The organism is Streptomyces sp. NPDC002144 (assembly GCF_053593695.1).
In genome coordinates this window covers 512958-570628 of record NZ_JBSFDB010000001.1, presented here as the reverse complement: position 1 = coordinate 570628, position 57671 = coordinate 512958, and the positions used below count along the sequence as shown (strand labels likewise).

Genomic DNA, 57671 nt, shown 5'->3' with positions numbered 1-57671 from the left:
GGCTTTGTCGCCTTTTACGGGCGTATGGAGTTACGTGTTGTTTTAACAGATTCATTCGATGACTTTACATTAATCGGCAAGCATTATAAAGATACATTAGTGAAATTAATAAATACTAGATTTTATTTTCCAGAGATTCCTGTTTTAACAACACAAGTTTTTTCTGAGAAAACCCCTGAATTAGAAGCATTTCACCTAGATTGGTTTATAAGTGAGTTTAAAAGTAAACGCTTTGATACGGCTTTATCATATGTAGAGGAGTATGCTGCAAATATTTCTAGTAATTTCATGCTTGATGTCTATGAATACAAGTCTTTTTTCAGCAATATTATCTTTAATATTACGATTTTACTCGGAAATATGGAATATAATGTAAAAAAACTGGAGCAGGAAAAATATACGTATTTGCGCGGAATCGAGGAAGCAGCAACTGCTGATCAAGTAGGGCTACAACTGCAGCGATTTTTGATAGAAGCGAAAAGAACGATTGATGTGTTGCTTGAACAGCCAGACAGTATAAATATAAAAAGAATTATTTCCTATCTAAATGAACATTTTCAAGAACAGCTGACACTAACAAATGTAGCAAATCACTTTCACTTTAATCCATCCTACTTGTCCAGTTATTTTTCCACACATATGAAGGAAGGCTTTAGTGAATATCTTAACAGAGTGAGGATTGAAGAGGCGTCTAAGCTTCTTACGGCTGGAACGGAGCCAATTTCAGAGATTAGTGGCATTGTCGGTTATTCCGATCACAGTTATTTCTGTAAAGTATTCAAAAAAATGAAAGGGCTATCACCAAGTCAATTTAGACGTAAACAATGGGTGGAGAAATGATGACTAAACGATGAATCTTATTCCGGAACGATTTAAACACAGCAATCTATTCATCACAATGTCACTAATTACGGTCATTATAATTATCATCGTTTCCATAACCATAACATGGACAACAATACGCATGAGTGAACAATTCTTTTTTGAAAAGTTCAGCATTACAAATGCCAAGGTTATGGACCAAGTGAAGGATAGCTATGAGAAATATCATTACTCTGTCGTAATTGCTTCTAATAATTTGCAGCAAAGCATTGCTATAAGAGACATGCTGACAGAAAAAAAAGAGTCTAATATCGAGCGGTTTCAGTCCATATACGGACTGAGTGAGCTTATTCGGCGTATTGAACCTAATTTAGCTGCATATGAGGTTGGGATAATTGTAGCAGGGGAAAACGGTTTAAGCTACGCAACAAATGACAGGTCCTTTTGGCCAATTACAGATGAAGAGCTGGATAAAAGCAGTTTAGCAAAACAAACAGCCCAAACTCCATTTAAGCTGCAATATCATTATGATTGGCGTCCTAGCAATGATTCAGGCAGTTATCTTGTTGCTTCTAAGGCATTAGTGAATCGTGCTGGTCAGCAGTACGGGGCAGCATATATATCTATACGAGAAAGTGATTTTCGCACCCGGCCGTTGCGCGCGTCGCGCGGGATCAGGGTCGGGTTGACGTTGGAGTGGACGACGTCCGCCGTGATGACGACGCGGGCCACGTCCTTGCGGGACGGGACCTCGTACATCACGGACATCAGGACTTCCTCCATGATGGCGCGCAGACCGCGGGCGCCGGTCTGGCGGAGGATGGCCTGGTCGGCGATGGCCTCCAGCGCCTCGCGCTCGAAGTCCAGCTCCACGCCGTCGAGTTCGAACAGGCGCTGGTACTGCTTGACCAGCGCGTTGCGCGGCTCGACCAGGATCTGGAGCAGGGCCTCGCGGTCCAGGTTGTGGACCGAGGTGATGACGGGCAGGCGGCCGATGAACTCGGGGATCATGCCGAACTTGACCAGGTCCTCGGGCATGACGTCCTCGAACTGGTCCTTGGCCTCCAGCTCGCGCTTGGAGCGGATCGTCGCGCCGAAGCCGATGCCCTTGGCGCCCGCCCGGGACTCGATGATCTTCTCCAGGCCGGCGAAGGCACCGCCCACGATGAACAGGACGTTCGTCGTGTCGATCTGGATGAACTCCTGGTGGGGGTGCTTGCGGCCGCCCTGGGGCGGGACCGAGGCGGTGGTGCCCTCGAGGATCTTCAGGAGGGCCTGCTGGACGCCCTCGCCGGACACGTCGCGCGTGATGGAGGGGTTTTCACTCTTCCTCGCGACCTTGTCGATCTCGTCGATGTAGATGATCCCGGTCTCGGCCTTCTTGACGTCGTAGTCGGCCGCCTGGATCAGCTTCAGCAGGATGTTCTCGACGTCCTCGCCGACGTAACCGGCCTCCGTCAGCGCCGTCGCGTCCGCGATCGCGAACGGGACGTTCAGCATGCGGGCCAGGGTCTGCGCGAGGAGCGTCTTGCCGGAGCCCGTGGGGCCCAGCAGGAGGATGTTGGACTTCGCCAACTCGATCGCGTCGTCACGGCCGCTGCCGCCGCCGTTCTCGCCGGCCTGGACGCGCTTGTAGTGGTTGTAGACCGCGACGGACAGGGCCTTCTTGGCCGCCTCCTGGCCCACCACGTAGCCCTCGAGGAACTCGTAGATCTCGCGGGGCTTGGGAAGCTCCTCCCAGCGCACCTCGCTGGTCTCCGCGAGTTCTTCCTCGATGATCTCGTTGCAGAGATCGATGCACTCGTCGCAGATGTACACACCAGGCCCTGCGATGAGCTTCTTGACCTGCTTCTGGCTCTTGCCGCAGAACGAGCACTTCAGCAGATCGCCGCCGTCACCGATGCGTGCCACGGTGTGCTTCCCCTTCGCCTGGGAGACGCCTAGATCCAGCGGCTCCTGGTGCTGCCTAATCCGACGGTACCTTGCCGGGCCCCCCGTTCGGGCCCCCCTTGGCGCGGTTCACTGTGACGTGCAGCGTGTCAAAGCACACCAACCGTGCCAAGGGGCGGCAGACGATACAGCTTCCGCCCGCTTCTTTGTCAGCGGACGGCCGCGTTGTTCATCTTCCGGGTGGAGATGATCTGGTCGATCAGGCCGTACGACAGCGCGTCCTCGGCCGTGAGGATCTTGTCGCGCTCGATGTCCTCGCGGATCTTCTCGATCGGCGTGGTCGAGTGCTTGGCCAGCATCTCCTCCAGCTGCGAACGCATCCGGAGGATTTCGTTGGCGGCGATCTCCAGGTCGGAGACCTGACCGCGGCCCGTCTCGCTGTAAGGCTGGTGGATCAGCACGCGGGCGTTGGGCAGCGCCATGCGCTTGCCCGGCGAACCGGCGGCCAGCAGGACGGCGGCGGCGGAGGCCGCCTGGCCCATGCAGACCGTCTGGATGTCGGGCTTCACGAACTGCATCGTGTCGTAGATCGCGGTGAGCGCCGTGAAGGAGCCGCCGGGGCTGTTGATGTAGACCGAGATGTCCCGGTCGGGGTCCATCGACTCCAGGCACAGCAGCTGCGCCATGACGTCGTTGGCGGAGGCGTCGTCGATCTGCACGCCGAGGAAGATCACGCGCTCCTCGAAGAGCTTCGCGTACGGGTCGTACTCGCGGATGCCCTGCGAGGTGCGCTCGACGAAGCGGGGGATCACGTAGCGGGACTCGGCGGCGGGACCCGTGTACTCGGCGCGTGTGCGGTCGTACAGGCCGCTGCCGGGGAAGTCGTTCACTGTCTGTCTCCTAGGGGCTGTGGCGGTCGGCTGGGGGCTGTCCTGGGGCCTCAGGCCCCGGTGGTGCCGCCGCCGCCCGGGATACCGGCAGCCGTGGTGATGACGTCGTCGATGAGGCCGTACGCCTTGGCCTCCTCGGGGTCGAACCAGCGGTCGCGGTCCGAGTCGCGGGTGACCTGCTCGACGGTCTGGCCGGTGTGCTGGGCCGTGAGCTCGGCCATGCGCTTCTTGGTGTGCAGCAGCCGCTCGGCGTGGATCTTGATGTCCGAGGCAGAACCGGCCAGACCGGCGGAGGGCTGGTGGATCAGGATCTCGGCGTTCGGGAGGGCGAACCGCTTGCCCGGGGTGCCCGCGCTGAGCAGGAACTGGCCCATGGAGGCGGCGAGGCCCATGGCGATCGTCATCACGTCGTTCTTGATGAACTGCATGGTGTCGTAGATCGCCATGCCGGCCGTGATCGAGCCGCCGGGGCTGTTGATGTAGAGGTTGATGTCCTTGTCGGGGTCGGCCGCGGCAAGGAGCAGCAACTGTGCGGTGATCTTGTTCGCGATGTCGTCGTCGACCGGCTGGCCGAGGAAGATGATCCGCTCGTTGAGCAGCCGGTTGTAGACCTGGTCGCCGAGGCCACCACCGATGGAAGGCTCGCCGGCGGCGGAGGGCATCAGATTCGTCACGTATCCACCTGCTCGTCTTACGACGGCGCCGGGCCGTCTTCACGTGTACTGCCGGGGGCAACGGGGACTCCCCTGCCCTCGTACTCATGGACCCTAACGCGCTGGTCCCTCCGGGGAATCCCGGTAACGGGGGTGTTCGCCGGGGGCGTAGCGGCGGGCGCCCCCGCGCCGTATGCGGGGAAGGGCCCGGGGAACACGTCCCCGGGCCCTTCCCCACGACATCTCCAGGCGCCTCGGGCGTCAGCCCTCGGTCTTCTCCCCGGCGGCGGCGTCCTCGGCCGGAGCGTCCTCGGTGGCCGCCTCCGCGGTGGCCTCCCCGGTCGCCTCGGCGGCCTCGTCCTCCTCGTCGTCCAGGTCGACGATCTCGCCGTTGGTGTCCTTGACCGTGGCAGCCTCGACGACGACCGCGAGGGCCTTGCCGCGGGCGACCTCGCCGACCAGCAGCGGCACCTGGCCGCCCTCGACGACGGCCTGGGCGAACTGGTCGGGGGACATGCCGGAGGAGGCCGCGCGGCGCATGAGGTGCTCGGTGAGCTCCTCCTGGTTGACGTTCAGCTTCTCCTGCTTGACCAGCTCGTCGAGGACGAACTGGGTCTTGATGCCCTTGACCGCCGCCTCACGGGTCTCGGTCTCGAACTCCTCGGCGGTCTTGCCCTGGATCTCCAGGTACTGGTCGAGGGTGAGGCCCATCTGGCCGAGCTGGTGGTGCTCCAGGTTGTGCTTGCGGGTGTTGATCTCGTCCTCGAGCAGCTTCTCGGGGACGGGCACCTCGACGAGCTCCAGCAGCTTCTCCAGCACGCGCTCCTGGGCCTGCGTGGCCTGGTCGTACTGCTTCATGTTCTCCAGGCGCTTGCGGCTGTCGGCCTTGAGCTCCTCGAGGGTGTCGAACTCCGAGGCGAGCTGCGCGAAGTCGTCGTCCAGCTCGGGCAGTTCGCGTGCGGCGACCTGGGTGACCTTGACGGTGACCTCGGCCTCCTTGCCGGCCGCGGAGCCGCCCTTGAGCTCGGAGGTGAAGGTGGCCTCGCCACCCGCCTCCAGGCCCTTCACGGCGTCGTCGATGCCGTCCAGCAGCTCGCCGGAGCCGATGGTGTAGGAGACGCCGCTGGCGATGCCGTCCTCGAGGACCTCGCCGTCGACCTTGGCCTCCAGGTCGATGGTGACCACGTCGCCGTCCTCGGCGGCGCGCTCGACCGGGGAGGTGGAGGCGAAGCGCTCGCGGAGCTGCTCGACCGACTTCTCGATGTCCTCGTCGGTGACCTCGACGGCGTCGACCTCGACCTCGATGCCGGAGTAGTCCGGGATCTCCAGGGCCGGGCGGACGTCGACCTCGGCGGTGAAGTTCAGCGTCTCGCCGTCCTTCAGCTCCGTGATGTCGACCTCGGGCTGGCCGAGGACGTCGATCTCGGCCTCGTTGACCGCCTCGGTGTAGAACTTCGGAAGCGCGTCGTTGACCGCCTCCTCCAGGACCGCACCGCGGCCGAACCGCTGGTCGATGACGCGGGCAGGGATCTTGCCCTTGCGGAAGCCCTTCACCGTGACCTGCTGGTTGATCTTCTTGTACGCCGCGTCGAGGCTGTCCTTGAGCTCCTCGAAGGGCACCTCGACAGTGAGCCGAACCCGAGTCGGGTTCAGGGTCTCCACGGCGCTCTTCACGGTTCGGTCTCCTTGATGGCTGACTTCTCGGATTCTGCCGGGGCCAGAACGGCTCCGGCGGATTCGCCGCCCGGAGGACTGCTTCGTAGAGGAGAGACACACGGGCGTGCAGCTTGCATAGTAACGGCAGCGGCGACACGCCCCAAAGGCGATCAAGGGACGCGATCACCCGAGGTGATCGCGCGGGTGGCCGGTGTTGACCGGCCGCTGGTCGGGGTGGCGGGATTTGAACCCACGGCCTTCCGCTCCCAAAGCGGACGCGCTACCAAGCTGCGCCACACCCCGTCTGGTGCGACACGTAGGGTACATGGCCGCAGGCAGTGAGGTTGTTGCATTTCCCCAGCCGGGGCCGCCGCATTTCCCGAGCCGCGGCGCGCGGGCGGGGCGGCCGGGCGATGCGGTGTGCGGCCGGGCGCGCCGACCCGCTACGATGCCTTCAGTGCCGCGGTCTTTCCGAACTGCGGCGCGCTGTGTGCGGGCGTAGCTCAATGGTAGAGCCCCAGTCTTCCAAACTGGCTACGCGGGTTCGATTCCCGTCGCCCGCTCTGACAGGGCTCAGGCCCAGGTCGATGGGTAAATTTACCCGCCGCCTGGGCCTGAGTCGTTTTTTCGGGGGACCGTCAGCCGATCCAGTCCCATTCCTGTTCGGTGCTGCCGAGGCAGTTGTAGATGATCACCTTGGTGTTGTTGGCGGTGCCTCCGCCGCCGGCCGTGGACATGCACTTGCCGGCCTTGATGTTGTAGAGCTGGCCGGTGCTGGAGTAGTCCCACTCCTGCTCGGAGCGGCCGTTGCAGCTCCAGAGGATCACCTCGGTGCCGTTGGCCGTGGCGCCTCCGCCCGCCAGGGACAGGCACTTGCCGCTCTTGAGGTTGCGCAGCTCGCCGGAGGGCGTGGCCTCGAACCAGTACTGCTCGTGGCCGGTGCCGCAGGTGTAGATGACGGCGTTGGTGCCGTCGGCCGTGGAGCCGCCGCCGGCCAGCGACAGACAGCGGCCGCTCTTGTAGTTCTGCACCCGTGAGTAGACGTCGACCGCGCCGGCCGAGGGCGCGGCCGCCGCCAGGGCCGTGACCGTCAGCGCGCCCGCCGCCAGCGCCGCCCAGGATCGCTTCAACACGTGAGGGAATCCTTCCGTCGTGCGGGACGCCCTTCGCCCCGCCTTCTTGGCAGGGTGATCTTGGCTCGACGGACTCAGGCCCGAACACAGGGCTTTCAGCCCCTTCGCAGGTGAATGCGAGGGGTGGTACGGGTTAAGGGGGGATTTTCCGTACGGTCCCGCGCGATGACCGGGTGCCCGCTTCCTCCCGGGTCACGGAGAAGATCGACGGCGAACCGACGGCCGGGGCGCGCGTCGCCGCGGGACGGCGACATGGCGGGAAAGCGTCGCGCCGGCGCCCCGACGACCCGCAGCTGATCGCGGTGGACCGTCAGAAGCTGATCGAGTTGATCGTCTCCGCTATCGAGTTGAGGAAGCGGTTGATCGAGGGGGCCATGCCGGTCGACGCGAGGAAGAAGCCGAACAGGATCGCGACGATGGCGGGTCCGGCCTTGATGGAGCCGCCCCGGATCAACACCACCAGGATGATCGCCAACAGCAGCACCACAGACAGTGAAATGGCCACAACTGATCACACCCTCGGTCGGTCCGCTCTCCCGGCCCGGGGGTGCCCGGCCCGCACACCCCCGCCAGAACCATCGTGCCACCAACCAGGCCCGCGTATGCGGCAGGTGAGGCATCGTCGGCCACACTGTGCCCGACCTTTGCCCGGGCTGTGCCGAGGCGACCACTCCCCGCACCCCCGACGCACCCCCAACTCCGTTCCCCCGCACAGGAATTCGACGGCACACCCGCACAGGAAATCGCGCGGGATCGTTTCCATGTCCACACAACTCGTTCGCAGGCAATTCGAATTGTCGCCACAGACACATCAAGGGGAAGCGTTTTCTGAGGTTTTGTCCTGAATAATCAGGACTAACCGGCGCATAAGGCCAGCGGGCGGAGATGTCTACTTCCGCAATTCCCGGGTATCCGAGGGGTTCCTGCACAGCCTTATGCAGGAATGACATGGACGGTTTTACGAATTCCCACAGACGCCGCTAGGGTTCCCCAGATGTTCGACGCCGCTTCGTCCCCCGGTCATCTCAGAACGCCGCTCCCCCCGGCCCGCCCGCCGGCGTCCCCACAGCGCGACGCGTTCTTCGACAACGCCAAGTACCTGGCGATCGTGCTGGTGGCCATGGGCCACTCCTGGGAACCGCTCAAGGGCGACAGCCGCGTCCTGGAGGCCGCCTACACCGTCGTGTACGCCTTCCACATGCCGGCGTTCATCATCATCTCCGGCTACTTCTCCCGCAGCTTCGACATGCGCCCCGACCGGCTGCGCCGCCTGATCACCGGTGTAGCGGTGCCGTACATCGTCTTCGAGACGGCGTACTCGCTCTTCAAACGCTACGGCGACCACGACCCGGGCATGTCGGTCAGTCTGCTGGACCCCTGGTACCTGACCTGGTTCCTGGTCGCCCTGTTCGTGTGGCGGCTGACCACCCCGCTGTGGAAGACCGTCCGGTGGCCGCTCCCCCTGGCCATCGCCGTCGCCATGCTCGCGACGCTGTCTCCGGACATCGGTGACGACCTGGACCTGCAGCGCGTCCTGCAGTTCCTGCCGTACTTCGTGCTGGGTCTGTGCATGAAGCCGGAGCACTTCCAGATGGTGCGCACGCGTACCGTGCGGATCCTCTCGGTGCCGGTCTTCGCCGGCGCGCTGATGGTCGGCTGGTGGGCGGTGCCGCGGATGAACGCCGCCTGGTTCTACCACCGCGACTCCGCCGAGGAACTGGGCGCGCCCTGGTGGTCCGGGCCGGTCATGGTACTGGCCCTGATGGGCTGTTCGCTGCTGCTGACCGCCTGCTTCTTCGCCTGGGTGCCGCGCCGCAGGATGTGGTTCACGGCGCTCGGCGCGGGCACGCTGTACGGCTATCTGCTGCACGGCTTCGTGGTGAAGGCCGCCGACTTCTACGGCTGGTACGACCACAGGTGGCTGCACGGGCCGCTCGGTGAGATCTTCGTGACCCTCGTCGCGGGCGCCGTCGTCACCCTGCTGTGCACCGCGCCGGTGCGGCGGGTGTTCCGGTTCGCGATGGAACCCGACATGAAGTGGGCGTTCAGGCCGGACTCGGCCGAACTGGCCCGCGACCGCGAGAAGGCCGGGCAGCGGCAGCCGGCCAACGCCTAGGACAGGGGCTGCTCCAGGCCGAGGAGTGCGCGCATCCGGGCGTACTTCTCGGTCAGCCGGGTGCGGGTGGCCGGGTCGGCGAGGCGGGCGAGGCGGGCCGGGTCGGCGTTGTGCGCCAGGTCCGCCTCCTTCACCAGCAGCGCGCCCGGCGTGGCGAGGATCCGCGCGGCGTACTCCTCGGGCGTCTCCCCCGCCCGCTTGGTGACCGCGAGCACGATGTCCTTCGTACGGCGGCTCAACGCGGCCCGCTCCAGCCACCGTTCGCTCAGCGCGTCGTCCTCCACGGCGTCGTGCAGCCAGGCGGCGGCGATCTGCTCGGCGTCGCCGCCCCGCGCTCGTACCCCCTCGGCGACGGCCCGCAGATGCTCGGCGTAGGGCCGGCCGGCCTTGTCGGTCTGTCCCTCGTGGGCGGACCGGGCGACGGCCTCCACCTCGGCCAGGGTGAGCCCTTCGGATGTCTCGGTCACTCCTCCAGTGTCTCCCGCCGGAGTGCCGCCCGGGCCGGGAGGGTCGCGGCGAGGACGCCGAGGACGACGATCGTCCCGGCGAACGCCCCGTACACCAGCGGCGGGATGTACGGCCCCTGCCCGGTCAGCCCCTTCGTCATCGGCACCAGGGTGGCCAGCGCGATGCCCGTCCCCAGGACGATGCCGGCGAGGGCGACGAGCAGGGCCTCCCAGCGGATCATGCGCAGCACCTGGCGGCGGGTGGAGCCGATCAGCCGGAGTGTGCCGAGTTCGCGGCGCCGGTCGAGGACGGTCATCACCAGCGTGTTGACGGCGGCGACGGCCGCGAAACCGCCGAGGACGCCCGCCATCACGGTGTTCGCCCAGGCGTTCAGCTCCCGGTCGACGGACTGGGCGGCGGTGTAGTCGCCGCGGCCGAGGACGGTGCCGAACGCCTTCAGTCCGGCGCGTGTACCGCCCCTGGTCCACAGCTCCGTGTCGAAGGCGGAGCTCACGTGGGTCGCCAGGTCCGCGCGGGACAGGGTGACCTGGGCGAGTCCCATGCCGCGTCCGTACGTCGCCGTGACGACCGGGCTCGCCTTCGTGCCGTCGGGCAGCCGGAGGTGGAGGCGGTCGCCGACGTGGACATGGGCGCTCTGGGCGAGGGAGGAGTCGACGGCGATCTCCCCGCGGCCCAGGGCGAGTCGGCCGTGCCTGACGTCCAGGTCCTGTACGGCGGTCAGGTCGCGGACCGTGCCCGTGACGCCCTGTGCGGTGGCCGACTCCAGGCCGCCGGAGGCCGGGACGAGGACCGACGACTTCAACAGGCCGACGGCGGCGGTGACTTCGGGGGTGCGCGCGGCCTGTCGTACGGCGTCCGGGGGCAGGCCCGGGTCGGCGGTGACGACGTGGTCGGCGAGGATGCCGGCGTGCTGCTGGTCGGCGGTGACGCGTTCCTCGCTGGTGTGCAGGAAGACCAGGACCGAGGAGAACGCCATCGCCAGCACGATCGGGGTGATCGCGGAGGCCAGACGGCGGGCGTTGCTGCGGGAGTTGGCGGCGGCGAGCACCGCGGGGGCACCCGCGCCGCGCAGCGGCAGGCCGAAGAGACCGGCGCAGGCGCGGGCGACGAGCGGGCCGAGCAGCGCGACGGCCAGCATGAAGAGGAAGACGATGCCGAGGGCCGTGTTGGCCGCGTCCTCGCCGGTGAGGGAGGCGGCCAGGCCCGCGCAGACGAAGCCGCCGGCCGCCGCGGCGATGCCGAGCGGGGTACGGATCCAGCCGACGCGCAGCCGCTCGACGGACGCCTCGCCGAGGGCCTGGCCCGGCTTGATGCGGGAGGTGCGGTGGGCGGCCGTATAGCCGGAGACGAGGGCGGTGAGCAGGACCGCGCCGGCCGCGGAGAGCAGCGGGATCCAGGAGACGGACAGGTGGACCGCCTCCGGGACCGCGCCCTTGTGTTTCAGCTGTCCGAACCACCAGTGGGCCAGGGCGGTTCCGGGCAGGCAGCCGAGCGCTCCGGCGAGCGGGGCGACCAGGAGGGTCTCGGTGGCGATCGTGCGGCGGATCTGGCGCGGGGTGGTGCCGATGGCGCGCAACAGGGCGAACTCGCGGGCGCGTTGGCCCACCGCGAGGGCCACGGTGCCGGCCACGGTGAAGACGGCGACCATGGTGGCCACTCCGCCGAAGGAGCCGCCGATGCCGGTGAGCGTCTCCCTCGCCTCGGCCAGGGCGGGGTCCTCCACCGCGCCCCGGTCCTCGCCGGTGTGCACCTTGGCGTGGCCGCCGAGGGCGTGCGCCACCTGGGACTTGAGGACCGCGGTCGAAACACCGGGCCTGGGCAGCACGGCGATGGCGTCGATGCGGCCGGGGTGGCCGGAGACGCGCACGGCCACCGTATCGGCGAACCAGGCGGTGCCTGCGGGGGTGTCGGTCGTACCGGAGACGCGGTAGGTGCCGGTTCCGGCCGGGGTGCTGAGGGTGACGCGGTCGCCGACCCGGGCCCGGGGCAGGACGACCTCGCCGGGGCCGGGCGCCCGGCCGGCGGTGAGCCGCTCGCCGGTGAAGACGGTGGAACCGAAGGTGTGGGCGGTGAGGGCGGTGCCGTGCGGGCCGCGTACGGGGAAGGTGACGTCGGCCACTGCGGTACGGGCGCCCGGGACCGAGGCCGCCTTGCGGACCAGGCCGGCGTCGAGGCGGGCGCGGTCGGGGACCGGTTCGCTGTCGGCGTCGTCGCCGTGGCCGTAGGGGGCGCGCTGGTCGGCGGCGGCCACCACGGGGGCGGCGGCGTACCGGGCGGGCGGGACGGAGGCCCGGATGCCGGTCTCCAGGAGGATGCCGCAGGCCGACACCACCATCGCGGCCATCACCAGGGCCACGAAGGTGCCGGCGAACGCGGCGGGGCGGAAGCGGAGGGCCGCGCGGGCGAGGCCGTTGGGGGCGAACATCAGGCGGCCGCCTCGGCGTAGGGCCGGGAGGCGGTGAGGGCCGTCATCCGGGCGGCGATCTCGGCGGGGGCCGCGCGGTCGAGGTGGGCGGCCATCTCGCCGTCGGCCAGGAACAGGACGCGGTCCGCCCAGGAGGCCGCCGTCGGGTCGTGGGTGACCATGACGACCGTGGCGCCGTGCACGTCGACGGCCCGGCGCAGGAGGGCGAGGATCTCGGCCGCCGTCGTCGTGTCCAGGGCGCCGGTCGGCTCGTCCGCGAAGACGACGTCGGGGCGGGTGACCAGGGCGCGGGCGATCGCGACCCGCTGCTGCTGGCCTCCGGAGAGCTGGCCGGGGCGGCGGCGGGCCTTGTCGGCGAGGCCGACCTGGGCGAGGACCTCGGCGGTGCGGCGGCGGTCGGGGCGGTGACCGGCCAGACGGGTGGGCAGGGCGACGTTCTGTTCGACCGTGAGGGAGGGCAGGAGGTTGAAGGCCTGGAAGACGAAGCCGAGGCGGGTACGGCGCAGGGCCGTCAGCTTGTTCTCCTTCATGCCGGTGATCTCCGTGCCGCCGAGGCGGACGGTGCCCGAGGTGGGGCGGTCCAGGCCCGCCGCGCACTGCAGGAACGTGGACTTGCCGGAGCCGGAGGGGCCCATCACGGCGGTGAAGGTGCCGGGCGCGAGGGTGAGGTCGATGCCGCGCAGGGCGTGGACGGCGGTGCGGCCGCGGCCGTAGCGGCGGGTGACTCCGTGCAGTTCCACGGCCCAATCGGCAGCCATGTCTGTCCTTCCGGTCCGTTGTCGTTCGGGGATGCCTCGAACGTACGGATGCGGAGGGCGGGCGGGCGATGAGGGCGGCTGGCGGATGCGGGCGGGGGAAAACCCCACCGTGGCCGCGGCGCCGAGCGTCAGGTCAGCGGGCCGCGGCCGCCGTGGGGCCTTCCCGGCAGATCAGCAGCAGCGCCCGGTCGTCGTTCACGTCCTTCGCCACCGCCTCGATCAGGTGCCAGGCGGCGCCGTGGAAGCCGCCCGCGACATAGCGGTCGGCTTCTCCGGTCAGGCGGTCGATGCCCTCGACGATGTCCCGGTCGGAGGTCTCCACCAGGCCGTCCGTGAACAGCATCAACACGTCTCCGGCGCGCAGCGAGCCCTTCACGGGGTCGAACTGGGCGCCGTCGTACACACCGAGCAGCGGGCCCTCGGCGGCCTTCTCCTCCCAGCGGCCGCTGCCCGCGCTCAGCTGGAGGCCCGGGGGATGACCTGCCGAGTAGAGCTCGTAGTCGCCGGAGTCGAGGTCGAGGACCAGGTGGATGGAGGTGGCGAAGCCCTCGTCCCAGTCCTGGCGGAGCAGGTAGCCGTTCGCGGCCGGGAGGAAGGCGTGCGGCGGGAGCGAGCCCAGCAGGCCGCCGAAGGCGCCCGAGAGCAGCAGCGCGCGGGAGCCGGCGTCCATGCCCTTGCCGGAGACGTCCGTGAGGACGACCTCCAGGGTGCGGCCGCCGTTGGTCCGGGCCGCCACCACGAAGTCGCCGGAGAAGGACTGGCCGCCGGCCGGCCTGAGGGCCATCTCGCGGTGCCAGCCGTCCGGCAGCTTCGGCAGCTTGCTCTGCACCCGGATCCGCTCGCGCAGGTCGAACAGCATCGTGCCGCCGCGCCGCCAGGGCACGCCGACCCGGCTGCGGAACTGCGCGACCAGCAGCCCGAAGAAGCCACAGGCGGCGACGACGAGCACCACGCCCGGGGTGACCCGCGAGGGTCCCTCGGTGTACGGGCCCAGCTTCACCGACTCCACGATCAGTGCCGTGGCCGCCGCCGCGTACAGGGCGAGCAGGCTGGCGGGGCGCAGCAGCAGACCGCCGGCGACGATCGGCACGACCAGGGCGGCCGGGGAGCACCAGACGGAGTTGGCGAGGGTGACACCCGCGATCACCGGGACGGTGAGGAACAGTCCGCCCAGGGCGAACCAGTCCGAGCCGTCCCCGCGGAAGTAGTCCACGGCGCTTTTGCGCAGGCCGGTGCGGACCCGGTGCCAGTGCATCCTCAACCGGGCCGTGAACGTCTCGGCCTCCGCGCGCCGCTCTCGTCCTGCTGCCATTAGTTCGGGACCCTATCCATCGGACCTGCTGCTTGGCACGGGAGGTCCCACTTGTCCCCCGTCCGAGGCTCAACTTCACAGTGAACTTCACCGAAAGCCGTCGCGCGGGCGTCAAGCCGAAATTCCCTCGCTCGTCCCGCAATGCCCTGGTAGGCATGGTTCATGCGGACTGACGTGCGAGTGCTGGCAGCTGAGAACTGGGATGAGTGGTACGACAACTTGATCCGCGCCTTCGGCGGGGTTCCGGAGTCCGCCGAGGAGCGGGCGCTGTGGCGGGAGCTCACCGAGCCGGACCGGGCGATCGGGACCTGGGACGGTGACACGTGTGTGGGGACGGCGGGGGCGTTCCGCTTCCGGCTGACCGTGCCGGGCGGCAGCGCCGTGCCCGCGGCCGGTGTGACCATGGTGAGCGTGGCCGCCACGCACCGGCGGCGCGGGGTGCTGACGTCCATGATGCGGCGGCAGTTGGCGGACGTACGGTCCTGGGGCGAGCCGCTGGCCGTGCTGACGGCCTCCGAACCGGCGATCTACGGGCGGTTCGGGTACGGCGCCGCGACGTTCCACGCCAACGCCGAGATCGACACCACCCGGGTACGGCTGTCCGTGCCGGACGGCACCGATGACGTACGGCTGCGGTACGCCCAGCCGGCCGACGCGCTCGACGCCTGCGAGGCCGTGTACGCCCGGCTGGTTGCCCGGCGGCCGGGGATGGTGGCGCGGGTCCCGGGCTGGGAGCGGCTGTGGGTGCTCGATCCGGAGAGCGAGCGGGACGGCGCCTCGCCGCTGCAGTGCGTGCTCGCGGAGCGGGACGGGGAGGTCGTCGGGTACGCGCGGTTCCGGGTCAAGCCGGACTGGGAGCCCGCGGGCCCCAACGGGACGGTCGTCGTGCAGGACCTGGACGCGCTGGACCCGGCGGCGAACGCGGCGCTGTGGCGGTTCCTGTTCGGCATCGACCTGACCTCGAGGATCGACGCGCGGCGCCGGCCGGTGGACGAGCCGTGGCAGTACCTGGTCTCCGACATCCGCCGCTGCTCCCTGCTCGTGCGGGACTCGCTGCACGTACGGCTGGTGGACGTCGGGGCCGCGCTGGAGGCTCGGACCTACCAGACGCCGGTGGACGTGGTGTTGGCGGTCGAGGACGCCTTCTGCCCTTGGAACAGCGGCCGTTGGCGACTGACCGGCGATCCGAAGGGCGCGTCCTGCGCCCGCACCGAGGATGCTGCCGATCTCGCCCTGTCGGTACGGGAGTTGGGCTCGGCCTACCTCGGCGGCGTGAGCCTGGACGCCCTCGCCGCAGCCGGCCGGGTACGCGAACTCCGCCAGGGCTCCCTCGCGGAGGCGTCCCTCGCCTTCACGTCCACGGTCGCCCCGTGGCTGCCGCACGGGTTCTAGGTCACGGCGTCTGGCAGGTCGGGCACCAGAAGAGGTTGCGGGCGGCGAGGTCGGCGGTGTGGATCTCGCCGCCGCAGATGTGGCAGGGCAGGGTGGCCCGCCGGTAGACGTACACCTCGCCGCCGTGGTCGTCGACGCGGGGTGGACGGCCCATCGCCTCGGGCGTGTGCTCGGGGCGGACGGTGTCGATCCGGTTGTTGCGCACGCCCTCGTGCATCAGCTCGACCAGGTCGGTCCAGATCAGCCGCCACTCGGCGGGCGTGATGTCCCGGCCCGCGCGGTAGGGGTCGATCCGGTGCCGGAAGAGGACCTCGGCGCGGTAGACGTTGCCGACGCCGGCGATCACCTTCTGGTCCATGAGCAGCGCGGCGATCGTCGTACGGCTGCGGGAGATCCGCCGGTACGCCGCCTCGGGGTCGGCGTCGTCCCGGAGCGGGTCGGGGCCGAGGCGCGCGTGTATCGCCTGCTTCTCGGCGTCGGTGATGAGCGCGCAGGTGGTCGGGCCGCGCAGGTCCACGTACGAGGTGGCGTTGGCGAGGCGCAGCCGGACCGTGTCGGTGGGCGGCGGCGCGGGGGCGTCACCGAAGGTGACCTTGCCGAACAGGCCCAGATGGATGTGGACCCATTCGGCGTCACGGAAGCCCAGGAAGAGGTGCTTTCCGTGGGCCTCGGTACGGGTGAGCCCGGCCCCGTCGAGCAGTGCGGCGGCGTCGGAGAACTTGCCCTGGGGGCTGGTCACACGGGGTGCCGTGCCGGAGAAGCGGTCGGCGTAGTCCAACGCCAGCCGGTGGATCGTGTGCCCCTCTGGCACGGTGCGTGTTCCTTTCCGGCCCTCGGTTCAGTCCTGCTGCGGGTGGTGCGCGGGGATCGGGGGCAGATCGCCCGTCGTCTCGTACGCCGAGAGCATGTCGATCCGGCGCTGGTGGCGCTCGTCGCCGGAGAACGGCGTGTTCAGGAAGATCTCGACGAACTTCGTCGCCTCCTCCTGGGTGTGCATGCGCCCGCCCACCGCGACCACGTTGGCGTTGTTGTGCTGGCGGCCCAGGGAGGCGGTCTCCTCGCTCCAGGCGAGCGCCGCGCGCACGCCCTTCACCTTGTTCGCCGCGATCTGCTCGCCGTTGCCGGAGCCGCCGATCACGATGCCGAGGGAGTCGGGGTCCGCGGCCGTCCGCTCCGCGGCGCGGAGGCAGAAGGGCGGGTAGTCGTCCTGGGCGTCGTAGATGTGCGGGCCGCAGTCGACGGGGTCGTGGCCGGCCGACTTGAGCCACTCGACGAGGTGGTTCTTGAGTTCGAAGCCGGCATGGTCGGAGCCGATATACACGCGCATGGCTCCGAGTGTGACACGGCCGTTTCCGGGCAGCAGCTCCGGGTGGCGACCAGGATAAATCCAGACCTCACCATGGAACCTCAAAGAAAGCTCAAGTAACAATCTGGATTCAGAGGTTCACCAAGTCCTTTGCCTCCGATTCACTGGACCGACTTGTACGTCACCCCGGTGGCGCAGTACGGAAGTCCCCACACCCGGCGCAAAGGAATTCCCCCCATGACTGGTCTCCAGGCCGGACTCAAGAACCGACATCTGTCGATGATCGCCATCGGCGGTGTCATCGGAGCGGGCCTCTTCGTCGGCTCCAGCTCCGGTATCGCTACGGCCGGACCCGGCATCCTGCTGTCGTACGCCCTCGTCGGCACGCTCGTCGTGCTCGTGATGCGGATGCTCGGCGAGATGTCCGCCGCCAACCCGACCTCCGGCTCCTTCTCGGCCCACGCCGACCGGGCGCTCGGCCGCTGGGCCGGGTTCTCCATCGGCTGGCTCTACTGGTTCTTCTGGGTGGTGGTGCTCGCGGTGGAGGCCACCGCGGGCGCCAAGATCCTCGAGGGCTGGATCCCGGCCGTGCCGCAATGGGGCTGGGCGCTCATCGTGATGGTGGTGCTGACCGCCACCAACCTCGTCTCGGTCGGTTCCTACGGCGAGTTCGAGTTCTGGTTCGCCGGCATCAAGGTCGTCGCGATCGGCGCTTTCATCGTGGTCGGCGCGCTCGCGGTGGCCGGTGTGCTGCCGGGCGTCGACAGCGACAAGGCGGGCCTGGGCAACCTCACCGAGCACGGCGGTTTCCTGCCCCACGGCCCCGGTGCGATCCTCACCGGCGTGCTGCTGGTCGTCTTCTCCTTCATGGGCAGCGAGATCGCCACGCTGGCCGCGGGCGAGTCGGAGGACCCGCAGCGGGCGGTCACCAAGTCGACGAACAGCATCATCTGGCGTATCGCGGTCTTCTACCTGGGCTCGATCTTCGTCGTCGTCTCGCTGCTCCCCTGGAACGACCCCTCGATCAAGGAGCAGGGCTCGTACGTCGCCGCCCTCGACTCCCTCGGCATCGCGCACGCCGGTCAGATCATGAACTTCATCGTGCTGACCTCGGTGCTGTCCTGTCTCAACTCCGGCCTCTACACGGCCTCCCGGATGGCGTTCTCGCTGGGCGAGCGGGGCGACGCGCCGAAGGCGTTCGCGCGGACGACCTCGCGGGGTGTGCCGATGGCGGCGATCGTCGCGTCGGTCGTCTTCGGCTTCGTGGCCGTGTTCTTCAACTACCGGTTCCCGGACTCGGTGTTCCTCTTCCTGGTCAACTCCAGTGGTGCGGTGGCCCTGTTCGTGTGGCTGGTGATCTGCTTCTCGCAGCTGCGGATGCGGCGGATCATCCAGGCCGAGGCGCCGGAGAAGCTGGTCGTGAGGATGTGGCTGTATCCGTATCTGACCTGGGCGACGGCCGCGTTGATCGTCTTCGTGCTCGGGTACATGCTGACCGACACCGAGCACGACGGCCGGGAGACCGTGCTGCTGTCCCTGCTGGTGGCGGCGGTCGTGCTGGTGGTCGCGCTGGTGCGGGAGAAGGTGCGCGGGGGCCGTACGGCCGCGGGTGCGGCGTCCGTCGAGGCGCGGGACGAGGTCAGGACGGGCTGATCGCCCGGTGGCCGAGGGCTCGTCCGCTCAGAGGATCTTGAAGCTGTCCTTCACCTTGTCGTAGGTCCTCAGGGCCTGGGGCTCGATGGCCGTGTGGTACCAGGTGTTGATCTGGTACGACCGTCCTTCCTGGTTGAAGCCCAGGAGACGGGCGTGCCAGTTCACGCCGTTGAGGGTGAAGGTGTATTCCCAGACCACCGCGGGGTCGCCGCGGAAGGTGGTCTCTTCCAGGCGGATCTTGCGGTAGTTCTGGCCCTGGTGGGCGTTCTGCTCCGACTGCTGCCAGGTCCGCATCAGGTTGTCGCGGGCGAGGGAGGACTTGGCGACGAGTTCCTGGGCGCCGTCGGGTGAGGTGTAGTGGACCTCCGCGCCCGTCATCACGTTGCGGCGCCAGCCCTTGGGGGTCGCCCACGCGTAGCCCCCGGCCTCCTCGTGCGTGCCGGGCGGCAGGCTGGGGGGCCTGGCGGTGCCCTCGACGGTGGGCGAAGGGCTGTCGCTGACGGTCGGCGTCGTCGAGGAACCGGAGCGCCGGTCGTCCTGCGCCCCCGAGTTCGACAGCAGGACGGCCGCCACGACGACCCCGGCGGCGACCACACCGACACCGGCGAGGACGGCGCTGCGACGGCGGTGGCGGCGCGGGGTGACGGGGGACGCGGGAAGGGGCGCCTCGGGCGGGCGGAGGGGGTGCGGGCCGAGGGCGGGACGTGAGGTCTGAGCGTTGGGGGCGGTCGGCTGCGCGGAGAGGCTCGACGGAACCTCGGACCGGGCCTCGGAGCGCAGTTCCGAGGGGACTTCGGTGGAGGCGTTGGTGGCGGCGGGGGTGGACGCGCGGAGTTGACCGGGCTCGGGAGGGGTGGGGTACGGCGCCTCGGACGGTTCGGAGGGGGTCTCCTGGTCCGGGGGTGAGACGCGGGTGCGGCGTGGGTCGGGCGTCGTGTTGCGTCGGAAGTCATGGGTGACCGTGTGTTCCTTCGGGGCCGCGTCCTCAACGGGTTCGCTCTGCCGGGGTTCGCGGGCGGCGTGGACGAGACGGGTGCCCAGGTAGGAAGGCGTGGGCGCCTCGGACGAGTACCAGGGGGAGGACACCGCCGGGTCCGCTCCGTCGACCGGTTCGGATGCGGCGACGTCCGTCGCTCCTGCCCCGGCATCCCGGGATGACCCACCTGCCGTATCAGTGGCGTCCTCCGAACCGCCGGCACCCCCCGCCTCGAGCCCTCCCACGCCAGTGACCGCCCCCTCGGCCCCCGCGTCCACCTCCGCACCCGGAGCCACGGGCATTCCCGAGGCACCCGAAGCCCCCAACAATTCCCCGTCCTCCAGCAGTTGCTCCGCGCCTCCCCCCTCAGCCCCAGCCCCAGCCCCAGCCTCCCCCTCTCCCCCACCCACCGGCAGCGTCGGTGTAGGGGCAGGGAAGGCCACCGGGTGTAGGGCGGACGTCAGTTCGTCCAGGCCGGGGCGGACCTCTGGTTCCTTTTCCAGGATTGCGGCGAGGATGGAGCGCAGGTGGCCCGCCGCGGCGGGGAGTTCGGGCTCCTCGTAGAGGACCGCGTGGAGCGTCGCCAGCGTGGTGTCGCGGGAGAACGGGGAGCGGCCGCCCAGCGCCGCGCAGAGCGTCGCGCCGAGGGACCAGATGTCCGAGGGCGGGCCCTGGGGCCGGCCGGAGATCCGCTCGGGGGCCATGTAGTCGGGGGAGCCGACCAGCATGCCGACCATCGTCAGCGCCTTGGCGTCCTGGAGCGCCGCGATACCGAAGTCCGTGAGGACCACCCGCTCCCCCGCGGCCTCCACCAGGACGTTCCCCGGTTTGATGTCCCGGTGCAGCACCCCCCGTGCGTGCACCTGCCGCAGGGCGGCGACCAGGCCGAGGCCTATCCGGGCCGTCTCACGGGGACTCAGGGATCCCGACTCCACCATGAGCCGCTCCAGGGAGCGGCCCTCCACCAACTCCATGACGATCCACAGGCGTTCGCCCTCGTCCACGACGTCGTACACCCGCACGACGTTGGGGTGGTCGATCCGCGCCGTCGCCCTGGCCTCGCGCAGAGTGCGTTCGCGGCGGGTCCGGGTGTCCTCGGCGTCCAGGCCGTCTATCCGCATTTCCTTGATCGCGACCGGGCGGTCCAGCATTTCATCGGCGGCCCGCCACACCCGCCCCATTCCCCCCTGGCCGATAATCCCGCCCAATCGATAACGGCCGTTCACCAGCAGCCCTGGAACACCGCCACCGCTCACATTCCCCGGCAAACCGCTGCACCCCCTCAACGACCGCCCCGACGGAAACACAATAGTCACACTTAGTGCCGTACCAGCATAGTGCGGAGAAATCTTGTGGTACCTCTTCAAGTACTGCGAATTCAGGCGCAGCTCAGGGGGACGCAAGGGGGACGAACATGAGTTCTCGTCGTACGACGGCCATAGCGGGATCACTGGTCACGGCGGCTTTTTCGGCCGTGCTGATCCTTTCCTGCACGGCCAGCGCCGACGATCAGGGGCCCGGGAGCAGCCAGGGGGGAAAGGCCATGGACGCGGCCCCGGCAGGCGTCAAGCTGACGACTCTCCTGCCCTCGAGGATCTCGGTGGACAACAGCACGCAGAAGACGGCGATCACCGCCACGGTAAAGAATCAGGGGACCAAGGACAGCGGAAAGATCCAGCTTCTGGTCGTCGGTTTCGACGGCCTCACCGTCAAGAACGTCCAGGGCTGCTCCGCGATCGGGAAGAATGACCTTCCCGCGGGGTCGAACAGCGGATTCGCCTGCCCGATCGACAATCTGGCGGCCGGAAAATCGAAGTCGTACGCCGTGGACGCCACGTACGACCTGAAAAAGCAGGGCAAGATCTGCCTGCCCGTCCAGGCCGGTGACGGGAAGAAGACGTACTGGCAGCAGGGCCCGGTGCCGTTCGGTACGACGAACCCGTCCCCGAACGCCCCGGCCACCCCGCTGCTCCTCGGCACCGACAACAAGCCGGTGGCACCGAGCGGCGGCGAACTGCCCAAGACCGGTGTCGGACAGGACCTGCTGCCGCTCGGCGCGGCGGGCGCGGCGCTGTTGACGGCCGGCGCGGCCGGACTGTGGTGGTCGACCCGGCGGCCCACCCAGCAGCTGCGCGGCTGAGTACGGCCACCGCGGGCCGGGGCGTGCGAGCGTCCCGGCCCGTCGCTTCACCTCACCTCACTTCGTCCCGCTTCATCCGAAAGCTTCACCCGAAAAGTTGACGGGGGATGTCAGGTTATGCGGGCAGCATGCCGGTCATGACCTCCGTCGACAACACCGCGACCCCCCGTGTCCTCCGTCCCGGCGACTCCGGCTACGACGACGAACTCGCCGGTTTCCAGACCGGGTTCGCCCAGCGCCCCGCCATGGTCTGCCCCGCCGGGACCGCCGAGGACGTGATCGCCGCAGTGCGGTACGCGGCGGACCGGGACCTGCCGATCGGCGTCCAGGCCACCGGGCACGGCCTGCCCGGCGGCTTCGAGGGCGGCGTCCTCGTCACGACGAAGCGCATGGACCGGGTCACCGTCGACGCGGAGGCCCGCACCGTGCGCGTCCGGGCCGGCGTCCGCTGGGGCCAGGTCGTCGCGGCCGCCGAACCGTACGGGCTCGCGCCGCTCAACGGCTCCGCGCCGGGCGTCGGCGCCGTCTCCTACACGCTGGGCGGCGGACTGGGCATCCTGGCACGGGAGTTCGGCTACGCGGCCGACCATGTGCGGTCCCTGGACGTCGTCACGGCGGACGGGCGGCTACGGCACGTGACCCGCGAGTCGGACCCCGACCTGTACTGGGCCCTCCTCGGCGGCGGCCACACCTTCGGCGTCGTCACCGAGCTGGAGATCGGTCTCGTACCGGTGCGGACGCTGTACGGCGGCTCGGTGGCCTTCGACGGGCGGGAGACCGATCCGGCGGTCCTGCTGCGGGCGTACGAGGAGTGGACGCGGACCGTGCCCGACGAACTGACCTCGTCCTTCGCCGCCGTACCGTACCCGGACCTGCCGGCGCTTCCGCCGCATCTGCGGGGGCGGTACGTCGTCTCCGTGCGGGTCGCCCACACCGGAGCCGACGGCGAGCGGATCACCGCGCCGCTGCGGGAGTTCGGGCCGGTGATCGCCGACTCGCTGCGGGAGATGCCGTACGCCGAGAGCCACACCATCCACGGCGACCCGGACTTCCCGCACGCCTACTACGGGGACAGCGCGGTGCTGAGCGAGCTGGATGCCGACCGGGCCGCCGGAGTGCTCGCGCGCACCGGGCCGGACGCGGACGGGCCGATGTGTGTCGTGCAGGTCAATCATCTGGGCGGGGCGCTCGCGCGGCCCGCGCCGAACTCGGTGCCGTACCGCGAAGGGCGCTTCCTGGTGCGGCTGTTGGCGGTCGGGGACCGTCAGCAGGCGCGGGCGGTGCTGGACCCGGCGTTCGCGCTGCTCGCGCCGGTCACCCTCGGCCGGGCGCTCAACTTCGCCTTCGGGGCCGGGGACCGGACCGAGGGGCTGTACGACGACGGGACGCGCAAGAGGCTCGCCGGGCTGAAGGCCCGGTACGACCCGGCGAATCTCTTCCGCAGGACCTACGACGTCAGCGCCTGACCAGCTTCCAGGCGGCCGGCATGACGCCCATCGCCAGGGCCGCCTTCAGGGCGTCGCCGATCAGGAACGGGGTGAGGCCGGCCGCGATCGCGGCGGAGAGGGACATGTCGGCCGCGTAGGCCAGGTACGGGACGCCTACGGCGTAGATGAGCGCCTCGCCCAGCAGCATCGTGCCCGCCATGCGCACCACGGAGCGGTCGGCTCCGCGGCGGGCCAGGGCGCCCACGACGGTGGAGGCGAGCAGCATGCCGAGGATGTAGCCGAAGGAGACGGACGCGCCGGAGCTGCCGCCGGCGAACCACGGCACACCGGCGAGCCCGGCCAGCGCGTACAGGACGAGCGAGGCCAGACCGCGGCTCGCGCCGAGCGTCGTGCCGACCAGCAGCGCGGCGAAGGTCTGGCCGGTCACCGGGACCGGGGAGTGCGGGACGGGCACCGAGATCTGGGCCGCGAGACCGGTGAGCGCCGCGCCGCCGAGCACGAGCGCCACGTCCCGGACGCGTGACGCGGGGAGCAGGTCGGCGAGGACCTCGCGGGGACGGACGGTGGCGGCGGCGGTGCTCATGGGGACTCCGCGGGTGACGGGGGCATGCAGGGACAGGGTGACGTTAACCCGCGTGCCTGCAGGTGCTCACCGTCAGCGCTCGACAAAGGGTGGAGCGACAGCTTGGTGGGCTCCGGACAAAGGATGCTGGTTACACCCGGTTCGGCGTGACACTGGTCACTGAGGCCGAGACGTCTGCCTCACGTGACGGGCCGGAGTCCGGGCTGTCGCATCCCACCAAATGAATCCTAGTGGTCTGGCCGGATTCACCCTTTCTCGCCTACCCTTCGGGACATGGTCGCCCAGTCCCGGTACTTCACGTCGCGTCGCTATGTCGACCTGCGACGCCAGGGGACCGCCACCTGTAGCCGCGCACGACTCAGCACCAGCGTCTGAGGCGGGTTCCGGCGCGCCTCACGCTCCGAGACGTGTCGGCCCCCGTTCCCGAGGACGTTTTCCCCATGCCCCGTACCGCCGCTCCCCCCGTCGCCTCTCCCTCCTCCACCTCCTCTCCCTCCTCCACCTCCCGGCGCCGGACGAGCGCCAGTGTCGTCCTGCGGTCCGTGCTGGAGCACGGGCCGGTGGCGCGCTCCACCATCGCCCGGCTGACCGGGCTGTCACCGGCGTCGGTCACGGACTACTGCGCCCGTTTCGCCGAACTCGGCCTGATCCGTGAGGCCTCCGCGCCCCGGCGCTCGAACGGCGTCGGGCGCCCACACGTCCCCGTCGACCTGGACGACTCACGGTTCGTGGTCGGCGGGGTGCATGTGGCCGTGCGGTACACCACGGTCGCGCTGCTCGATCTGCGCGGGCGGGTGGTGGCCCGGCGGGAGCTGCGGCACGAGCGGACCGATCCGGGCTGGGTGCTGGCGCGGGCCGCCGAGGGGCTCGGCGCCCTGCTGGCCGAGGCGCCGCGCTGCCGGCCGCTCGGGGTCGGTGTGGCCGTCGGCGGCTGGGTGGACCGGGAGTCCGGGACCGTCGTGGAGCATCCGGTGCTCGGCTGGCGTGAGGTGGCCGTGCGGGAGGTGCTGGGCGAGCGCACCGGGCTGCCGGTCCATGTGGACGGGCACGCGCGGGCGTTGGTCAACGGGGAGCGGCTGTTCGGGGCGGCCCGGGACGGCGGGAGCGTGCTGCATCTGTTCGTGGGCAACGTGGTCGACGCGGCGTTCGCCACCCATGACGAGGTGCATCACGGGCCGCGGTCGCAGGCGGGCGCCATCGCCCATCTGCCGGTGCCGGGCGGTACGGAGCCCTGCGCGTGCGGGCGGATCGGCTGCCTGCAGGCCGAGTTGAGTGAGCGGACGCTGGTGCGGCGGGCGCGGGCGGCGGGTGTCGTCGTGGGCGTCAACCCGATGCACGTGGTCACGGCGGCCGCCGCGGGCGACCGGGCGGCCGTACGGCTGCTGGTGGAGCGGGCCGGGGCCGTCGGACGGGCGGCGCGGCTGCTGCTGGACGTGCTCAACCCGGAGACGGTCGTGGTGACCGAGGTGGGGATCATCCACCGGCAGGACTGCCTCGACGCGCTGCGCGAAGGGGTCGGCGCGGAACGCGCGGCGTCCGTCGTTCCGACCAGTTTCCCGGATTCCGTGCTCGCGGTGGCCGGTGGCTCGGTGGCGCTCGACGTGCTCTACCGGGATCCGCTGGCGGCCTCACCTCGGGCTATTTAATTCAGAAACTCCGAATGTTGACAGGGGGCGTTCATGGCCGGGAACATCCTGGTCATGAGCCTGTTCGTGAGCTGTCGCACCCTTTGTTGCTGACACGTTGCCGCGCGTGAAGCGCTCATTTCCCCCTGCGTGAATTCTGTGTGACCCCCTTTGCCGGTCCCCCTTTGCCGGGCCTGGTTCCGCCTGGAATTCCGCGCGTTTTCTTCCCTGCTTGTGTTTCCGAACTCACGGAGTCCCGCCATGCCTTCCTCGTCCGCTTCGGGTGTCGACCGACGGCTCTTCCTCACCTCCCTGCTCGGTGCCGCCGCCGGTGTCGCCGGTCTCAGCGGCTGCGCGAACGGCAGCGCGTCCGCCGACACCGGCAAGAACGCCTTGTCCGCCCCGCTCGCCGACAAGGTCCCGGCCGGTACCAGCCTGAAGATCGCCTCGTACCAGAACACCGAGCAACTGCAGTTCAAACTGGCCAAGTTGGGCGAGCTGCCGTTCAAGGTGTCGAGCTGGGTGAACATCGGTGCCGGACCGGATGTCATCAACGCCTTCCGGGCCAAGTCCCTCGACCTCGCCAACAACGCGGGCATCCCGCCGATCCAGGCGCACTACCAGGGATTCGACGCGAAGATCGTCGCGATCGACATCACCCGCAAGCCCAACTACCTCTTCGCCACCAAGCCCGGCAGCGACATCCACACCGTCGCGGACTTCAAGGGCAAGAAGCTCGCCTTCTCCCAGGGGCAGGCCCAAGGAGTGGTCCTGCTGCGGGCGTTGAAGCAGGCGGGGCTGAAGTACGACGACGTCAAGCTCGTCCCGCTGACCAGCAACCAGTTCCTCACCGCCCTGCAGTCCGGCCAGGTGGACATCGCCCCGCTCGCCAACAGCCAGGCGCCCGCCTATCTGGCGCAGTACAAGTCCAAGGGCGCCCGCGTCATCACCACCGGCGTCGTCGACCTGCTCAACCTCCTCTGGGCGCCGACCTCCGTGCTGAGCGACCCCGACAAGGCCGCAGCCGTCGCCGCGTACATCCCGTACTGGGCCAAGGGCCAGGTGTGGATATACGAGAACCCCGGCACCTGGAACGAGGAGTTCTACGTCAAGACGCAGAACCTGACCCTCGCGCAGGCCAAGTCCATCTCCGACCTCGCCAACAAGCCCTTGTTCCCGCCGAGTTGGGACGAGGCCATCAAGTGGGAGCAGGAGACCGCGGATCTGCTGGCGGAGGGCGGCTTCGTGAAGAAGTTCGACGTGTCCTCGCTCTTCGACCACCGCTTCGAGTCCATCGCCGCCAAGGCCGTACCGGCGGAATACCGGAGGTGACCGCAGTGACCACCACGACCACCGCCGTCCCGGTGACGACCCGCGAGGAGGCCCCTGCGGTACGGCGTCGCCGGCGCGGCCTCGCCCCCGGCAGGCGCCTGCCGGCCACCCGCCTGATCGGGCCGGCCCTGCTCCTGGCCCTGTGGGCCGCCGCCTCGGCCGCCGGGCAGCTGGACCCCGGCGCCATCCCGGCGCCCTGGACGGTGCTGAGGACCGCCGGGCATCTGTGGACCGCCGGGACCCTGCCCACCGACATCGCGACCTCCGTCGAGCGGGCCGCGTACGGCTTCGCCATCGGTCTCGTCGCCGGTGTCGTCCTCGCCCTGGCCTCGGGGCTGAGCCGGGTCGGGGAGGCGCTGATCGACGGGACGGTGAACCTCAACCGGGCGATCCCCACCCTCGGTCTGATCCCCCTGTTCATCCTCTGGCTGGGCATCGGCGAGGCGTTCAAGATCGCGATCATCGCCATCGTCGTCTACATCCCGATCTACCTGAACACGCACGCCGCGCTCTCCGGCATCGACAGCCGGTTCGTGGAACTGGCCGAGGTGCAGGGGCTGTCGAGGCTGCGGTTCGTCCGGCAGATCGTCATCCCCGGTGCCCTGCCCGGATTCTTCGTGGGACTCCGGCTCGGGGTGACCGGCTCCTGGCTGGGCCTGGTGGTGCTGGAGCAGATCAACGCCACCAGCGGACTCGGCTACATGATGTTCCAGGCCCAGAACTACGGCCAGTCCGACGTGATCCTCGTCGGCCTGCTCGTGTACGGCGTCTTCGGCCTGGTCTCCGACAGCGCGGTCCGTCTCATCGAACGGAGGGTGCTGTCATGGCGCCGCACACTGAGCAGCTGACCCGGCCCGCCGTCCGACTCCGCGGCCTCACCCGGTCGTTCGACGACCGTACCGTCCTCGACGGCATCGACCTCGACCTGCCGGCCGGACAGTTCACCGCCCTGCTGGGCCACAGCGGCTCCGGCAAGAGCACCCTGCTGCGGGCGGTCGCGGGACTGGACCACGAGGTCGCCGGGAGCGGCCGGCTCGACGCCCCGGAACGGGTGTCGGTGGTCTTCCAGGACGCACGGCTGCTGCCCTGGCGCCGGGTGCTGGACAACGTACTCCTCGGGCTCGACGGCAAGGACGCCGAGCGCAGGGGGCGGGAGGCGCTCGCCGAGGTGGGGCTCGAGGGGCGCGAGCGGGCCTGGCCCAACGAGCTGTCCGGCGGCGAGGCCCAGCGGGCCGCGCTCGCCCGGTCCCTCGTCCGCGAGCCCGAACTGCTGCTGGCCGACGAGCCGTTCGGCGCGCTGGACGCGCTGACCCGCATCCGGATGCACGGTCTGCTGCGGGAGCTGTGGAAACGCCATCGGCCGTCCGTCCTGCTCGTCACCCACGACGTCGACGAGGCGATCGTCCTCGCCGACCGGGTCCTGGTCCTGGAGAAGGGCCGTATCGGACTCGACCTCACCATCGACCGCCCCCACCCGCGCTCGTACCGCGACCCCCTGCTCGGCGAGTACCGGGAACGGCTGCTCGCGGCGCTCGGCGTCACGGAGGACCACGCATGACCACCACCCAGGGTTTCCCGGAGGACCACGCATGACCCGCCGGCTCCACCTCAACGCGTTCCTCATGAACACCGGTCACCACGAGGCCTCGTGGCGGCTGCCCGAGAGCGATCCGCTCGCGCATGTCGAACTCGGCCACTACGTACGGCTCGCCCGAACCGCCGAGCGCGGCACCTTCGACTCGCTCTTCCTCGCCGACGGTCCACAGCTGTGGAGCAACCTCGCCCAGCGTCCCGCCGGAGCCCTGGAACCGCTCACGCTGCTCACCGCGCTGGCGACGGCGACCGAGCACATCGGGCTCATCGCCACCGCGTCGACCTCGTACAACTCGCCCTACAACCTGGCCCGCAAGTTCGCCTCGCTGGACATCATCAGCGGTGGCCGGGCTGGCTGGAACATCGTCACCACCGCGGGCGCGGAGGCCGCCCGGAACTTCGGTCTCGAGCACGAGCCCGCGCACGCCGAGCGGTACGCCCGTGCCGCCGAGTTCCTCGACGTGGCCCTGAAGCTCTGGGACAGCTGGGAGGACGACGCGATCGTCGCCGACAAGGCGGCCGGCGTCTGGGGCGACGACAGCAAGATCCATCCGCCCCGGCACAAGGGGACGTACTTCAGTGTCGAGGGAGCGCTCAACGTCCCCCGCTCGCCCCAGGGTTATCCGCTGCTCGTGCAGGCCGGGTCCAGCGAGGACGGCAAGTCGTTCGCGGCCCGGTACGCGGAGGCGGTGTTCACCGCCCAGCAGACCCTCGAGGACGCGCAGGCCTTCTACGCCGACCTCAAGTCCCGTACGAGGGCGGCCGGACGGGACCCCGAGCACATCAAGGTGCTGCCCGGGATCGTGCCGGTCATCGGGTCCACGGAGGCCGAGGCGCGGGCGAACGAGCAGCTGCTGGAGGACCACATCGTGCACCGGCACGGCGTGGCCAACCTGGAGCGCCTGCTGCAACTGCCCTCCGGCACCCTGGAGTTGGACGCCCAACTGCCCGCCGACCTGCCGTCCGAGGACGCCGTCGAGGGCGCCAAGAGCCGCTACACACTCGTCGTCGAGCTCGCCCGGCGCGAGCGGCTCACCGTGCGGCAGCTGATCGGGCGGCTGGGCGGGGGACGCGGCCACCTCACCTTCGCCGGCACGCCCGAGCAGGTCGCCGACCAGATCGAGAGCTGGTTCACGCGGGGCGCCGCCGACGGCTTCAACATCATGCCGGCCGTCCTGCCCTCCGGCCTCGACGCCTTCGTCGACCACGTCGTCCCGATCCTGCGCACCCGCGGCCTGCTGCGCACGGAGTACGGGCCCCGCCAGACCCTGCGGGAGCGCTACGGCCTTCCCCGCCCCGCCAACCAGTACCTCCAGCCCGCCGAACCCGCCCTCGTCTGAAAGGACTCCCGCACATGTCCGAGATCGAGATCCAGAAGGTCACCGCCCACATCGGCGCCCGCGTCCTGGGAGTCGACATCTCCAAGCCGCTCGACACGGAGACGGCGACCGCGATCCGCGAGGCCCTGAACGTCCACAAGGCGCTCGTCTTCGACGACGTGAACCTCGACGACGAGGGCCAGCAGGCCTTCGTCCGCCACTTCGGCGACGTGACCACCGCCCACCCGACGGTCTCCTCCGTCGACGGCGTCCCGAACGTCCTGCCGGTCGACAGCGAGCGCGGCCGGGCCGCCAACCACTGGCACACGGACGTCACGTTCGTCCTCAATCCGCCGCAGGCCAGCACCCTGCGCTCGCTCACGATCCCGCCCTACGGCGGCGAGACCCTGATCGCCAGCTCGGCCGCCGCCTACCGCCAACTGCCCGAGTCCCTGCGGAACCTGGCGGACACGCTGTGGGCCGAGCACACCAACGACTACGACTACGCCGTACCGGAGGAGGAGCTGGACGAGCAGCAGGCCGCGCAGCGCGCCCAGTTCACGTCCATCAAGTACCGCACGGTCCACCCGGTGGTCCGCGTCCACCCGCTGACCGGTGAACGCGGCCTGTTCATCGGCGGGTTCGCCCAGCGGATCGTCGGTCTGTCCCCGGGCGAGTCCCGCAAGATCCTGGACCTGCTCCAGGCGTACGTGACCCGGCCCGAGAACATCCTGCGCCACCGCTGGTCCGAGAACCAGCTCGTGCTGTTCGACAACCGCATCACCCAGCACTACGCCGTCGACAACTACGACGGCCTGCCGCGCCGGCTGCACCGGGTGACCGTCGCCGGTGACATCCCGGTCGGCATCGAGGGCAAGGAGAGCTACTCGATCGAGGGCGACGCCTCGCACTACACGTCCGTGGCCGCGTAGTCACCGCCGACACCGCCCCCGTCGTGCGCTACGGCTTGCGGCCCACGCCGCCGTGCTGGCCGATGGGGGCGGTCTCGGCGTCCGGGTCCGGGCGCCACAGCGGGACGGACACGACGCCCGGCTCCACCAGCTCCAGGCCCTCGAAGTAGCCCTCGATCTGCTCGACCGGCCGCAGGAAGTACGGCACCGCGCCGGTCTCGTTGTAGGCGTCCTGCGCCTGCTCGTAGACCGGGTCGGTGCCGCGCGAGCCCTCGTTCAGGGACAGGTAGCTGCCGGAGGGCAGGCCCGCCATCAGGCTCCGTACCAGGTCGCGGGCCTGGTCGTAGCTGCTGACGTGCCCGAGGATGCCGCTGAGGATCAGGGCCGTCGGGCGGGTGAGGTCCAGCGTCCTCGCCGCCGCCTCCAGGATGCGCTCAGGCTCGTACAGGCTCAGGTCCTCGTACGCCGTGACCCCCTCCGGCGTCGAGGTCAGCAGGGCGCGGGCGTGGGCGAGGACCAGGGGGTCGTTGTCGACGTAGACGATCCTCGCGTCGGGGGCGTGGCGCTGGGCGACCTCGTGGGTGTTGTCGACGGTCGGCAGTCCCGTGCCGACGTCCAGGAACTGCCGTACACCCGCCTCCGTCACGAGGTAACGGATGGTGCGCCCGAGGAAGGCGCGGCTGCTGCGGGCGATGGTGACGATGCCGGGGAAGACGGCGGTGTAGGCGTCGCCGGCCTCCTCGTCCACCGGGTAGTTGTCCTTGCCGCCCAGCCAGTAGTTCCAGATTCGGGCCGAATGCGGCACCGAGGTGTCGATCTCCGTCATACCGACATCCTCCTACGTCCGATCCTGATCGCAGGGCACGTTCAGCGAGATCAGACCAACTTGGTTGAGATTCATACGGAGTTCGGTGACGGCCGCGTTCCGCAGCTGCGGGAGGACACGGCGGTATTCGCCGAGCGGGATGGACAGCAGACGGCACAGCACCAGCCGCAGCAGGGTGTTGTGGGCGACGACCAGCACGCGCTCGCCCTCGTGCGCGGCGGCGATACGGCGCAGGGCGGCGGCGCCGCGCTCGGCGGCGGCCCTCGGGTCCTCGGCACCCGGGAAGGGGTGGACGACGGGATCGGCGCGGAACGCCTCCGCCGCGTCCGGGTTCTCGGCCGCGAACTCGGCGAGGGTACGGCCCTCCACCACGCCGAAGTCGCATTCCCGTAGGTCGGGTTCGCGGGCCGGGGTGAGCCCCAGGGCCCGGCAGGCGGGCTCGGCGGTGACGACGGCGCGGGAGACGGGGGAGGTCCAGACGGCGGTGACGGGGTGCGCGGCGACCCACCGCCCGAGCGCCTCGGCCTGCGCGTACCCGGTGTCGGTGAGCGGCACGTCGCTGATCCCGGCGTAGCGGTTCTCACCGTGCCAGACGGTCTGCCCGTGCCGGGCGAGGAGAAGGGTGGTGGTCATGTGCGGGTCCATCCGGCTGGGGGTGGGGTCATGAGTCCGCCGTGTTCCGGTTGAGGCGGGTGCGGGCGTGGGCCGCGACCGGGGGCGGCAGCCAGCCGCGGGCCGTCAGCTCGTCGATCAGCCGGGCGTACGGCTCCGCGAACAGGGCCGTGCGCTCGGGCCGGGGTTCGAGAACCGTCCGGACGCGGACCATGCGCTCGGCGACGTCCGCCAAGGAACCGCCCGCGCCCGTGCCGTGGGCGGCCAGCGCGGCCATGCCCAGGGCCGGCTCGGTCTGCACCGGTACGCGGGCCGGGCGGCCCAGGATGTCGGCGCGCAGCTGGTTCCAGTACCGGCTGCGCGCGCCGCCCCCGGTGAAGGTGAGCGGGCCGTCCAGCGGGGCGCCGAGATGGTGCAGGTAGTCCAGGCAGAGCCGTTCCGTGAAGGCGACGCCCTGAAGGAGGGCGGCCCACAGGTCGGCGTCGTCGCGCGGTTGGCCGAGGACCAGCGCGGAGGCGTCCGGCGCCCGGAACGGGAACCGCTCGCCGGACGACACCAGCGGGTACGTCACCGCGCCCGACGGCTCGTAGGCGGCCGCCCGCTCGTCCATGGCCGCCGGGTCGGCTCCCGCGAAGGACGCCGTGAGGACGCCGGCTCCGACGCCCGAGGCACCGCCGGGCAGCCAGCTTCCGTCCGGGGCACGGTGGTTGTAGACCACGCCGGCGGGGTCGTGCACGGGGGTGGTGGAGACGCCCTTGAGGACGAGCGTGGTGCCGAGCACCGAGTTCCAGGAGCCGGGCCTGAGCGCCCCGGAGGCGATCTGCGCCGCACAGCCGTCGGTCATCCCCGCGACGACCCGGGTGCCGGCGGGGATGCCGGTGGCCTCGGAGGCCTCGGCGCCGACCTCGCCGAGCGGGGTGCCGGGGCGCACGACGTCGGGGAACAGCCCGTCGGGCAGGCCCAGTTCGGCGAAGGCCGCGTACGGCCAGGCGTCGCGCTCCAGGTCGTAGCCGGTCTTGAGGGCGTGACTGGAGTCGGCGGGCGGGGGCAGCCCGACGAGACGGCCGACGATCACGTCCGGCTGGTGGGCCAGCCGGAAGCGGGACGGACGGGCCAGACGGAGGTGCGGGTGGGGCCGGTGTGCGCCGGGTGAGGCGGGCCGGCCGGCGGCGGCACCGGCCACATCCCCGCCGTACTCCCCCACCAGCCACACCGCCTTCGGCAGCGCCCAGGTGTCCTGCACCGCCACCCCGGCCGCCCGCACCCGCGCCGCCTCACGTGCCGCGCGCCCGTCGTCGTACATGAGCCCGGGGCTCACCGGCCGCCCCGCGCGGTCCGTCAGCAGGACCGTGCCGGACGTGCCGCACACCGCGAGCCCGCCGATCCGCACGCCCGTCACCCCGCCGAGCGCCTGCCGGGACGCGGCGCACACCCCCGCCCACCACTCCTCCGGGTCCTGCTCGTGCCGCTCCCCCTCCCGGTGCCCGCCGAGCGGCGCCGAGCCACGCCCGAGGACCGTGCCGTCCGCCGCGACCAGCAGCACCCGGACGCTCTGCGTGCCCAGGTCGATCCCCAGCCAGGCCTCCTGCCCGTCCGCCATCCGAACCTCCCGGGTATCGCGGTCCTGCCTGTGAACTTCACACCCACCTCCGATATTGACCCGGGTTTTTCGCCTGCGCGAGGGATTGACGCGCAACTTCCACCGTTACACCCTCGATTGACGAGCCCACTCGACGGTGACCGGGACACGATGAGCAGCAGCGACAGCAGCGGGGGCGGCGCCCACCCCCAGGGACCCACCGCCCGCCGGGCCGCCATGGCCGAGCGGGTCCTGGCCGCGGGCTCGGCCACGGCGGCGGAGCTCGCCGAGCGGTTCGGGGTGAGCCTGATGACCGTCCACCGCGACCTGGACGAGCTCGAACGGCAGGGAGTCGTCCGGAAGTTCAGGGGCGGGGTGACGGCCCAGCCGTCCGGTGTCTTCGAGTCGAACGTGCAGTACCGGCTGAAGACCATGCGCGCCGAGAAGGAGGCCCTGGCCGAGCGGGCGCTGGGGCTGATAGAGCCCGGCATGGCGATCATGCTGGACGACTCCACCTCCGCGCTGGAGATAGCGCGCAGACTCCGTCTCGGTGAGATCACCCCGCTGACGGTGGTAACCAACTTCCTGGAGGCCGTCAACGTCCTCGCCGACCAGCGGGGCATCCACCTGATGGCCCTCGGCGGCGACTACGACCCGCTGCACGCGTCCTTCCTCGGCGTGTCCTGCGTCGAGGCGGTCCAGTCGCTCCGCGTGGACGTCTGCTTCGCCTCGACGTCGGCCGTGCACGCCGGGTACGCCTACCACCAGGAGCAGCACATCGTGTCGGTGAAGCGGGCGATGCTCGACTCCGCCGCCCGGGGCGTCCTGCTCGTCGACCACACCAAGCTGGGCCGGACCGCCCTGCACCGGGTCGCCCCGCTGTCCCGCTTCGACCTGCTCCTCGTGGACGACGGGGCGTCGGCCGAGGCGCTGCGGGACCTGGACGAGCACAAGGTCACCTACCAGGTATGCGCGACGAAGGACTCACCGTGAGGAAGGGCTTGCTGTGACGAAGGGCTTGCTGTGACGAGCGGGTCGGTGCGGGTGCTGGCGGCCGGCGACCACTTCGTCCTGCCGTCGCTGATCAGGGACGCGGTCATCGCCCAAACGGACTGTTCGGTACGGGAGTTACTGCTCGGCTGGCCCCTGGAACCCTTCGGCCCGGTGGCCGAGGTGCAGGAGGCCAGTGACGCCGAGGACGAGATGATCGAGGCGCTGGCCGACGGCCGCGAGGTCCTGGTCACCCAGATGGGTCCGGTCACCGGACGGGTCCTGGAGGCCTCCCCCGCGCTCCGCCTGGTCGTCGTCTGCCGGGGTGGCCCGGTCAACGTCAACCTCGACGCGGCCGAGCGCCATGACGTGCGCGTCTGCTACGCGCCCGGCCGCAACGCCGCCGCCACCGCCGAGTTCACCGTCGGTCTGCTGCTGGCCGCCCTGCGCCGCATCCCCCAGGCCCACGGCCTGCTCGCCGGGCAGGGGAGCTGGGAGGGGGCGGCGTACTACACGTACGAGCACAGCGGTCTGGAGCTGGAGGACCTGCCGGTCGGGCTCGTCGGCTACGGCGCCGTGGGCAGCCGGGTCGCCCGGGCGCTGTGCGCCTTCGGCGCGCGGGTGATCGTGTACGACCCCTACGTCCGCGGCGAGATCCACGGCCTGCGCGTCGACTCGCTCGACGCACTCCTGCGCCGCTCCCGGGTGATCACCCTGCACGCCCGGCTGACCCCGGAGACCAGGGGCCTGATCGGGGCGCGCGAACTGGCCCTGCTGCCCGAGGGGTCGGTGCTCGTGAACGTGGCACGCGGCCCCCTGCTGGACGAGGAGGCGCTGTGCGACGCCCTGGAGAGCGGCCGGCTCTCGGCGGCGGCGCTCGACACCTACGCGAGGGAACCCCTCCCGCCGGACTCCCGGCTGCACGCGCTGGCCGACCGGGTCGTCCTGACCCCGCACCTCGGCGGGGCGTCCCGCGCGGTGGCGGAGAAGGCGGCGAGGATCGCCGCGCAGGAAGTGGGCCGCTGGGCACGCGGGGAGCCCCTCACGCACGCCCTGACATGAACCCCGGGACGGAGGCACAACCCCGAGCAAGAGCCCACCAACCGCCACTGTCCCCACGGCACCGGCCGCGGAGAGAGCCGTAGGGGGCGCGCCGGTGTCGAGGGGCCGAACGCGCGGAGGCGCGCAGCGCTGAGCACGATCGGCCCCTCGACACCGGCACAAAGCGCCCCCGAAGGCGAACGAAGCCAAATGGAGGAGGAGCCGCCGTGTATGTCGGGATCGATGTCGGGACGTCCGTGGTGAAGGCCGCCGCGTTCGACGAGGAGGGGCGGGAACTGGGGGTCGAGGCGCGGGCGGTGGGGCTCGCGCTGCGCGGGGGTGTGGTCGAGCAGGACATGGAGGAGGTGTACGGGGCGGTCGTCGCCGTGCTGGAGGCGCTGACCTCTCGGCTCGCGGAGCCCGTCGCGCTCGCGGGGCTCACCGGGCAGGGCGACGGGGTGTGGCTGGTCGACAAGGAGGGGCGTCCGGTGCGGGCCGCGGCCTCCTGGATGGACGGACGGGCGCATGAACTCGTCGACCAGTGGCTGGCGGACGGCACGTTCGAGACCGTCTTCCGCCGGACCGGGAGCGCCATGTTCCCGGGCTGTCCCGGCCCGTTGCTGGCGTGGTTCGACCGGTACGAGCCGAGGTCCCTGGACGCCGCCGCCACCGCCGTGTACTGCAAGGACATGGTGTTCCGGCGGCTGACGGGCGCCCCGGTGACCACGGACGTCTCCGACGCGTCGATGCCGTTCCTCGACCCGAGGACACGGACGTACGACAACCGGGTCGTCGAGCTGCTCGGGCTCACCCACCGCCGTGGTCTGCTCCCCCCGGTCGGCGACCCGATCGCCACGGCCGAGGCGCTCGGCGAGGGGCTGCCGGCCGGCACCCGGCTGGCGAACGGGCCGTACGACCTGCCCTCCTGCGCGCTCGGCGCGGGCGTTACCGCGCCCGGTGACGGTCTGCTGATCGTCGGCACCTGTCTGGCGAGCCTCGTCGCGACCACCGAGCTCGACCTGACGGGCGAGCCGGCCGGGCTGTACATCTCCACCGACCGCCCCGGCCACTGGCTGCGGGCCATGCCGGCGATGGTCGGCACGGCGGCGCTGGACTGGGTGCTGTCGACGACCGGGGTCCAGCGGGAGGAGGTCGACGCCCTGCTCGCCGACACGCCGCCGGGCGCGAACGGCGTACGGGTCCTGCCCTACTTCGCCCCCTCGGGCGAGCGCGCCCCCTTCGTCGAGCCCCGGCTGCGCGCGGAACTCACCGGCGTCTGTCTGGAGTCGACCAAGGCCGATCTGGTCCGCGCCACCTGTGAGGGCATCGGGTTCGCGGCCCGCCACTGTCTTCAGGCCGCGGGCCTGACCGGCACCCTCGCGGTGTGCGGCGGCGGCACCCGCAGCCCCGCGTGGATGCGGCTGCTGGCGGACGTGCTGGGCCGTCCGCTGCGGGTGGTCGAGGGCGAAGTGGGCGCCCGGGGCGCGGTGTTGGCGGCGGCGGAGCGGTACGGGGTTCCCCTGGACGCAGGGGTATGGACGAAACCGACATCCGTGGTGGAACCTGACGCGACACGGGCGGCGTACTACGCGACGGCGTACGAGGACCATCTGGACCGTCTCGCGCGGGCACGCGCGGCGGTGGACGCCCGTCGCTGACCACGAGGAGGGGTTCATGACGACGAGCCGGATGTGCCCCACCTGCAAGAGCAGACAGGACTTCCGCAAGCTCAACGACGCGGAGAAGGCCGCCGTCCGTGAGGAGAAGGGCCCCCGGCACTTCGTCCACGACCTGTGGCGCTGCACCGCCAAGGGCTGCCTGTGGTACCAGCCCTACTTCCGCCAGGGCGACGGCGGCATCCTTCCCGACCGCTTCCGCGAGGAGCAGCCCGCCGGGCAGTGAGGTCCGGAACCCGCCCCGGCGGGACGGATTCCGGGCTCACCACGCGAGTGCGCGGCCCCTATGCTCCCGATTCCCGGCATGTGACCGGGTTCGCGCTTTGGACCGGATCGGGAGGCGCTGGTGTCCGACGAGCTGCACTGTCCCAACTGCCCCAAGGGGAAGCTGCATCCGTTCCGCAGGGTCACCGCGGCGGAGGAGAAGCACATCGCGTCGGTGTACAAGAAGAAGGGCGCGCATGGGTTCTGGCGGTGCCAGGGCAAAACGGCGCGGGGGCAGTGCCTGTGGGTGCAGCCCTACTTCAACCAGGCGGACGGCTTCAGTCTCCCCGAGTCCTTCAGCTGACCGACGGCGTCACAGGTTGCTGAAGTCCGGGCCCTTCGTACGGGTGCGCTTGATCTCGTAGAAGCCCGGGACCGAGGCGACGGCGAGGGTGCCGTCCCAGAGCCTGGCGGCCTCCTCGCCCTTGGGGGCCGGGGTGACGACGGGGCCGAAGAAGGCGATCTGCTCGCCGTCCGCGCCGGGCACGGCGATGACGGGGGTGCCGACCTCCTGGCCGACCTTCTCGATGCCCTCCTTGTGGGAGGCGCGCAGCTCGGCCTCGAACTCGAAGTCCTCCTGGTCGGCGTAGTCGATCAGGTCGGCGGGCAGCCCGACCTCCTCCAGCGCGGCGGCTATGGCCTCGACGGTCGGGCCCTCGCCGTTGTTGTGGAAGCGGGTGCCGAGCGCGGTGTAGAGCGGGCCGACGACGTCCGCGCCGTGCTTCTGCCAGGCCGCGGTGACCACCTTCACCGGCTTCCACGCCTTGGTCGCCAGCATCTCCCGGTACTGCTCGGGCAGCTCGTCGATCCGGTCCTCGTTGAGCACCGCGAGGCTCATGATGTGCCAGCGGATGTCGATGTCACGGACCTTCTGCACCTCCAGCACCCAGCGGGAGGTCATCCACGCCCAGGGGCACAGCGGGTCGAACCAGAAATCGACGGGGGTCTTGCCGGAGCTGCTCGCGGTCTCGGACATGGCTCTCCTAGAAAAAGCAATCGTTTCAACCGGCAACACCGGGCGTCGCCGTCCCCATTCCCGTCCGCCGCCCCCATTCCGAGCTGCCCCCCGTCAGGAGCCCATGGCAGGATCAGCCCTGTCCACATACCGAACAGCTGCCAAGGGAGTGCCACCCGTGCCCGGTGAGAATCTGACCCGTGACGAGGCCCGGGAGCGGGCCGCCCTGCTGTCCGTCGACGGGTACGAGGTGTCGCTCGACCTGCGTTCGGCGGTGGGCGAGGAGACCGGGGACGGTCCGCGCACCTTCCGCTCGGTCACCACGATCCGCTTCCGCTGCAACGAGCCCGGCGCGTCCAGCTTCGCCGACCTGATCGCGCCGAGTGTGACCTCCGTCTCACTCAACGGCAGGGATCTCGACCCGGGTCAGGTCTTCGACGGCTCCCGGCTCCTGCTGGAGGACCTCGCCGCCGAGAACGAGCTGGTGGTGGACGCCCGGTGCGCCTACTCCCGCACCGGTGAGGGCATGCACCGCTTCGTCGACCCCGAGGACGGCGAGGTCTACCTCTACACCCAGTACGAGCCGGCCGACTCGCGCCGCGTCTTCGCGAACTTCGAGCAGCCCGACCTCAAGGCCCCGTTCCGCTTCGAGGTGCGGGCCCCGGAGGGCTGGACGGTGTGGAGCAACGGCGTCGGCGAACGGACCGACGGGGTGTGGCGGTTCGCGGAGACGAAGGCGATCTCGACGTACATCACGTGCGTGGTGGCGGGCCCGTACCACTACGTCACGGACTCCTACTCCCGCACCTTCCCGGACGGTACGACGCTGGAGATCCCCCTCGGCGCCCTGTGCCGCAAGGGTCTCGCGCCCTACTTCGACTCCGACGACGTCTTCCTGGTCACCAAGCAGGGCCTGGACTTCTTCCACGACCACGTCGACTACCCGTACCCCTTCGGGAAGTACGACCAGGCGTTCGTGCCGGAGTACAACCTGGGCGCGATGGAGAACCCGGGCCTGGTGACCTTCCGCGAGGAGTACATCTTCCGGGGCAGGGTCACCAAGGCCTCGTACGAGGGCCGGGCCAACGTGATCCTGCACGAGATGGCGCACATGTGGTTCGGCGACCTGGTCACCATGGAGTGGTGGGACGACCTGTGGCTGAAGGAGTCCTTCGCGGACTTCATGGGCGCCTTCGCGCTGGTCGGCGCGACCCGCTTCCAGGACGGCTGGATCACCTTCGCCAACCGCCGCAAGGCCTGGGCCTACCGCGCGGACCAGCTGCCCTCCACCCACCCCATCACGGCCGACATCCGCGACCTGCAGGACGCCAAGCTCAACTTCGACGGCATCACCTACGCCAAGGGCGCCTCCGTCCTCAAGCAGCTGGTCGCCTACGTCGGCCAGGACGCGTTCCTGGAGGGTGCCCGCCGCTACTTCAAGCGGCACGCGTACGGCAACACCCGCCTCGGTGACCTGCTGTCGGTGCTGGAGGAGACCAGCGGCCGGGACATGGGCGGCTGGGCGCGGTCCTGGCTGCAGACGGCGGGCGTCAACTCCCTCACCCCGCAGGTGCTGCTGGACGCGGACGGCCGCGTCGACGAGCTGGCGGTGGTGCAGGAGGCGGCCGGCTCTGCCCATCAGTCGGCTCCGCCGACGGGCACCCCGGAGCTGCGGCCGCACCGGGTGGCGGTGGGCCTGTACCGGCGCACCCCCGAGGGTTCTCTCGAGCGGTATGCGCGGGCCGAGGTGGACGTCGACGGCGCGCGGACGGTCGTGGGCGAGCTGGCCGGTGCCGAGGCGCCCGAGCTGGTGCTGGTCAACGACGACGACCTGACGTACTGCAAGATCCGCTTCGACGAGACCTCGCTGGCCGCCCTGCGCGAGCACCTGGGCACCATGACCGATCCGCTGGCCCGGGCCCTGTGCTGGTCGGCGCTGTGGAACATGACCCGGGACGCGCTGCTGCCGGCCCGGGAGTTCGTGGAGATCGTGCTGCGCTTCTCGGGCCGCGAGTCCGACATCGGCGTCCTGCAGATGCTGCACGCGTGGGCGAACTCCGCGCTGGTGCACTATGTGGCGCCGGGGTGGCGGGAGACCGGCGGACGGCTGGTGGCGGAGGGCGCCCTGCGGGAGCTGCGGGCGGCCGAGCCGGGCAGCGAGCACCAGCTGGCCTGGGCGCGGTTCTTCGCGACGGTCGCCTCCTCCCCGGAGGACCTGCGGTTGCTGCGGGGGCTGCTGGAGGGCACCGAGAAGGTCGACGGGCTGGAGGTCGACCAGGAGCTGCGCTGGGCGTTCCTGGAACCGCTCGCCGCGCACGGGGTCGCCGACGAGGCCGTGCTGGCCGCCGAACTGGCCCGCGACGACACCGCCTCCGGCAAGCGCCACCAGGTCAGGTGCCTGGCCGCGCGGCCGTCCGAGGCGGTGAAGGCGCAGGCGTGGGCGCAGGTGGTGGAGTCGGACGCGCTGTCCAACGCGCTGGTGGAGGCGACGATCGCGGGCTTCACCCAGGCCTCGCAGCGGGAGCTGCTCGCACCGTACGCGGAGCGGTACTTCGCGGCGATCGAGCGGGTCTGGGAGGAGCGGTCCATCCAGATCGGCATGGACGTGGTGCGGGGTCTGTTCCCCTCGCTGCAGGACTCGCCGGGGACGCTGGAGGCGACCGACGCGTGGCTGGCGGCGCACGAGGGGGCGGCGCCCGCGCTGCGCCGGCTGGTGCTGGAGGCCCGGGACGATCTGGCACGGGCGCTGCGGGCCCAGGCCTTGGCCAACGATTAAGCCACCGGTGACTGTTACGGAATCCGGCCAATAACACCCGTAACCCCTGGCCCAACCCATTTGGACCAGGGGCTTTCGGTGCCCTATCGGCATCCGAACACCCGTCCTTTAGTGCCGCCTTGTCTGCATTTGTCGACGAGCGTGTAACAGCGGTTAGGGGGCGGTCCGGACGCGGGAAACCCCGAGGCATGAACCACAACACCCCGCTGTCCCCCCGCCCGCTCCGTCACCTCTCCGAGGTGCACCGCCGTGTCGTGACGGCCGCGCAGCTGAAGGCGCACGGTGTCCTGTCCGCGGAGCTGACCGAGCACTGCCGCCCCGGCGGCCCCTGGCAGCAGATCCTCCCGGGTGTCTTCCTGCTCCACCCGGGGCCGCCCACCAGCGAGGAGCGGCTGCACGCGGTGCTGATGTACGCGGCACGCGAAGCCGCCCCCGGGGTGCCGGCCCAGCCGGGCGCTGAGTCCGCGCACCGCCCGGTGTGCGCGGAGGCGATGATCACCGGCCTCGCCGCCCTCACGCTGCACGGCTTCACCTCCGCGCCCCCGCTGCTGTCGATCGAGAGGATCGACGTCCTGGTCCCCCGGCTGCGCCGGGTGCGCTCGACCGGCTGCGCCCGCGTCGTCCGCACACCGTCCCTGCCGACCGCCCAGCAGGTGACGGGAGTTCCGATCGCCCCGGTCCCGCGCGCCCTGGCCGACGCGGTGGCGGAGCTTTCGGACGCCGGTGCCGTACGGCGGCTGCTGACCGAGGCGGTGCGCGGCGGCCACTGCGAACCCGCTTCGGTGGTACGGGAGTTGAAGAACGCGAAGCTGCTGAGCCGGCCGCACGTCGTGGACGCGGTGGACTTGCTGCTGGCCCAGGGCCGGGCGATCGCGGAGGACCGGCTGTACCGCATGGTCGAGGAGCACGGTCTGCCCGACCCGGTCTGGAACGTGGACCTGCGGCTGCCCGGCGGCCCGCACCTCGGCGGCCTGGACGCCTACTGGCCGGAGCAGGCGGTCGCCGTCGAACTCGACACCCGCGCGCCCCGCCAGGACGACGACGCGATGTGGTCCGAGTACGCCCGCAAGCGGGAGACCCTGGAGCGCCTGGGCATCACGGTCGTCCACATCAACCCGAAGAAGCTCCGGGACTCGGCCGAGCAGCAGGCGGCCGTGGTCCGCACGGCCCTGATGGCCTCCGGCGACCGCGACCCGGCGGCCTATGTCGTGGTACTGCCCCGGTAGTGACGGACCGGGACGGTGTCAGGAGGGGAGAGGAGGGGCTGCCGGGTGGGTCCGGCGGCCCCTCCTCATGTGCGGGGATCAGAGCGGGTCGGGCAGGGCGGGGGGCAGCGTCGCCCGGGTGTGGACGCCGTCGATCAGGGCCGCGTAGGCCGCGATCATCCGCGTACGGCTGAAGCGTTCGCGGCTGGCGGCCAGGGCCGGGGCGAGGTCGGAGCGGGCGGTCACCGCCTCCGTCCAGGCCCGGGCGATGGCGTCCGGGTCGGGCGGGGTGACGAAGCCGTGGCCCGAGACGATCGCCGCGCTGTCGCCGACGTCGGTGGCCACCGGTACGGCCCCGCACATCATGCCCTCGACCAGGCACAGCGGGGCCGCCTCGCCCCAGGAGGAGGTGAGGGCGACCACGTCGGCGGCCGCGTAGAGGTGCTCCATGTCGTGCCGGACGCCGAGGGGGTGCAGCCGGTCCGTGAGGAGGGGGTCGGTGCCGAAGGCGGCCGCGATGTCCGCGACCAGGCCCGGGTTGGCGCGCGTCATGCCCGCGCCGCACAGCAGGACGCGGCCGCGCGGCTCCCGGGCGAGCCAGGCGCGGGCTGAGGCCAGGAACAGGGGGACGTTCTTCATCGCGTCGTAGCGGGCGGCGAAGATCACCACCGGGGCGTCGGCCGGGACGTCCAGGGCGGCGCGCACCGCGAGCCGGGCGGCCGGGTCGGGGCGGAAGCGGAGCAGGTCCACGCCGTTGGGGATGACGTGCAGCAGCTCGCCCGGGACCCCGGCGGCCTGGTAGGCGGCCCGGGTGGACTCCGCGCAGCACACACAGGCCACCACCGTGCCGTCGGCGATGGCCGCCTTCAGCTCGTCCAGGGCGGCGCCCTGGTTCTCCGGGTCGGAGCGGTGCAGACAGACGACGACCGGGCGGCGCGGCAGGCCCGCCTGGTTGAGCAGCCGCAGGGGCTGTTCCTTCAGGGACAGGATGACGTCCGCCTCGGCGGTCGCCCGTGCGGTGTCGGCCAGCTCCGGCCCGGTGAAACCGACCTGATCCCGGCTTGCGGGGAAGCTGCGGCCCAGGGACGTGACGCCCACCCCCGCCGCGGTCAGCGACCGGTAGCAGGCGTCGTCCTCCATCCGCTGCCGGGTGGCCTCGCGGTGCACCTCACCGTGGATGCTCAGCACCCGGTGATCCTGCTGACCACCCTCGACCAGGCCGAGCACGACGTCACTATGGACGATCCGGGCCCCGCCGGAGAAAAAACCTTCGTAAACAGACAGCACACGCAGTCCGTGCCTTGCGCGCACACGACCACCCGCCTCGTACAGATCGAGCCATCCCCGTGAACAGCGGGTTAGCCGATATGAGGCGCCACGGACGTTTCGTACGGATGAACTGGGCGTCTCCGATCCGAGTCGCCTGGATTACCGGACGGCCAGGCCACATGCGCGCATGCATTCACCCCTTCTTCAGGACCAGCTCGGTGTTGCGGTCGCTCGATGTGCCGCCCATTTTCTTGCTGGCGCCGGGGGCGTTGTAGGAGATCTCTCGGTAGAGGGCGGCCAGGCCCGTCTGGGTGAGGTCGGTGAAGTCGGTGCGGTGCGGGGCCGCCGACTCGATGAGGGTGGTGAACAGGGAGATCGTGCCGTCCTTGTTGTCGGCGATCTCGATGACGCGGGCCAGCTGCGGGTAGTCCACGTGGGACGCGGTGGAGATCTCCCAGAAGGAGCGGCCGCCCGACGCCTTGTGCGGGGTGATCTCGTTGCGGTGGATGTGTCCGTTCACCCAGGCCAGGACGTTCGCGTGGCGGCTCAGCAGGGAGACGACCTCGGCGCCGTCGTGCCGCTTCTCGCCGGGGTGCGCGGGGTCGGGGTGTTCGGTGTTGGTCATCGACTTGCTGGTGTGGTGGCTGAAGACGATGGCCCAGGAGTCCTTGTTGTCCTTCAACTGCCGCTCCAGCCAGCGCAGTTGGGTGGTGCCGATGGAGCCGTCGTAGTGACCGCTCGGGTCGGTGGTGTCGATGCTGATGCCGATGACGTCGTCGGAGATGCGGAACGTGTAGTACTGGGTGCCCGCGTCGAGGTTGGCGGTGGAGTAGCCGTGGCCGACCGGGCCGAGACCGCGGTGCGCCGGGTCGAGGTGGGCCTTGAGGTAGTCGGTCGGGGTGAAGGGGGCACGGCGCTCGTCCGGTGTGACGGAGCGCATGTCGCGGCTGTGCGCCTTGAGCAGGTCGCGCAGGGCGGTGCCGCTCGGGTCGCCGCCGCTCCTGATGAGGTTCTGCAGCTTCTTGGCCTCGGTGGCGGGCAGGCTCATCAGCTTCTTGCCGCCGACGGTGAACTCTCCGAGCCAGGAGTCGGCGTGGCCGTAGCAGCCCAGCATCAGGGCGTCGTGGTTGCCGACCGTGGAGTACCAGGGCAGGTTGAGGCCGGGGCTGCGGATCTCCCGGATCGCGGCGGGCAGGAAGCCGCCGAGGTGCGGGAAGCCCAGCCGCTTGTCGTGGTCGCGGGTGGTGGAGTCGGGCTGCCAGAACAGCTGCAGGCCGCTGTTCTGGACGCCCTCGTAGTGGCGCGGGTCACCGGAGTTGGGGGTGATCTTGCCGCCGCTCAGGACGGTCAGGAACCACTCCAGCTCGGTCCCCGCGTTGTTGTCCGTGTTGTCGCCGGTGGTCATGGCGAAGTGCAGCGGCGAGCCCGTGACGGGGGCGCCGCGCAGCGCGTTGACCCGCTCGATCAGGGAGACCGCTCCCTGCACGGTCAGCGCCTCGTGGGGGCGCCAGGCGTGCGGATCGGCGGAGCGCACGTACTCCAGCCGCAGCGGGTGCTGGGCGTCAATCAGGTGCAGGTCGGTCAGCTGCACGAACGCCGCGAGCGCGGTACGGCGGCCCGCGCGGCCCGACTTGGGGGCGGCGAGCTCGCTGCGCACGACGCGGGCCCAGCCGGGACCGTCGGCGAGCCGGCGGTAGCCGGAGCCGGCGCGCGGGGTGGCGACGGAGGCGAGGGTGGTGCCCTTGGTGTACGGCGCGAGAGGCGCGGTGGCGGCCTGACGGGAGTGGGCCACGATCGCCTCGTGCGGGTGCGCGGCGGCGGCCGCGGCCTGGCTGTCGGTGGGCCGCAGGGCGTAACCGACGCCTGCGGAGACGGCTGCCGCGCCGGTGGCGGCGAGGACGGTACGGCGGTTGATCGCGGGCTTGTCGCCGGCGACTGAGCGTATGCGCGGCATGGCGCGGTCTCCCCGAGTGCGAACGCGTCGGCAGTGGTCGCGGGTTTTCGCTGCCGCGAACAACCCGCTCGCCTTGGATGCTTGGCACCGGGAATGACCTGCGCGTGAACGAGACAGCAACGCGCAGCGCCGATCACCGTACGTGGATCTTGGCAAACCCTGTGTGTTCTCACCCGCTCTTCGACCGGCCGGAAGGCGGTCACGCAGTGTTCATCTTCTGGGGTAACCGACCCGTCACCGGCCGCTCCCGCCACAGCGCCAGTCCCGTGTCGACGAGCCCGACCCGGTTGAGGCCCGGGACCGTCTCCAGCGGATGCCAGGCCGCCAGGTCGGTCGAACCGCCGATCTCGGGGCGGAGTTGGCCGCCGGTCACCCGGGCCTCGTAGACGAGCCGGAGGCCCTGGCGGTCGACCGGGCGGCGGAAGCGGCTCCGGGTCGTCAAGCGGAAGGAGTCGACGCCGAGCAGGCCGGTCACCTCGACGTGGTACCCCGTCTCCTCCTCCACCTCCCGCAGCACGGTGTCGTAGGGGTCCTCGCCGTGTTCCATGCCGCCGCCGGGCAGGGTCCATTCGGGCCGGCCCCGGCCGTCGGTCCAGCGCGCCAGCAGGAGTTGCCCGTCGCGGACGCATATGGCGTAGGCCGCCACCCTCAATTTCCGTCGCACAGGGAGAAATTAGCCGGAACGGGGCTGTCGGGAGTGCGTCCCGCATCGGGGGTTTTCCCCATACATCTCTATCGCCCGGGTCAACACTTCCCAAACAACCTCCCCTTGGGTAAAGCTGTGCGCTCGTCCGGCACTGGATTTCCTCACCTGTAAGGGATGCCGATGACCTTGCTCCCCGTCAGACCCGCGGCCCGAATAGCCGTGGCCGCCGGTCTCGTCGCCGCGCTCTCCGCGGCCGGGCCGATACCCCTGGCCTTCTCCGCCGACGGCCCCTCCGGAACCGCGCCCACGGACACCGCCGTCAAGTCCGCGCACGACAAGCTGGGTTCCGACGACGCGGACCGGCTCGCCGAGGCCAAGGCCGACGGCGACAAGAACGTCACGATGATGATCGCCACCGCGCCGGGGCAGACCGAGCAGGTCACCCAGAAACTGGACGCGGTCAAGGGCGGCATCGTGGGCCGCACCTACGACAAGCTCGGCTACGTCCGCGCCACCGTCCCCACCGCGAAGGCGGACTCGGCCATCGCGGCCGCCGCGAAGCTGTCCTCCGTGCACGGCATCGACCTGCGCGCGGAGATACCCCTGGACGACCCGAGCGTCACGAGCGGCGCCAAGTCGGCCAGCGGCAAGGCGAGTTACCCGGCGCCGGACAAGAACACGCCGGCGCGCAACCCGTACAACCCGTCCTTCGAGACGGGCGCCGTCGACTTCGTGAAGCAGCACCCGAAGGCGGACGGCCGCGGTGTCACCATCGGCATCCTCGACTCCGGTGTCGACCTCGGTCACCCGGCGCTGCAGAAGACCACCACCGGCGAGCGGAAGATCGTCGACTGGGTGACGGCCACCGACCCGATCGTCGACGGCGACGCCACCTGGCGGCCGATGCTCACCTCGGTGTCCGGGCCGGCCTTCACCTACGGCGGCCGCAGCTGGACGGCGCCCGCCGGGTCGTACCAGATCAGCACCTTCAGCGAGGCCGCGACCGCGGGCGGCGACGCCAAGGGCGACGCCAACCGGGACGGCGACACCACCGACAAGTGGGGCGTCCTGTACGACGCTGCCGCCGGGACGGTCCGCGTCGACCTCAACAACAACTTCGACTTCAGCGACGACACGCCCATGAAGCCGTACAAGGACGGCTTCCAGGTCGGCTACTTCGGGACCGACGACCCGAAGACCGACGTGGTGGAGCGGCAGCCGTTCGTGGTCGAGATCCGCAAGGACGTCGTCTACAACTCCTCCGGCGCGAAGGCCGACTTCGTCAACATCGGCGTCATCGAGTCCGAGCACGGCACGCACGTGGCCGGCATCACCGCCGCCAACGGCCTGTTCGGCGGGCGGATGAACGGCGCCGCTCCCGGCGCGAAGATCGTCTCCTCCCGGGCCTGCACCTGGAGCGGCGGCTGCACCAACGTCGCGCTCACCGAGGGCATGATCGACCTGGTCGTCAACCGCGGTGTCGACATCGTCAACATGTCGATCGGCGGCCTCCCGGCCCTCAACGACGGCAACAACGCCCGCGCGGAGCTGTACACCCGGCTCATCGACACCTACGGCGTGCAGCTGGTGATCTCCGCCGGCAACTCCGGCCCCGGCGCCAACACCATCGGCGACCCGGGCCTCGCCGACAAGGTGATCTCCGTCGGCGCGACCATCTCCAGGGAGACCTGGGCGGCCAACTACGGCTCGGTCGTCGAGAAGAAGTACGCGATGATGCCCTTCTCCTCCCGCGGTCCGCGCGAGGACGGCGGCTTCACTCCGACCCTGTCCGCGCCGGGCGCCGCCATCAACACCACCCAGACCTGGCTGCCGGGCGCCCCGGTCGCCGAGTCGGGCTACGCGCTGCCGGCCGGCTACTCCATGCTGCAGGGCACCTCGATGGCCTCCCCGCAGGCCACCGGCGCGACCGCGCTGCTGCTGAGCGCCGCCAAGCAGAAGCACATCGCGCTGAGCCCCGCCGACCTGCGCACGGCCCTGACCTCGACGGCCAAGCACATCAAGGGCGTTCAGGCGTACGAGGAGGGCGCGGGCCTGATCGACGTGGTCGACGCCTGGGACGCCGTCCGCGACGGCGCCACCGCCCACGACTACACCGTCAAGGCGCCGGTCGACACCGCGATCGACCAGCTGCTGAAGACCCCCGGCTACGGCACCGGACTCTACGACCGCGAGGGCGGTCTGAAGGCCGGGCAGAAGAAGACGTACGACGTCACCATCACCCGCACCTCCGGCTCGGAGAAGGCGCAGTGGCACCGGCTGCGGTTCGAGAACAACGCCGGTGACACCTTCCGGATCCTCGGCAAGCACGAGGTGAGGCTGCCGCTGAACCAGCCGGTGACGGTGAAGGTGCAGGCGAACCCCCGCTCGGCGGGCCTGAAGAGCGCGATCCTCTCCGTGGACGACCCGAGCACCGAGGGCGTCGACAAGCAGATCCTCACCACGGTCGTGGTCTCGACGCCGATGAAGTACACCTACTCCGCGTCCGACTCCGTGCAGCGCAACAGCACGCGGTCGTACTTCGTGACCGTCCCCGAGGGCGCCACGTCGCTGGAGGTGGCGATCGGCGGGCTGAAGGGCGTGAGCCAGACGCGGTTCATCGCGATCCACCCCTACGGCGTCCCGGTCGACAACACCTCCACGCCGTACTGCTACAACAACTACCTCGACGGCAACGGCTGCAAGCCCGACGTGCGCTCGTACGCCGACCCGCAGCCGGGCGTCTGGGAGATCGAGGTCGAGGCGCGCCGCACCTCGCCGCTGCTCGACAACCCCTACAAGCTCGACGCCGCCGTCTACGGCGCCGCCTTCGCCCCGGAGACGGTGACCGTGCCCGAGGCGAAGGTGGGCACCCCGGCGGCCGCCTCCTGGAAGGTGACCAACAAGCTCGCCGCGATCGACGGCCACCTCGTCGGCGGCCCGCTCGGCTCCTCCAAGACGGCCCGCCCGACGATCAAGCAGGGCGAGACGCAGACCACCACGGTCGTGGTGCCCGAGGGCGCCAAGTCCCTGGACGTGGCGATCGGCAACGTCTCCGACGCGGCCGCCGACCTCGACCTGACGGTGAAGAACGCGGCCGGCACGGTCGTCGGCCAGTCCGCCGACGGCGACTCGGAGGAGGCGGTCTCCGTCGCCTCGCCCGCCGCCGGCACGTACACCATCGAGGTCGCGGGCTACTCGGTGCCGTCCGGCTCGACGGCGTACGACTACCGGGACGTCTTCTTCTCCGCGTCCCTGGGCACCGTCACCGTCGACCAGACGGCGCCGGTGAAGCTCGGCACGGGCGCCTCGGCGACCGTCTCCGCGAGCGTCACCGCTGCGGCGGCCGCTCCGGAGGGCCGGGAGTTCTTCGGTCAGGTGCAGCTGGTGAACGCCCGCGGCACGGTCGCGGGCACCGGCAGCGTGAAGATCGAGAAGGTCACGCCGTAGCCGGTGGTACGGCGATGAGGGCGGGCGTCCGTACGGGCGCCCGCCCTTGCTCATTCGCAGGTCGTACCGGCTGCCTCGCGCACCGCCTGTTCGAGCCCGGCGCGTTCGGGGGCGATGGACGCCTCCCCGACCAGGACCTGGTCCGGGGTGGCCGAGCGGCGCGGGAAGGCGACCAGGATGTGGTCGCCCCGGTGCAGGGCCTGGCCGGCCACGCTCTCGGCGACCACGAAGGTGAGCTCCTGCCCGGTGTTCTCCGGCCGGGTGGTCGCCGGTTTGTACGCGCGGGTCACGCGCAGGGTGATCCGCTCCCGGCCGGCGGGCGCCGGGGCCGGCCCGGCCGCGGTGACCGTGCCCTCGGCGACGAGCCGCGAGCAGGCGAGGTACTCGGAGCTGGCGAAGGGGGAGCGGGCCGCGGACTCCGCCGACTTGGCGCCGGAGTCCGCGCTGCCGCCCGACAGGGAGTTCGCCCCGCCCCCGGCCTGGCCCAGCAGCCAGATCATCCCCGACAGCACGCCCGCGACGGCCGTCACGGCGAGGCCCGCGAAGGCGAACCCGCGCACCGCACGCCGGTTCCGCGACGGCCGTGGCGGTGCGGCCGCCGGCCGTGGCCGTGGCTGCTCCCTCGCCAGCGCGTCCCCGATGATCCCGAGCTGTTCCCGCAGCAGCGCCACATCGGCCTCGGCGCGGCGGTGCTCGGCGAGGAGGGCGGCGTCGGCGTCCTCGGGGGGCCGCTCGCCGGTGATCGCGGCCATCAGCGCGTCGCTGCCGTCGTAGTGCCGGTCGTCGGCGGTCATCTCACACCACCTCGTCCTCGTGCAGACGGGCACGCAGGGCCCGGACCGCCGTGTGCAGCCTGCTCTTGACCGTGCCCTCCGGGACGCCGAGCTCCTGGGCGATCGAACGGACCGGCAGGTCGGCGTAGAAGCGCAGGACGAGGACCTGGCGCTGGGGGTCCGGGAGCTCGTCGAGGCCCTGGGCCACCGCCAGCGAGAGCACGCTGGTGTCCTCGCCCGAGGGGTGTTCCAGCTGGCGCAGGGAGGCCAGCCGCTCACCGATCCGGTCCTGGCGGCGCCTCGCGCGATGCCAGTCCATGGCCAGGTTGGAGGCGACGACGGCCGCCCAGGCGGAGACGTCGCGCGGGGCCTCGTACCCCTTCGCCGCGCGCTCCAGCAACCGCAGGCGGACCTGCTGCACCCCGTCCGGCAGGTCCGCCTGCGGCACCCCGCCCAGCGCGAGCACCGCCCGCACCCGGCGTTCCTGAGCCGCGTCCAGAGGATCCTCGTCCTCCGGCGCACGGCGGGCCTTTCTGCGCAGCACAAGCCACCCCCTCACCGCGTTTCCTCTACGACGCGGCAGCGCACGGAAACGTTCGACCGGATCTCCGGAAAACCGTGTGGAGGCGTACCTCACACCGCCGGGCGTCCCATTCCTCGAACATGGTGCGCAAAGAATTGGACAGGCGGACCCGGGTCGGCCGCATGATGGAAAAGCCGCAGACACGTAAGCATCACAGGTAAGGGAGTCGCCGTGAGGGTCGGAATCGTCGGAGCCACCGGTCAGGTCGGCACGGTCATGCGCAGGATCCTCAAGGAACGGAACTTCCCGGTCACCGAGCTGCGCCTGTTCGCCTCGGCCCGCTCCGCCGGGACCGAGCTGGACGGCGTGACGGTGGAGGACGCGGCCAGCGCCGACTACTCCGGCCTGGACATCGTGCTGTTCTCCGCGGGCGGCGCGACCTCGAAGGCGCTGGCCGAGAAGGTGGCCTCGCAGGGCCCGGTCGTGATCGACAACTCCTCCGCCTGGCGCAAGGACCCCGAGGTTCCGCTGGTCGTGTCCGAGGTGAACCCGCACGCGATCGCCGACCGTCCCAAGGGCATCATCGCCAACCCGAACTGCACCACGATGGCCGCGATGCCGGTCCTGAAGGTGCTGCACGCCGAGGCGGGCCTGGAGGCGCTGGTCGTCGCCACCTACCAGGCCGTGTCCGGTTCCGGTCTCGCGGGCGTGGCCGAGCTGCACGGCCAGGCGCAGAAGGTGATCGCCGACGCGGACAAGCTGACGCACGACGGCGCGGCGGTCGACTTCCCCGAGCCCGGCGTCTACAAGCGCCCCATCGCCTTCAACGTGCTCCCCTTCGCCGGGAACCTCGTCGACGACGGCCTGAACGAGACCGACGAGGAGCAGAAGCTCCGCAACGAGTCCCGCAAGATCCTGGAGATCCCCGACCTCAAGGTCTCCGGCACCTGCGTCCGCGTCCCGGTCTTCTCCGGCCACTCCCTGCAGGTCAACGCCCGCTTCGCCCGCCCCCTCTCCCCCGAGCGCGCGACGGAGCTGCTCGCCGAGGCCCCCGGGGTCGAGCTGTCGGACATCCCGACGCCCCTGCAGGCCGCCGGCCAGGACCCCTCCTACGTCGGCCGCATCCGCCGCGACGAGACCGTCGACAACGGCCTCGCCCTGTTCATCTCCAACGACAACCTCCGCAAGGGCGCCGCGCTGAACGCGGTCCAGATCGCGGAGCTGGTGGCGGCGGAGCTGAAGCAGGCCTAGGGCCTGCGCACCTCGTAGAGGAAGCAGCCGTACTCGACGGCCCGGACGTGGACGAGTGCCACAGCCGGCTCGTCGAACGCGTTTTTGAAGGCCGTGTCGTCGGCGGCGTCGACCAGTTCGCCGCCGAGGATGCTGCCGTCGGCGGAGTAGCGGCGGACGGTGCGGTGGGCGTCCGCGAAGGGGTAGGCGTCGTCGCCGGTGGCCGGGCCCGGGCACTCCTCCGCGTGGACGAAGACGGGTCCCTGCTCGTCGTAGGCCCCCGGCTCGGCGCCCGTCTCGGCCGCCCAGCGGCGCAGCGGCGCGTAGGCGACGAGCGCGATCCGCTCCCCCGGCGCACTGCGGCGCAGACAGCAGCGCAGGGGCGCGCCTCCCTCGTCGTCGGTGAACGGGGCCGGCGGCCGGCCCGCGTCGTCGGCGACGCGCAGCTCCTCGAGGACGGACGGGGCGACGGGGCGTGCGGTGTAGGTCGTCATGCGTACCAGGCTGACGCGGGCCGGGCGCGATGACCGGCGGGAAACGGACACGGCGTTCCCGCAGGTCCGCCGCCCAGTGCCGGCCACGACCGACGCGCGTGCGACCGGCCCGGCCGTCGGAGACCACCGGCGGTGAATGGACATCGCGCTTTTCCCGGCCGCCGTGGAAGGATGGCCGCACCGCCGAACCGACACATACGAGGAGATGAACGCGTGCCTGGCACAAACCTGACTCGCGAAGAGGCTCAGCAGCGGGCGCAGCTGCTCACTGTCGAGTCCTACGAGATCGATCTCGACCTCTCCGGCGCGCAGGAGGGCGGTACGTACCGGTCCGTGACGACGGTGCGTTTCGACGTCAGCGAGAACGGCTCCGAGTCCTTCATCGACCTGGTCGCCCCCACGGTCCACGAGGTCACGCTGAACGGCGACCCGCTCGACCCGGCGGAGGTCTTCGCGGACTCCCGGATCGCGCTGCCGGGCCTGCTGGAGGGCCGCAACGTCCTGCGCGTGGTCGCGGACTGCGCGTACACCAACACCGGCGAGGGCCTGCACCGCTTCGTCGACCCGGTCGACCAGCAGGCCTACCTCTACACCCAGTTCGAGGTGCCGGACGCCCGCCGGGTCTTCGCGAGCTTCGAGCAGCCCGACCTGAAGGCCACCTTCCAGTTCACGGTGAAGGCGCCGACCGGCTGGACCGTCATCTCCAACTCCCCGACCCCGGAGCCCAAGGACGACGTCTGGGTCTTCGAGCCGACGCCGAGGATCTCCAGCTACATCACCGCGCTGATCGTCGGCCCGTACCACTCGGTGCACAGCGTGTACGAGAAGGACGGCCAGTCCGTGCCGCTGGGCATCTACTGCCGTCCCTCGCTCGCCGAGTACCTGGACTCGGACGCGATCTTCGAGGTCACCCGGCAGGGCTTCGAGTGGTTCCAGGAGAAGTTCGACTACGCGTACCCGTTCAAGAAGTACGACCAGCTCTTCGTGCCGGAGTTCAACGCGGGCGCGATGGAGAACGCGGGCGCGGTGACCATCCGCGACCAGTACGTCTTCCGTTCCAAGGTCACCGACGCGTCGTACGAGCTGCGCGCCGAGACCATCCTCCACGAGCTGGCCCACATGTGGTTCGGCGACCTGGTCACCATGGAGTGGTGGAACGACCTGTGGCTGAACGAGTCGTTCGCCACGTACACGTCCATCGCGTGCCAGGCGTACCACCCCGCCTCCCGCTGGCCGCACTCGTGGACGACCTTCGCCAACTCCATGAAGACGTGGGCGTACCGGCAGGACCAGCTGCCCTCCACCCACCCGATCATGGCCGAGATCCGTGACCTGGACGACGTCCTCGTCAACTTCGACGGCATCACGTACGCCAAGGGCGCTAGCGTCCTGAAGCAGCTCGTGGCGTACGTCGGCATGGACGAGTTCTTCGCGGGTGTGCAGGCGTACTTCAAGAACCACGCGTACGGCAACACGCGGCTGTCCGACCTGCTGGGCGCGCTGGAGGAGACCTCCGGGCGCGACCTGGGCACCTGGTCGCAGAAGTGGCTGCAGACGGCCGGCATCAACATCCTGCGCCCGGAGATCGAGACGGACGCCGAGGGCGTCATCACCTCCTTCGCGATCCGCCAGGAGGCCCCGGCGCTCCCGGCCGGTGCCAAGGGCGAGCCGACCCTGCGCCCGCACCGCATCGCGATCGGCCTGTACGAACTCGACGACACGAGCGGCAAGCTGGTGCGCGACGAGCGCGTGGAGCTGGACGTCGACGGCGAGCTGACGGCCGTACCGCAGCTGGTCGGCAAGCGCCGTCCGGCCGTCGTCCTGCTCAACGACGACGACCTGTCGTACGCCAAGGTCCGCCTCGACGAGCAGTCCCTCGCCTTCGTCACCGATCACCTCGGCGACTTCGAGTCCTCCCTCCCCCGCGCCCTGTGCTGGGCCTCGGCCTGGGACATGACCCGCGACGCGGAACTCGCCACCCGCGACTACCTGTCCCTGGTCCTGTCGGGCATCGGCAAGGAGTCCGACATCGGTGTCGTGCAGTCCCTGCAGCGCCAGGTGAAGCTCGCCGTCGACCTGTACGCCGACCCGGCCGCCCGCGAGTCTCTGCTGACCCGCTGGACCGACGCCACGCTGGCCCATCTCCGCTCCGCCGAGCCGGGCAGCGACCACCAGCTGGCCTGGGCCCGCGCCTTCGCGGCCACGGCCCGTACGCCGGAGCAGCTGGACCTGCTGGAGTCCCTGCTGGACGGTTCGCAGACGATCGAGGGCCTGGCCGTCGACACCGAGCTGCGCTGGGCGCTGGTGCAGCGCCTCGCCGCGGTCGGCCGTTTCGACGAGGCGGAGATCGCCGGCGAGTACGAGCGGGACAAGACGGCGGCCGGCGAGCGCCACGCCGCGTCCGCCCGTGCCGCCCGCCCGACCGCGGAGGCCAAGGCGGAGGCCTGGGCGTCGGTCGTCGAGTCCGACAAGCTGCCGAACGCCGTGCAGGAGGCGGTCATCGCCGGCTTCGTCCAGACCGACCAGCGCGAGCTGCTCGCCCCGTACACGGACAAGTACTTCGAGGTGGTCAACGACATCTGGTCCTCCCGCTCGCACGAGATGGCCCAGCAGATCGCCGTCGGCCTGTACCCCGCCATCCAGGTCTCCCCGGAAACCCTGGCCAAGACGGACACCTGGCTCTCCGAGACCGACCCCAACGCGGCCCTGCGCCGTCTGGTCTCCGAGTCCCGCTCGGGTGTGGAGCGGGCGCTGAAGGCGCAGGCGGCGGACACGGCCGCCTAGTTCCGCAGTTCCGCGTACGACGACAGGGGGCGCCCGGCATCATGCCGGGCGCCCCTTCCTATGCCCTGAGCCCCCGCCCAGAGCCGCCCCTCAACCGCCCTCAGCGCACGACCATCCCGCCCGTCACGTTGACGAACGTGCCGGTGATGCCCGCCGCGTGGTCGGAGGCCAGGAAGGTGGCCGTGGCGGTGATCTCGGCGAGGGTGGGGTTGCGGCGGGTCATGCGCATCGTCGCGAGGTTGCTGACGATGCCCTGGATCGCTGCCTCGTCGATGGCGGGGTTGACCGCGGAGAGCTTCTCGACGGTGAAGGTCTCGGGGACACCGGCCGCCCAGAGGCCCACGGCGCGCACTCCGCGGGGGCCCAGTTCGATCGCCAGGTTGCGGACGAGCGTGTCGGTGGCCGCGTCCGCGGGTCCCGTGCCGCCCATCATCGGACTGCCGTGCGCGGAGCCGCTGTTGAGGGTGAGGATGACGCCGGAGCCGCGCTCGGCCATGCGGCGGCCGGCGGCACGGGCGGTGATGAAGTTGGCGCGGGTTCCGTCGATCACCGGCCGCAGGAAGTCGTCCACCGGCATGTCGGTGAGCGGGACGCCCTGCACATCGCCGCGGCTGACCAGGTTGAAGGAGACGTCGACGGCGCCGACGCCGTTCAGGTGGTCCTCGACGGCCGCCTCGTCCAGCGCGTCCACGACGGCGACCTCGGCGTCCTTGATGTCGGCGGCCACCGCCTCCAGTGTCTTGCGGGTCCGTCCGACGAGGTGGACGCGGGCCCCCTCGGCGGCGAAGGCGCGGGCCACCGCACCGCCGATCGAGCCGCCGGCGCCGTAGACGATCGCGGTCTTGTCGGTGAGCAGCATGGTGATTCTCCCTGCGGGTCGTGACGTTCGTGTCGGTCATATGGACGCGCCGGGGCCGTGGCGGTCATCGGTCACAGACGCAGGGGCAGGCCGAAGGCCGGGAAGAGGTGCGGTTCGAAGGAGGTGACCTCGACGATCCGGTCGTCGGCGTCGAAGCGGAGCACGTCGAGGACCTGCGCGCGGTACACGTTCGTACCGGGCCTGCGGACGTAACCGCCCGCCGCGAGCTGGCCGTTGGCGCGCGCGGGCAGATGGCGCCAGTGGCCGAAGAACATGGGGGACGCCGGGTCCAGGGTGGGGCGCAGGAAGTCGACGAGGGCGTCGCGGCCCGTGAACCAGAACGGGTTCGGCGGCATGGTGAGCGTGACGTCCTCGCTCAGCAGCTCGGTCATCGCCCCGAAGTCGAGCTGTTCGGCGGCGGTCATGTACCGCTGCAGCACGGCCCGTTGGGCCGGGGTGGGCTCGGTCGTCGTCCAGTCGGCGCGGTGGCCGGGCAGCCGGTCGCGCAGGGTGGGGCGGGCGCGCTGCAGGGCGCTGTTGGCGGAGGCCACGGTCAGGCCGAGGGCCTCGGCGGTCTCGGCGGCGGTCAGCCCCAGCACGTCCCGCAGGATCAGCACCGCGCGCTGGCGGGGCGGGAGGTGCTGGAGGGCGGCGAGGAAGACCAGTTCCAGGGTCTCCCGGGAGAGCGCGGCGGCCTCCGGCTGCTCCTCGGCCGAGGGCAGTTCGTCGTCGGGGTAGGGCTGCAGCCAGGTGATACGGACGGGTGGCTCGCCGGTGCCGTGGTTCATGCCGGGGATCGGTTCGTAGCGCTGCGGGCGGCGGGCGGTGCGGCGCTGGAAGTCCAGGCAGGCGTTGGTGGCGATGCGGTACAGCCAGGTGCGGGCGCCGGCCCGTCCCTCGAAGCCGTCCCGGGCCCGCCAGGCCCGCAGGAACGTCTCCTGCACCAGGTCCTCGGCGTCGTCGTGGGAGCCGGTCATGCGGTAGCAGTGGACCTGGATCTCCCGCCGGTGGGCCTCGGTGAGGGCGGCGAAGTCGGTCTCGGTGAGGGCGGCGAGGCCGGACCCGGTGAGCCGGGGCCCGGTCTCCGGTTCCGTCACGGGGACGGACGTGACGGATTCCTTCGCCGTGTCCCGTGCCACCCGGGCCACCCGCCGCAGCCGGGCGACGGACGACGACAGCTCGCTCACCCCCGAGTACAGGACCGAGGGCGGTGTGGGCGCCAGCTCCTTCACCTGGCGCGCGAGGTCCTCGATCAGTCCCTCCACCCCGGTCTCCTCCGGCCCGTGCCGCCTGCGGTACGCCTTCTGCCGGCAGGCCGCCGAGCAGTACAGGGAGCTGCGGCCGGTGCGGCCGGCCCGGGCGGGCAG

At 70.4% G+C, this 57671-nt stretch carries 48 protein-coding genes and 2 tRNA genes (2 of these 50 cut by a window edge); 23 read left to right on the top strand and 27 right to left on the bottom strand.

Annotated features, from left to right (window positions below; genetic code table 11):
- Positions 1-840: part of a helix-turn-helix transcriptional regulator coding region (locus ACWCQ1_RS02420; protein ID WP_451025666.1), annotated on the top strand (this coding region is incomplete at its 5' end). 39 nt of the annotated region lie to the left of the window's left edge; the window shows 840 of its 879 annotated nt.
- Positions 841-1419: 579 nt separating this feature from the next.
- Here the strand turns inward: ACWCQ1_RS02420 and clpX are convergent.
- The 5 genes from clpX to ACWCQ1_RS02395 all read right to left on the bottom strand — a co-directional run bounded on the left by clpX (position 1420) and on the right by ACWCQ1_RS02395 (position 6214).
- On the bottom strand, positions 1420-2733 hold the full coding sequence (clpX, locus tag ACWCQ1_RS02415) for an ATP-dependent Clp protease ATP-binding subunit ClpX (RefSeq protein WP_451025665.1): 1314 nt from the start codon (positions 2731-2733) through the stop codon (positions 1420-1422).
- A 188-nt stretch (positions 2734-2921) separates the two neighbouring features.
- Positions 2922-3602 carry an ATP-dependent Clp protease proteolytic subunit gene (locus ACWCQ1_RS02410; protein WP_133040990.1) on the bottom strand — a complete coding sequence of 227 codons (681 nt, stop codon included), beginning with the start codon at positions 3600-3602 and terminating at the stop codon, positions 2922-2924.
- A gap of 50 nt (positions 3603-3652) precedes the next feature.
- Positions 3653-4264: an ATP-dependent Clp protease proteolytic subunit gene (locus tag ACWCQ1_RS02405; RefSeq protein ID WP_133041487.1), complete on the bottom strand. Its 612-nt coding sequence runs from the start codon at positions 4262-4264 to the stop codon at positions 3653-3655.
- Positions 4265-4516: 252 nt separating this feature from the next.
- Positions 4517-5929 carry a trigger factor gene (gene tig, locus ACWCQ1_RS02400; RefSeq protein WP_358610272.1) on the bottom strand — a complete coding sequence of 471 codons (1413 nt, stop codon included), beginning with the start codon at positions 5927-5929 and terminating at the stop codon, positions 4517-4519.
- Positions 5930-6137: 208 nt separating this feature from the next.
- A tRNA-Pro gene (locus ACWCQ1_RS02395) sits at positions 6138-6214 on the bottom strand.
- A 189-nt stretch (positions 6215-6403) separates the two neighbouring features.
- Here ACWCQ1_RS02395 and ACWCQ1_RS02390 point away from each other — a divergent pair.
- A tRNA-Gly gene (locus ACWCQ1_RS02390) sits at positions 6404-6474 on the top strand.
- A gap of 75 nt (positions 6475-6549) precedes the next feature.
- Here the strand turns inward: ACWCQ1_RS02390 and ACWCQ1_RS02385 are convergent.
- Entirely contained in the window at positions 6550-7044 is a 495-nt protein-coding gene (locus ACWCQ1_RS02385; protein ID WP_165954705.1) for an RICIN domain-containing protein, read from the bottom strand.
- A gap of 310 nt (positions 7045-7354) precedes the next feature.
- A complete protein-coding gene (locus ACWCQ1_RS02380) occupies positions 7355-7549 on the bottom strand; it encodes a hypothetical protein (RefSeq protein WP_026178055.1) in 195 nt (64 codons plus the stop codon).
- Positions 7550-8038: 489 nt separating this feature from the next.
- On the opposite strand from ACWCQ1_RS02380, the gene ACWCQ1_RS02375 reads away from it, so the two are divergent.
- A complete protein-coding gene (locus ACWCQ1_RS02375) occupies positions 8039-9160 on the top strand; it encodes an acyltransferase family protein (protein ID WP_451025664.1) in 1122 nt (373 codons plus the stop codon).
- Here ACWCQ1_RS02375 and ACWCQ1_RS02370 read toward each other — a convergent pair.
- The 4 genes from ACWCQ1_RS02370 to ACWCQ1_RS02355 all read right to left on the bottom strand — a co-directional run bounded on the left by ACWCQ1_RS02370 (position 9157) and on the right by ACWCQ1_RS02355 (position 14123).
- Positions 9157-9627, bottom strand: coding sequence for an HD domain-containing protein (locus tag ACWCQ1_RS02370; protein WP_133040986.1), 471 nt, complete (start codon positions 9625-9627; stop codon positions 9157-9159). The genes ACWCQ1_RS02375 and ACWCQ1_RS02370 overlap by 4 nt on opposite strands.
- Positions 9624-12053: an FtsX-like permease family protein gene (locus ACWCQ1_RS02365; RefSeq protein WP_451025663.1), complete on the bottom strand. Its 2430-nt coding sequence runs from the start codon at positions 12051-12053 to the stop codon at positions 9624-9626. The genes ACWCQ1_RS02370 and ACWCQ1_RS02365 overlap by 4 nt, the downstream gene beginning before the upstream one ends.
- Positions 12053-12811, bottom strand: a complete 759-nt coding sequence (locus ACWCQ1_RS02360) for an ABC transporter ATP-binding protein (protein ID WP_133040984.1) — start codon at positions 12809-12811, stop codon at positions 12053-12055. The genes ACWCQ1_RS02365 and ACWCQ1_RS02360 overlap by 1 nt, the downstream gene beginning before the upstream one ends.
- 133 nt (positions 12812-12944) lie before the next feature.
- Positions 12945-14123 (bottom strand): SpoIIE family protein phosphatase, encoded by a 1179-nt coding sequence (locus ACWCQ1_RS02355; RefSeq protein ID WP_133040983.1) that lies wholly within the window; start codon positions 14121-14123, stop codon positions 12945-12947.
- Positions 14124-14285: 162 nt separating this feature from the next.
- On the opposite strand from ACWCQ1_RS02355, the gene ACWCQ1_RS02350 reads away from it, so the two are divergent.
- Entirely contained in the window at positions 14286-15515 is a 1230-nt protein-coding gene (locus ACWCQ1_RS02350; RefSeq protein ID WP_451025662.1) for a GNAT family N-acetyltransferase, read from the top strand.
- 1 nt (position 15516) lies between these two features.
- On the opposite strand, the gene ACWCQ1_RS02345 is transcribed toward ACWCQ1_RS02350, so the two are convergent.
- A complete protein-coding gene (locus tag ACWCQ1_RS02345) occupies positions 15517-16326 on the bottom strand; it encodes a DNA-formamidopyrimidine glycosylase family protein (protein WP_133040981.1) in 810 nt (269 codons plus the stop codon).
- A gap of 27 nt (positions 16327-16353) precedes the next feature.
- Entirely contained in the window at positions 16354-16842 is a 489-nt protein-coding gene (locus tag ACWCQ1_RS02340) for a ribose-5-phosphate isomerase (RefSeq protein ID WP_133040980.1), read from the bottom strand.
- A 216-nt stretch (positions 16843-17058) separates the two neighbouring features.
- On the opposite strand from ACWCQ1_RS02340, the gene ACWCQ1_RS02335 reads away from it, so the two are divergent.
- Positions 17059-18474: an amino acid permease gene (locus tag ACWCQ1_RS02335; RefSeq protein WP_358603994.1), complete on the top strand. Its 1416-nt coding sequence runs from the start codon at positions 17059-17061 to the stop codon at positions 18472-18474.
- Between the two features lie 27 nt (positions 18475-18501).
- Here the strand turns inward: ACWCQ1_RS02335 and ACWCQ1_RS02330 are convergent, their stop codons facing one another.
- Positions 18502-20631, bottom strand: coding sequence for a protein kinase domain-containing protein (locus ACWCQ1_RS02330; RefSeq protein WP_451025661.1), 2130 nt, complete (start codon positions 20629-20631; stop codon positions 18502-18504).
- 233 nt (positions 20632-20864) lie between these two features.
- On the opposite strand from ACWCQ1_RS02330, the gene ACWCQ1_RS02325 reads away from it, so the two are divergent.
- On the top strand, positions 20865-21590 hold the full coding sequence (locus tag ACWCQ1_RS02325; protein ID WP_133040978.1) for an LPXTG cell wall anchor domain-containing protein: 726 nt from the start codon (positions 20865-20867) through the stop codon (positions 21588-21590).
- A 128-nt stretch (positions 21591-21718) separates the two neighbouring features.
- Positions 21719-23056 carry an FAD-binding oxidoreductase gene (locus ACWCQ1_RS02320; RefSeq protein ID WP_451025660.1) on the top strand — a complete coding sequence of 446 codons (1338 nt, stop codon included), beginning with the start codon at positions 21719-21721 and terminating at the stop codon, positions 23054-23056.
- Here the strand turns inward: ACWCQ1_RS02320 and ACWCQ1_RS02315 are convergent.
- Complete coding sequence (locus ACWCQ1_RS02315) at positions 23046-23621, bottom strand: biotin transporter BioY (protein ID WP_133040976.1); 576 nt, start codon at positions 23619-23621, stop codon at positions 23046-23048. The two genes, ACWCQ1_RS02320 and ACWCQ1_RS02315, sit on opposite strands and share 11 nt — an antisense overlap.
- 440 nt (positions 23622-24061) lie before the next feature.
- Here ACWCQ1_RS02315 and ACWCQ1_RS02310 point away from each other — a divergent pair, with 440 nt between their 5' ends.
- The 6 genes from ACWCQ1_RS02310 (at position 24062) to ACWCQ1_RS02285 (ending at position 30422) form a co-directional block, all read left to right on the top strand.
- Positions 24062-25267: an ROK family protein gene (locus ACWCQ1_RS02310; protein WP_358603985.1), complete on the top strand. Its 1206-nt coding sequence runs from the start codon at positions 24062-24064 to the stop codon at positions 25265-25267.
- 240 nt (positions 25268-25507) lie between these two features.
- Positions 25508-26578, top strand: a complete 1071-nt coding sequence (locus ACWCQ1_RS02305) for an ABC transporter substrate-binding protein (protein ID WP_358603982.1) — start codon at positions 25508-25510, stop codon at positions 26576-26578.
- Entirely contained in the window at positions 26575-27426 is an 852-nt protein-coding gene (locus ACWCQ1_RS02300; RefSeq protein ID WP_451025659.1) for an ABC transporter permease, read from the top strand. Before ACWCQ1_RS02305 ends, ACWCQ1_RS02300 begins: the two co-directional genes overlap by 4 nt.
- Positions 27402-28136 (top strand): ABC transporter ATP-binding protein, encoded by a 735-nt coding sequence (locus ACWCQ1_RS02295; RefSeq protein WP_133040973.1) that lies wholly within the window; start codon positions 27402-27404, stop codon positions 28134-28136. The genes ACWCQ1_RS02300 and ACWCQ1_RS02295 overlap by 25 nt, the downstream gene beginning before the upstream one ends.
- Before the next feature lie 31 nt (positions 28137-28167).
- Positions 28168-29511 (top strand): LLM class flavin-dependent oxidoreductase, encoded by a 1344-nt coding sequence (locus ACWCQ1_RS02290; protein WP_356768253.1) that lies wholly within the window; start codon positions 28168-28170, stop codon positions 29509-29511.
- Positions 29512-29525: 14 nt separating this feature from the next.
- Positions 29526-30422, top strand: coding sequence for a TauD/TfdA dioxygenase family protein (locus ACWCQ1_RS02285; RefSeq protein WP_133040971.1), 897 nt, complete (start codon positions 29526-29528; stop codon positions 30420-30422).
- 28 nt (positions 30423-30450) lie between these two features.
- Here the strand turns inward: ACWCQ1_RS02285 and ACWCQ1_RS02280 are convergent, their stop codons facing one another.
- From ACWCQ1_RS02280 to ACWCQ1_RS02270, 3 genes are read right to left on the bottom strand one after another with little or no spacing between them, the layout of a single operon-like run.
- Positions 30451-31227: an SAM-dependent methyltransferase gene (locus ACWCQ1_RS02280; RefSeq protein ID WP_133040970.1), complete on the bottom strand. Its 777-nt coding sequence runs from the start codon at positions 31225-31227 to the stop codon at positions 30451-30453.
- 12 nt (positions 31228-31239) lie between these two features.
- Positions 31240-31860, bottom strand: coding sequence for a histidine phosphatase family protein (locus tag ACWCQ1_RS02275; RefSeq protein ID WP_451025658.1), 621 nt, complete (start codon positions 31858-31860; stop codon positions 31240-31242).
- A gap of 28 nt (positions 31861-31888) precedes the next feature.
- A complete protein-coding gene (locus tag ACWCQ1_RS02270) occupies positions 31889-33439 on the bottom strand; it encodes an FGGY-family carbohydrate kinase (RefSeq protein WP_451025657.1) in 1551 nt (516 codons plus the stop codon).
- 150 nt (positions 33440-33589) lie between these two features.
- Between ACWCQ1_RS02270 and ACWCQ1_RS02265 the strand changes: the two genes are divergently transcribed.
- The 5 genes from ACWCQ1_RS02265 to ACWCQ1_RS02245 all read left to right on the top strand — a co-directional run bounded on the left by ACWCQ1_RS02265 (position 33590) and on the right by ACWCQ1_RS02245 (position 37693).
- Positions 33590-34411 carry a DeoR/GlpR family DNA-binding transcription regulator gene (locus tag ACWCQ1_RS02265; protein ID WP_451025656.1) on the top strand — a complete coding sequence of 274 codons (822 nt, stop codon included), beginning with the start codon at positions 33590-33592 and terminating at the stop codon, positions 34409-34411.
- Between the two features lie 30 nt (positions 34412-34441).
- On the top strand, positions 34442-35470 hold the full coding sequence (locus ACWCQ1_RS02260) for a 2-hydroxyacid dehydrogenase (protein ID WP_451025655.1): 1029 nt from the start codon (positions 34442-34444) through the stop codon (positions 35468-35470).
- Positions 35471-35676: 206 nt separating this feature from the next.
- A complete protein-coding gene (locus ACWCQ1_RS02255) occupies positions 35677-37107 on the top strand; it encodes an FGGY family carbohydrate kinase (RefSeq protein ID WP_133040967.1) in 1431 nt (476 codons plus the stop codon).
- 16 nt (positions 37108-37123) lie between these two features.
- Positions 37124-37351, top strand: a complete 228-nt coding sequence (locus ACWCQ1_RS02250) for a hypothetical protein (protein WP_133040966.1) — start codon at positions 37124-37126, stop codon at positions 37349-37351.
- Positions 37352-37471: 120 nt separating this feature from the next.
- Positions 37472-37693, top strand: coding sequence for a hypothetical protein (locus tag ACWCQ1_RS02245; RefSeq protein ID WP_358603956.1), 222 nt, complete (start codon positions 37472-37474; stop codon positions 37691-37693).
- 9 nt (positions 37694-37702) lie between these two features.
- Here the strand turns inward: ACWCQ1_RS02245 and ACWCQ1_RS02240 are convergent, their stop codons facing one another.
- Complete coding sequence (locus ACWCQ1_RS02240; protein WP_358603953.1) at positions 37703-38365, bottom strand: mycothiol-dependent nitroreductase Rv2466c family protein; 663 nt, start codon at positions 38363-38365, stop codon at positions 37703-37705.
- A gap of 157 nt (positions 38366-38522) precedes the next feature.
- Here ACWCQ1_RS02240 and pepN (ACWCQ1_RS02235) point away from each other — a divergent pair, with 157 nt between their 5' ends.
- Together pepN (ACWCQ1_RS02235) and ACWCQ1_RS02230 are read left to right on the top strand one after the other, a co-directional pair.
- Positions 38523-41120, top strand: a complete 2598-nt coding sequence (pepN, locus tag ACWCQ1_RS02235; RefSeq protein WP_451025654.1) for an aminopeptidase N — start codon at positions 38523-38525, stop codon at positions 41118-41120.
- 188 nt (positions 41121-41308) lie between these two features.
- Positions 41309-42346, top strand: coding sequence for a hypothetical protein (locus ACWCQ1_RS02230; protein WP_451025653.1), 1038 nt, complete (start codon positions 41309-41311; stop codon positions 42344-42346).
- A gap of 78 nt (positions 42347-42424) precedes the next feature.
- Here the strand turns inward: ACWCQ1_RS02230 and ACWCQ1_RS02225 are convergent, their stop codons facing one another.
- The 3 genes from ACWCQ1_RS02225 to ACWCQ1_RS02215 form a co-directional block, all read right to left on the bottom strand.
- Positions 42425-43612 carry a glycosyltransferase gene (locus tag ACWCQ1_RS02225; protein ID WP_451025652.1) on the bottom strand — a complete coding sequence of 396 codons (1188 nt, stop codon included), beginning with the start codon at positions 43610-43612 and terminating at the stop codon, positions 42425-42427.
- A gap of 175 nt (positions 43613-43787) precedes the next feature.
- Positions 43788-45548 (bottom strand): TIGR03767 family metallophosphoesterase, encoded by a 1761-nt coding sequence (locus ACWCQ1_RS02220; RefSeq protein WP_358603942.1) that lies wholly within the window; start codon positions 45546-45548, stop codon positions 43788-43790.
- Between the two features lie 199 nt (positions 45549-45747).
- Positions 45748-46212: an NUDIX hydrolase gene (locus tag ACWCQ1_RS02215; RefSeq protein ID WP_451025651.1), complete on the bottom strand. Its 465-nt coding sequence runs from the start codon at positions 46210-46212 to the stop codon at positions 45748-45750.
- A 156-nt stretch (positions 46213-46368) separates the two neighbouring features.
- On the opposite strand from ACWCQ1_RS02215, the gene ACWCQ1_RS02210 reads away from it, so the two are divergent.
- Positions 46369-49641, top strand: coding sequence for a S8 family serine peptidase (locus ACWCQ1_RS02210; RefSeq protein WP_451025650.1), 3273 nt, complete (start codon positions 46369-46371; stop codon positions 49639-49641).
- A gap of 50 nt (positions 49642-49691) precedes the next feature.
- On the opposite strand, the gene ACWCQ1_RS02205 is transcribed toward ACWCQ1_RS02210, so the two are convergent.
- Entirely contained in the window at positions 49692-50435 is a 744-nt protein-coding gene (locus ACWCQ1_RS02205; protein ID WP_451025649.1) for a hypothetical protein, read from the bottom strand.
- 1 nt (position 50436) lies between these two features.
- Positions 50437-50958, bottom strand: coding sequence for a sigma-70 family RNA polymerase sigma factor (locus tag ACWCQ1_RS02200; protein WP_358604023.1), 522 nt, complete (start codon positions 50956-50958; stop codon positions 50437-50439).
- 210 nt (positions 50959-51168) lie between these two features.
- Between ACWCQ1_RS02200 and ACWCQ1_RS02195 the strand changes: the two genes are divergently transcribed.
- A complete protein-coding gene (locus ACWCQ1_RS02195; RefSeq protein ID WP_358603933.1) occupies positions 51169-52188 on the top strand; it encodes an aspartate-semialdehyde dehydrogenase in 1020 nt (339 codons plus the stop codon).
- Here ACWCQ1_RS02195 and ACWCQ1_RS02190 read toward each other — a convergent pair.
- The gene (locus ACWCQ1_RS02190) at positions 52185-52661 is read right to left on the bottom strand and encodes a DUF1203 domain-containing protein (RefSeq protein ID WP_451025648.1); all 477 of its coding nucleotides are present in this window, start codon (positions 52659-52661) and stop codon (positions 52185-52187) included. The two genes, ACWCQ1_RS02195 and ACWCQ1_RS02190, sit on opposite strands and share 4 nt — an antisense overlap.
- A 213-nt stretch (positions 52662-52874) precedes the next feature.
- Here ACWCQ1_RS02190 and pepN (ACWCQ1_RS02185) point away from each other — a divergent pair, with 213 nt between their 5' ends.
- Positions 52875-55445: an aminopeptidase N gene (gene pepN / locus ACWCQ1_RS02185; RefSeq protein ID WP_358603927.1), complete on the top strand. Its 2571-nt coding sequence runs from the start codon at positions 52875-52877 to the stop codon at positions 55443-55445.
- A gap of 100 nt (positions 55446-55545) precedes the next feature.
- Here pepN (ACWCQ1_RS02185) and ACWCQ1_RS02180 read toward each other — a convergent pair whose 3' ends face one another.
- Positions 55546-56304 carry an SDR family NAD(P)-dependent oxidoreductase gene (locus ACWCQ1_RS02180; RefSeq protein ID WP_358603924.1) on the bottom strand — a complete coding sequence of 253 codons (759 nt, stop codon included), beginning with the start codon at positions 56302-56304 and terminating at the stop codon, positions 55546-55548.
- Between the two features lie 71 nt (positions 56305-56375).
- Positions 56376-57671 carry the 3' portion of a sigma-70 family RNA polymerase sigma factor gene (locus ACWCQ1_RS02175; protein WP_451025676.1) on the bottom strand. The gene runs 36 nt beyond the window's last position, so the window shows 1296 of its 1332 coding nt (coding positions 37-1332); its start codon lies off the right edge, out of view; the stop codon is at positions 56376-56378.

Excerpts from the sequence above, each read along its gene's own strand:
- ACWCQ1_RS02405 (WP_133041487.1), bottom strand. The coding sequence starts at position 4,264 with ATGCCCTCCGCCGCCGGCGAGCCTTCCATCGGTGGTGGCCTCGGCGAC.
- ACWCQ1_RS02375 (WP_451025664.1), top strand. The coding sequence starts at position 8,039 with ATGTTCGACGCCGCTTCGTCCCCCGGTCATCTCAGAACGCCGCTCCCC.
- ACWCQ1_RS02365 (WP_451025663.1), bottom strand. The coding sequence starts at position 12,053 with ATGTTCGCCCCCAACGGCCTCGCCCGCGCGGCCCTCCGCTTCCGCCCC.
- ACWCQ1_RS02360 (WP_133040984.1), bottom strand. The coding sequence starts at position 12,811 with ATGGCTGCCGATTGGGCCGTGGAACTGCACGGAGTCACCCGCCGCTAC.
- ACWCQ1_RS02355 (WP_133040983.1), bottom strand. The coding sequence starts at position 14,123 with ATGGCAGCAGGACGAGAGCGGCGCGCGGAGGCCGAGACGTTCACGGCC.
- ACWCQ1_RS02350 (WP_451025662.1), top strand. The coding sequence starts at position 14,286 with ATGCGGACTGACGTGCGAGTGCTGGCAGCTGAGAACTGGGATGAGTGG.
- ACWCQ1_RS02340 (WP_133040980.1), bottom strand. The coding sequence starts at position 16,842 with ATGCGCGTGTATATCGGCTCCGACCATGCCGGCTTCGAACTCAAGAAC.
- ACWCQ1_RS02335 (WP_358603994.1), top strand. The coding sequence starts at position 17,059 with ATGACTGGTCTCCAGGCCGGACTCAAGAACCGACATCTGTCGATGATC.
- ACWCQ1_RS02330 (WP_451025661.1), bottom strand. The coding sequence starts at position 20,631 with ATGGGGCGGGTGTGGCGGGCCGCCGATGAAATGCTGGACCGCCCGGTC.
- ACWCQ1_RS02325 (WP_133040978.1), top strand. The coding sequence starts at position 20,865 with ATGAGTTCTCGTCGTACGACGGCCATAGCGGGATCACTGGTCACGGCG.
- ACWCQ1_RS02320 (WP_451025660.1), top strand. The coding sequence starts at position 21,719 with ATGCCGGTCATGACCTCCGTCGACAACACCGCGACCCCCCGTGTCCTC.
- ACWCQ1_RS02315 (WP_133040976.1), bottom strand. The coding sequence starts at position 23,621 with ATGAGCACCGCCGCCGCCACCGTCCGTCCCCGCGAGGTCCTCGCCGAC.
- ACWCQ1_RS02310 (WP_358603985.1), top strand. The coding sequence starts at position 24,062 with ATGCCCCGTACCGCCGCTCCCCCCGTCGCCTCTCCCTCCTCCACCTCC.
- ACWCQ1_RS02305 (WP_358603982.1), top strand. The coding sequence starts at position 25,508 with ATGCCTTCCTCGTCCGCTTCGGGTGTCGACCGACGGCTCTTCCTCACC.
- ACWCQ1_RS02295 (WP_133040973.1), top strand. The coding sequence starts at position 27,402 with ATGGCGCCGCACACTGAGCAGCTGACCCGGCCCGCCGTCCGACTCCGC.
- ACWCQ1_RS02290 (WP_356768253.1), top strand. The coding sequence starts at position 28,168 with ATGACCCGCCGGCTCCACCTCAACGCGTTCCTCATGAACACCGGTCAC.
- ACWCQ1_RS02285 (WP_133040971.1), top strand. The coding sequence starts at position 29,526 with ATGTCCGAGATCGAGATCCAGAAGGTCACCGCCCACATCGGCGCCCGC.
- ACWCQ1_RS02280 (WP_133040970.1), bottom strand. The coding sequence starts at position 31,227 with ATGACGGAGATCGACACCTCGGTGCCGCATTCGGCCCGAATCTGGAAC.
- ACWCQ1_RS02275 (WP_451025658.1), bottom strand. The coding sequence starts at position 31,860 with ATGACCACCACCCTTCTCCTCGCCCGGCACGGGCAGACCGTCTGGCAC.
- ACWCQ1_RS02270 (WP_451025657.1), bottom strand. The coding sequence starts at position 33,439 with ATGGCGGACGGGCAGGAGGCCTGGCTGGGGATCGACCTGGGCACGCAG.
- ACWCQ1_RS02265 (WP_451025656.1), top strand. The coding sequence starts at position 33,590 with ATGAGCAGCAGCGACAGCAGCGGGGGCGGCGCCCACCCCCAGGGACCC.
- ACWCQ1_RS02250 (WP_133040966.1), top strand. The coding sequence starts at position 37,124 with ATGACGACGAGCCGGATGTGCCCCACCTGCAAGAGCAGACAGGACTTC.
- ACWCQ1_RS02240 (WP_358603953.1), bottom strand. The coding sequence starts at position 38,365 with ATGTCCGAGACCGCGAGCAGCTCCGGCAAGACCCCCGTCGATTTCTGG.
- ACWCQ1_RS02230 (WP_451025653.1), top strand. The coding sequence starts at position 41,309 with ATGAACCACAACACCCCGCTGTCCCCCCGCCCGCTCCGTCACCTCTCC.
- ACWCQ1_RS02220 (WP_358603942.1), bottom strand. The coding sequence starts at position 45,548 with ATGCCGCGCATACGCTCAGTCGCCGGCGACAAGCCCGCGATCAACCGC.
- ACWCQ1_RS02210 (WP_451025650.1), top strand. The coding sequence starts at position 46,369 with ATGCCGATGACCTTGCTCCCCGTCAGACCCGCGGCCCGAATAGCCGTG.
- ACWCQ1_RS02205 (WP_451025649.1), bottom strand. The coding sequence starts at position 50,435 with ATGACCGCCGACGACCGGCACTACGACGGCAGCGACGCGCTGATGGCC.
- ACWCQ1_RS02190 (WP_451025648.1), bottom strand. The coding sequence starts at position 52,661 with ATGACGACCTACACCGCACGCCCCGTCGCCCCGTCCGTCCTCGAGGAG.
- ACWCQ1_RS02180 (WP_358603924.1), bottom strand. The coding sequence starts at position 56,304 with ATGCTGCTCACCGACAAGACCGCGATCGTCTACGGCGCCGGCGGCTCG.